Origin of the sequence: Leifsonia shinshuensis (assembly GCF_022606355.1) — a bacterium.
GTDB classification, from domain to species: Bacteria; Actinomycetota; Actinomycetes; order Actinomycetales; family Microbacteriaceae; genus Leifsonia; species Leifsonia shinshuensis_B.
The window spans coordinates 1-57,671 of the sequence record NZ_JAHHZQ010000005.1 but is presented as its reverse complement, the minus strand read 5'-3'; the positions used below and the strand labels follow the sequence as shown (position 1 = coordinate 57,671).

At 68.1% G+C, this 57,671-nt stretch carries 47 protein-coding genes and 1 pseudogene (1 of these 48 running past the window's edge); 9 read left to right on the top strand and 39 right to left on the bottom strand.

Features of this window, described 5'->3' with window-relative positions:
* The 3 genes in view from KNO15_RS18940 to KNO15_RS18930 are tightly spaced (at most 2 nt apart) and all read right to left on the bottom strand, a layout consistent with a single transcriptional unit that may run on beyond the window.
* Positions 1-600: the 5' portion of an ABC transporter ATP-binding protein gene (locus tag KNO15_RS18940; protein ID WP_241705371.1), read on the bottom strand. The gene continues 93 nt to the left of window position 1, outside the view; 600 of the gene's 693 nt are visible here — the first part of the coding sequence; it begins with the start codon at positions 598-600; the stop codon falls past the left edge of the window.
* Positions 597-1,697, bottom strand: a complete 1,101-nt coding sequence (locus KNO15_RS18935) for an efflux RND transporter periplasmic adaptor subunit (protein WP_241705370.1) — start codon at positions 1,695-1,697, stop codon at positions 597-599. Before KNO15_RS18935 ends, KNO15_RS18940 begins: the two co-directional genes overlap by 4 nt.
* Before the next feature lie 2 nt (positions 1,698-1,699).
* A complete protein-coding gene (locus tag KNO15_RS18930; RefSeq protein ID WP_241705369.1) occupies positions 1,700-2,239 on the bottom strand; it encodes a hypothetical protein in 540 nt (179 codons plus the stop codon).
* A gap of 197 nt (positions 2,240-2,436) precedes the next feature.
* Between KNO15_RS18930 and KNO15_RS18925 the strand changes: the two genes are divergently transcribed.
* Both KNO15_RS18925 and KNO15_RS18920 read left to right on the top strand, forming a co-directional pair.
* Positions 2,437-3,102, top strand: coding sequence for a response regulator transcription factor (locus KNO15_RS18925; RefSeq protein ID WP_241705368.1), 666 nt, complete (start codon positions 2,437-2,439; stop codon positions 3,100-3,102).
* Positions 3,099-4,322 carry a sensor histidine kinase gene (locus KNO15_RS18920; protein ID WP_241705367.1) on the top strand — a complete coding sequence of 408 codons (1,224 nt, stop codon included), beginning with the start codon at positions 3,099-3,101 and terminating at the stop codon, positions 4,320-4,322. Before KNO15_RS18925 ends, KNO15_RS18920 begins: the two co-directional genes overlap by 4 nt.
* Positions 4,323-4,397: 75 nt before the next feature.
* Here KNO15_RS18920 and KNO15_RS18915 read toward each other — a convergent pair whose 3' ends face one another.
* The 4 genes from KNO15_RS18915 to KNO15_RS18900 all read right to left on the bottom strand — a co-directional run bounded on the left by KNO15_RS18915 (position 4,398) and on the right by KNO15_RS18900 (position 7,605).
* Positions 4,398-5,015, bottom strand: a complete 618-nt coding sequence (locus tag KNO15_RS18915; protein ID WP_241705366.1) for a response regulator transcription factor — start codon at positions 5,013-5,015, stop codon at positions 4,398-4,400.
* On the bottom strand, positions 5,012-6,232 hold the full coding sequence (locus KNO15_RS18910; protein WP_241705365.1) for a sensor histidine kinase: 1,221 nt from the start codon (positions 6,230-6,232) through the stop codon (positions 5,012-5,014). Before KNO15_RS18910 ends, KNO15_RS18915 begins: the two co-directional genes overlap by 4 nt.
* Before the next feature lie 52 nt (positions 6,233-6,284).
* On the bottom strand, positions 6,285-6,728 hold the full coding sequence (locus KNO15_RS18905) for a DUF6069 family protein (RefSeq protein ID WP_241705364.1): 444 nt from the start codon (positions 6,726-6,728) through the stop codon (positions 6,285-6,287).
* A gap of 130 nt (positions 6,729-6,858) precedes the next feature.
* Positions 6,859-7,605 (bottom strand): hypothetical protein, encoded by a 747-nt coding sequence (locus KNO15_RS18900; protein ID WP_241705363.1) that lies wholly within the window; start codon positions 7,603-7,605, stop codon positions 6,859-6,861.
* Positions 7,606-7,672: 67 nt separating this feature from the next.
* On the opposite strand from KNO15_RS18900, the gene KNO15_RS18895 reads away from it, so the two are divergent.
* A complete protein-coding gene (locus KNO15_RS18895) occupies positions 7,673-8,239 on the top strand; it encodes a TetR/AcrR family transcriptional regulator (protein ID WP_241705362.1) in 567 nt (188 codons plus the stop codon).
* Between the two features lie 242 nt (positions 8,240-8,481).
* Here KNO15_RS18895 and KNO15_RS18890 read toward each other — a convergent pair whose 3' ends face one another.
* The 3 genes from KNO15_RS18890 to KNO15_RS18880 form a co-directional block, all read right to left on the bottom strand.
* On the bottom strand, positions 8,482-9,198 hold the full coding sequence (locus KNO15_RS18890) for a DUF5067 domain-containing protein (protein ID WP_241705361.1): 717 nt from the start codon (positions 9,196-9,198) through the stop codon (positions 8,482-8,484).
* Between the two features lie 269 nt (positions 9,199-9,467).
* Positions 9,468-11,699, bottom strand: coding sequence for a helix-turn-helix transcriptional regulator (locus KNO15_RS18885; RefSeq protein ID WP_241705946.1), 2,232 nt, complete (start codon positions 11,697-11,699; stop codon positions 9,468-9,470).
* A gap of 476 nt (positions 11,700-12,175) precedes the next feature.
* A complete protein-coding gene (locus tag KNO15_RS18880; protein WP_241705360.1) occupies positions 12,176-12,901 on the bottom strand; it encodes a hypothetical protein in 726 nt (241 codons plus the stop codon).
* Between the two features lie 181 nt (positions 12,902-13,082).
* Between KNO15_RS18880 and KNO15_RS18875 the strand changes: the two genes are divergently transcribed.
* Both KNO15_RS18875 and KNO15_RS23185 read left to right on the top strand, forming a co-directional pair.
* Complete coding sequence (locus KNO15_RS18875) at positions 13,083-13,814, top strand: hypothetical protein (RefSeq protein ID WP_241705359.1); 732 nt, start codon at positions 13,083-13,085, stop codon at positions 13,812-13,814.
* Positions 13,815-14,042: 228 nt separating this feature from the next.
* Positions 14,043-14,174 carry a hypothetical protein gene (locus KNO15_RS23185; protein WP_278046601.1) on the top strand — a complete coding sequence of 44 codons (132 nt, stop codon included), beginning with the start codon at positions 14,043-14,045 and terminating at the stop codon, positions 14,172-14,174.
* 317 nt (positions 14,175-14,491) lie between these two features.
* Here the strand turns inward: KNO15_RS23185 and KNO15_RS18870 are convergent, their stop codons facing one another.
* The 20 genes and pseudogenes from KNO15_RS18870 to KNO15_RS18775 all read right to left on the bottom strand — a co-directional run bounded on the left by KNO15_RS18870 (position 14,492) and on the right by KNO15_RS18775 (position 39,920).
* Positions 14,492-15,079, bottom strand: coding sequence for an RNA polymerase sigma factor (locus KNO15_RS18870; RefSeq protein WP_241705358.1), 588 nt, complete (start codon positions 15,077-15,079; stop codon positions 14,492-14,494).
* A 244-nt stretch (positions 15,080-15,323) separates the two neighbouring features.
* The gene (locus KNO15_RS18865; RefSeq protein ID WP_241705357.1) at positions 15,324-15,599 is read right to left on the bottom strand and encodes a C40 family peptidase; all 276 of its coding nucleotides are present in this window, start codon (positions 15,597-15,599) and stop codon (positions 15,324-15,326) included.
* 228 nt (positions 15,600-15,827) lie between these two features.
* Entirely contained in the window at positions 15,828-18,131 is a 2,304-nt protein-coding gene (locus tag KNO15_RS18860; RefSeq protein ID WP_241705356.1) for a DUF11 domain-containing protein, read from the bottom strand.
* Positions 18,132-21,633: 3,502 nt separating this feature from the next.
* A pseudogene (locus KNO15_RS18855) lies at positions 21,634-22,017 on the bottom strand (SdrD B-like domain-containing protein); the annotation flags it as partial.
* A gap of 407 nt (positions 22,018-22,424) precedes the next feature.
* Complete coding sequence (locus KNO15_RS18850) at positions 22,425-23,168, bottom strand: SDR family NAD(P)-dependent oxidoreductase (RefSeq protein WP_241705355.1); 744 nt, start codon at positions 23,166-23,168, stop codon at positions 22,425-22,427.
* Positions 23,169-23,170: 2 nt separating this feature from the next.
* Positions 23,171-24,040: a fumarylacetoacetate hydrolase family protein gene (locus tag KNO15_RS18845; protein WP_241705354.1), complete on the bottom strand. Its 870-nt coding sequence runs from the start codon at positions 24,038-24,040 to the stop codon at positions 23,171-23,173.
* The gene (locus KNO15_RS18840; protein ID WP_241705353.1) at positions 24,037-24,882 is read right to left on the bottom strand and encodes an amidohydrolase family protein; all 846 of its coding nucleotides are present in this window, start codon (positions 24,880-24,882) and stop codon (positions 24,037-24,039) included. The genes KNO15_RS18845 and KNO15_RS18840 overlap by 4 nt, the downstream gene beginning before the upstream one ends.
* The gene (locus KNO15_RS18835; protein WP_241705352.1) at positions 24,875-25,789 is read right to left on the bottom strand and encodes an SMP-30/gluconolactonase/LRE family protein; all 915 of its coding nucleotides are present in this window, start codon (positions 25,787-25,789) and stop codon (positions 24,875-24,877) included. The genes KNO15_RS18840 and KNO15_RS18835 overlap by 8 nt, the downstream gene beginning before the upstream one ends.
* Positions 25,786-26,784 carry an aldo/keto reductase gene (locus tag KNO15_RS18830; RefSeq protein ID WP_241705351.1) on the bottom strand — a complete coding sequence of 333 codons (999 nt, stop codon included), beginning with the start codon at positions 26,782-26,784 and terminating at the stop codon, positions 25,786-25,788. The genes KNO15_RS18835 and KNO15_RS18830 overlap by 4 nt, the downstream gene beginning before the upstream one ends.
* On the bottom strand, positions 26,774-28,753 hold the full coding sequence (locus KNO15_RS18825; RefSeq protein WP_241705350.1) for an alpha-ketoacid dehydrogenase subunit alpha/beta: 1,980 nt from the start codon (positions 28,751-28,753) through the stop codon (positions 26,774-26,776). The genes KNO15_RS18830 and KNO15_RS18825 overlap by 11 nt, the downstream gene beginning before the upstream one ends.
* Positions 28,750-29,661, bottom strand: coding sequence for an alpha/beta hydrolase (locus KNO15_RS18820; RefSeq protein ID WP_241705349.1), 912 nt, complete (start codon positions 29,659-29,661; stop codon positions 28,750-28,752). The genes KNO15_RS18825 and KNO15_RS18820 overlap by 4 nt, the downstream gene beginning before the upstream one ends.
* Positions 29,654-30,394: an SDR family NAD(P)-dependent oxidoreductase gene (locus KNO15_RS18815; RefSeq protein WP_241705348.1), complete on the bottom strand. Its 741-nt coding sequence runs from the start codon at positions 30,392-30,394 to the stop codon at positions 29,654-29,656. The genes KNO15_RS18820 and KNO15_RS18815 overlap by 8 nt, the downstream gene beginning before the upstream one ends.
* Positions 30,388-31,242: a DUF4432 family protein gene (locus KNO15_RS18810; RefSeq protein ID WP_241705347.1), complete on the bottom strand. Its 855-nt coding sequence runs from the start codon at positions 31,240-31,242 to the stop codon at positions 30,388-30,390. Before KNO15_RS18810 ends, KNO15_RS18815 begins: the two co-directional genes overlap by 7 nt.
* On the bottom strand, positions 31,232-32,359 hold the full coding sequence (locus KNO15_RS18805; RefSeq protein ID WP_241705346.1) for a mandelate racemase/muconate lactonizing enzyme family protein: 1,128 nt from the start codon (positions 32,357-32,359) through the stop codon (positions 31,232-31,234). The genes KNO15_RS18810 and KNO15_RS18805 overlap by 11 nt, the downstream gene beginning before the upstream one ends.
* A 41-nt stretch (positions 32,360-32,400) precedes the next feature.
* Positions 32,401-33,120 (bottom strand): SDR family NAD(P)-dependent oxidoreductase, encoded by a 720-nt coding sequence (locus KNO15_RS18800; protein WP_241705345.1) that lies wholly within the window; start codon positions 33,118-33,120, stop codon positions 32,401-32,403.
* A gap of 46 nt (positions 33,121-33,166) precedes the next feature.
* The gene (locus KNO15_RS18795) at positions 33,167-34,090 is read right to left on the bottom strand and encodes a carbohydrate ABC transporter permease (protein ID WP_241705344.1); all 924 of its coding nucleotides are present in this window, start codon (positions 34,088-34,090) and stop codon (positions 33,167-33,169) included.
* Complete coding sequence (locus tag KNO15_RS18790; protein ID WP_241705343.1) at positions 34,090-35,025, bottom strand: carbohydrate ABC transporter permease; 936 nt, start codon at positions 35,023-35,025, stop codon at positions 34,090-34,092. The genes KNO15_RS18795 and KNO15_RS18790 overlap by 1 nt, the downstream gene beginning before the upstream one ends.
* An 8-nt stretch (positions 35,026-35,033) precedes the next feature.
* Positions 35,034-36,365 carry an ABC transporter substrate-binding protein gene (locus KNO15_RS18785; RefSeq protein ID WP_241705342.1) on the bottom strand — a complete coding sequence of 444 codons (1,332 nt, stop codon included), beginning with the start codon at positions 36,363-36,365 and terminating at the stop codon, positions 35,034-35,036.
* A 64-nt stretch (positions 36,366-36,429) separates the two neighbouring features.
* Positions 36,430-37,536 carry an enolase C-terminal domain-like protein gene (locus KNO15_RS18780; RefSeq protein ID WP_241705341.1) on the bottom strand — a complete coding sequence of 369 codons (1,107 nt, stop codon included), beginning with the start codon at positions 37,534-37,536 and terminating at the stop codon, positions 36,430-36,432.
* Positions 37,533-39,920 (bottom strand): fibronectin type III domain-containing protein, encoded by a 2,388-nt coding sequence (locus KNO15_RS18775; protein ID WP_241705340.1) that lies wholly within the window; start codon positions 39,918-39,920, stop codon positions 37,533-37,535. Before KNO15_RS18775 ends, KNO15_RS18780 begins: the two co-directional genes overlap by 4 nt.
* A 252-nt stretch (positions 39,921-40,172) precedes the next feature.
* On the opposite strand from KNO15_RS18775, the gene KNO15_RS18770 reads away from it, so the two are divergent.
* From KNO15_RS18770 to KNO15_RS18760, 3 genes are read left to right on the top strand one after another with little or no spacing between them, the layout of a single operon-like run.
* Positions 40,173-41,213 carry a LacI family DNA-binding transcriptional regulator gene (locus KNO15_RS18770; protein ID WP_241705339.1) on the top strand — a complete coding sequence of 347 codons (1,041 nt, stop codon included), beginning with the start codon at positions 40,173-40,175 and terminating at the stop codon, positions 41,211-41,213.
* Positions 41,210-43,222: a right-handed parallel beta-helix repeat-containing protein gene (locus KNO15_RS23400; protein ID WP_241705338.1), complete on the top strand. Its 2,013-nt coding sequence runs from the start codon at positions 41,210-41,212 to the stop codon at positions 43,220-43,222. Before KNO15_RS18770 ends, KNO15_RS23400 begins: the two co-directional genes overlap by 4 nt.
* Positions 43,207-44,169 carry an acetylxylan esterase gene (locus tag KNO15_RS18760; RefSeq protein ID WP_241705337.1) on the top strand — a complete coding sequence of 321 codons (963 nt, stop codon included), beginning with the start codon at positions 43,207-43,209 and terminating at the stop codon, positions 44,167-44,169. The genes KNO15_RS23400 and KNO15_RS18760 overlap by 16 nt, the downstream gene beginning before the upstream one ends.
* A 144-nt stretch (positions 44,170-44,313) precedes the next feature.
* On the opposite strand, the gene KNO15_RS18755 is transcribed toward KNO15_RS18760, so the two are convergent.
* The 6 genes from KNO15_RS18755 to KNO15_RS18730 form a co-directional block, all read right to left on the bottom strand.
* Positions 44,314-47,223: a carbohydrate-binding protein gene (locus tag KNO15_RS18755; RefSeq protein WP_241705336.1), complete on the bottom strand. Its 2,910-nt coding sequence runs from the start codon at positions 47,221-47,223 to the stop codon at positions 44,314-44,316.
* 116 nt (positions 47,224-47,339) lie between these two features.
* Positions 47,340-49,268: a beta-galactosidase gene (locus tag KNO15_RS18750; RefSeq protein WP_241705335.1), complete on the bottom strand. Its 1,929-nt coding sequence runs from the start codon at positions 49,266-49,268 to the stop codon at positions 47,340-47,342.
* Complete coding sequence (locus tag KNO15_RS22955) at positions 49,265-50,161, bottom strand: carbohydrate ABC transporter permease (RefSeq protein WP_241705334.1); 897 nt, start codon at positions 50,159-50,161, stop codon at positions 49,265-49,267. Before KNO15_RS22955 ends, KNO15_RS18750 begins: the two co-directional genes overlap by 4 nt.
* A complete protein-coding gene (locus KNO15_RS18740) occupies positions 50,158-51,096 on the bottom strand; it encodes a carbohydrate ABC transporter permease (RefSeq protein ID WP_241705333.1) in 939 nt (312 codons plus the stop codon). Before KNO15_RS18740 ends, KNO15_RS22955 begins: the two co-directional genes overlap by 4 nt.
* Complete coding sequence (locus tag KNO15_RS18735) at positions 51,093-52,328, bottom strand: ABC transporter substrate-binding protein (protein ID WP_241705332.1); 1,236 nt, start codon at positions 52,326-52,328, stop codon at positions 51,093-51,095. Before KNO15_RS18735 ends, KNO15_RS18740 begins: the two co-directional genes overlap by 4 nt.
* Positions 52,329-52,374: 46 nt before the next feature.
* Positions 52,375-54,864, bottom strand: a complete 2,490-nt coding sequence (locus KNO15_RS18730) for a beta-glucosidase family protein (RefSeq protein WP_241705331.1) — start codon at positions 54,862-54,864, stop codon at positions 52,375-52,377.
* Positions 54,865-55,038: 174 nt separating this feature from the next.
* Between KNO15_RS18730 and KNO15_RS18725 the strand changes: the two genes are divergently transcribed.
* The gene (locus KNO15_RS18725; protein WP_241705330.1) at positions 55,039-55,677 is read left to right on the top strand and encodes a TetR/AcrR family transcriptional regulator; all 639 of its coding nucleotides are present in this window, start codon (positions 55,039-55,041) and stop codon (positions 55,675-55,677) included.
* 412 nt (positions 55,678-56,089) lie between these two features.
* On the opposite strand, the gene KNO15_RS18720 is transcribed toward KNO15_RS18725, so the two are convergent.
* From KNO15_RS18720 to KNO15_RS23520, 3 genes are all read right to left on the bottom strand, one after another.
* Positions 56,090-56,491, bottom strand: a complete 402-nt coding sequence (locus tag KNO15_RS18720) for an ankyrin repeat domain-containing protein (RefSeq protein ID WP_241705329.1) — start codon at positions 56,489-56,491, stop codon at positions 56,090-56,092.
* Between the two features lie 288 nt (positions 56,492-56,779).
* The gene (locus KNO15_RS18715; RefSeq protein WP_241705328.1) at positions 56,780-57,226 is read right to left on the bottom strand and encodes an SMI1/KNR4 family protein; all 447 of its coding nucleotides are present in this window, start codon (positions 57,224-57,226) and stop codon (positions 56,780-56,782) included.
* Between the two features lie 11 nt (positions 57,227-57,237).
* Positions 57,238-57,645 carry an HNH endonuclease signature motif containing protein gene (locus KNO15_RS23520; protein ID WP_374113192.1) on the bottom strand — a complete coding sequence of 136 codons (408 nt, stop codon included), beginning with the start codon at positions 57,643-57,645 and terminating at the stop codon, positions 57,238-57,240.
* Between the last annotated feature and the right edge of the window lie 26 nt (positions 57,646-57,671).

Here is a 57,671-nt window from a genome sequence, read left to right as displayed (position 1 = left end):
GTGGGTGATCAGCACGATGGTCGTGCCGCGCGCGTTCAGCTCGTGCAGCAGCTCGACGACGGCGGCGCCCGACGTGGAGTCCAGGTTGCCTGTCGGCTCGTCCGCGAGCAGGAGCGGCGGGTCCCCGATCACCGCCCGCGCGATCGCGACCCGCTGACGCTCACCGCCGGAGAGCTCGTTCGGCTTGTGACCGTAGCGGTGCGAGAGGCCGACGCTGTCGAGCGCGCGGCGCGCCCGCCGCCGGCGTTCCTGGCGGGGGACGCCGGTGTACAGCAGGCCGTCCGCGACGTTGTCGACCGCGCTCACGCCGTCCGCCAGGTGGAACTGCTGGAAGACGAAGCCGATCCGGTGCGCCCGCAGGGCGGAGAGCGCCGCATCCGACAGCGTGTGCACGTCGACACCGTCGATCAGGGCGGTTCCCGCCGTGGGGCGGTCCAGCGTCCCGATGAGGTTCAGCAGCGTCGACTTTCCCGAGCCGCTCGGCCCGACGATCGCGACGAGCTCGCCTGACTCGATCGTGAGGCTCACGCCGTCGCAGGCACGCACCGGCGGATGGCCGTATGCCCGCTCCACATCGCGGAGCATGATGATCTCGCTCACAGTGACGGCACCACCACTCGCCGGCCTTCGGTGAGTCCTGCGCCCGAGATCTCGACGCGGCCGCCGGCGAACAGCCCCGTCTTCACGGGGACACGTCTGGTCGTGCCGTTCTTCTGCACCACCTCGACACCGAACTGCGATCCGGAGAGCGCCAGGAGTGCGCCGACCGGCACGGAGAGCACGTTCTGCCTGACCTCGGAGGGGAAGTTCACCGTGACCGTCGCCTGCTGGAGCTCGCCGGCGGCAGCGGGATCGTCGAGCTCGACGACCACGGGGATGGTGGCGGTCGTCCCCCCGGTGGTGCTGTCCTTCTTCTCCTGCGGCGTGCCGACCGAGGTGATGGTGCCCGCGGTCTGCTTGCCGCCCGGCAGGTCGATGGTGACGGTGCCACCGGTCTTCGCGAGCTGCTGGTCGGCCAGGCGGAGGTCCACCGACACCTGCTTCTCCGTGCCGGTGACGGAGATCATGGGCGCCCCGGGTGAGGCCTGGTCGCCGACGGCGGCCTTCAGCGCGGAGACGCGGACGTCACCGTGCTGGAACACGATGCGCCCCAGCTCGATGCTGCCCGTCCGCTCCTGCCCCGTCGCCTTCTGCCAGGCCGTGATCGCGCTCTGCGTCCGCCAGCTGAACTCGTCGTCCGGCTCTCCGGAGAAGAACCCGAGCGCCTTCAGATTCTGCTCGAGCTGCTTCACGTCCGGCCCGTCGTCCATTCCGGAGGAGAAGGCACGCCAGGCGGGGAGATCGCCGCGGAACAGGTAGGTCGGGACATTGTTCGTGGAGAAGAGCGACTGCCCCGCGCTGATCGTCGTACCCGGCTGCGGCAGACCGGTCACCACCCCGGCGGAGCCGGAGGCGATGTCATGCGGGTCGGAGAAGGCGAGCGAGCCGCTCGCCTTGCTGCTGCCGGTGAGCGTCCCCCGCTCGATCGGCTCGGTGGCGGGTGCGATCGGCTTCTTGGCGACAGGGCGGTCGGAGGCCGAGAAGGCGTAGGCGGCTGCCCCGCCGCATCCGGTGACCACGACGGCGGCGACGACCATCGCCGTGATCCACAGTCCTCGGCGCTTCGGGCGCGCCGGTCCTTCGTTCTCGTCGGTCATGGTCACTGCGCCGGCACCGTGCTGGCGAGTCCGCCGCCGCACTTCTGAACGATGTCGTCGGGAGCACCGGAGGGCACGGCCACGCTGTCACCGGGCTTGGGATCCGGCACGTCGAAGCCGCTGTCGCGATAGCACTTGGCGATCTTCAGCATCATCTTCTGCGAATCGGCCGCCATCTTCTTCTGTTCCTCGGGGCTGAACGGCGGAGGGGTGCCGACCTTCTTCTCGCAGGTCGCCGAGGCGGCCATCACCGCATCCTGGTTGCTCGCGTCGACCGAGAGGCCGGGCGCGCCGGCACTACCGGGGTCGGCCATGTCCACACCGTTGTCGCGCATGCACCGGGCGAACTTCAACTGCCAGGCCTCCCGCTCGCTCTGCCCGGAGCCCGAGTGCGCGTTCGACCCGGAGGACGAGCCGCCGCCGGAACCGGAGCCGGAATCCGCCCCGGGGTTCGCCGCGCAGGCCGTGAAGGCGAGGAGGAGGGCCGGGATGGCCAGGAGGGCTGCGGCGTTCTTGGCGCGCCGCCCGGTGAGCAGAGACATGGTGTCGTCCTTTCGATCGCCGCGAGCCGGGAGGCCCGCTGCGACGAGTCCACCGGAACGGCGGTTACGACGACGTTCAGGAAATCCTTTACGTTCCGATGACATGCTGCGTGCTTGGCTCGTTTCCCGGGGGAGCTCGGCCGGCATCGATCCGGCACCGTGCCGGCCGAGCACCCGAACAGCAGTGAGGAGATCGGATGCGCGCGCTCATCGTCGAAGACGAGGAGTATCTGGGCGAGGCCGTGCAGACGGGCCTGCGCCGCGAGACCATCGCGGCCGACCTGGTGCGGGACGGCGAGACCGCGCTGGAGTACCTGGCCGTCAACGACTACGACGTCGTCATCCTCGACAGGGACATCCCCGGGGTGCACGGCGACGACGTGTGCGCGTGGGTGACCGCCAACGCGCCCGGGTGCCGGGTGCTCATGCTGACCGCGGCCCGCACCCTCGACGACAAGGTCAGCGGGTTCGAGTTGGGCGCCGACGACTATCTGTCGAAGCCGTTCGACTTCCCGGAGCTGGTGATCCGGCTGCGTGCGCTGGAGCGACGTCCGGCCGCGTCCCGGCCGCCCGTGATCGAGGCGGCCGGCGTCTCCCTCGACCCGTTCCGCCGCGAGGTCTACCGCAACGGCAGGCTCGTCCGCCTCAGCCGCAAGGAGTTCGCCGTGCTCGACATCCTGATGCGCGCCGAGGGCGGGGTGGTCAGCAGCGAGAACCTGCTCGAGAAGGCGTGGGACGCCAACGCCAACCCCTTCACCAACACGATCAGAGTCACCATCTCGAATCTGAGGAAGCGCCTGGGCGAGCCGTGGGTGATCCACACCATCCCCGGCGCGGGCTACTCGTTCGAGGCGCCACGATGAAGACGGGGGACGCTGTTCAGGATCGAAGCGCACGGCACTTCACGATCAGGGCCCGCCTGGCACTGACCTACGCCGCGCTCCTGGGCGGAACCGGCGGTCTCATGCTCGGCGTCGTCTATGTGTTCATGCGCTTCGTCCCCACCTACGAGCTGACGAGCGCAACCTCGCTGACCCCCACCACACCTGCGGCGACGCCGGACTCGATCGCCCTCCAGAAAAGTGCGGACGGCGTGACCGCCTCGGTACCGGCGCTGCCCGTGGTGAGCAGCACCGGTGAGCTGCTGAATCTGCTCCTCACGGTCTCGATCGCCGCGTTCGTCGTGCTGGGTGTCGTCGGAGCCACGATCGGCTGGATCATCTCCGGCCGCGTCCTCAAACCGCTGCAGCGGATCAACTCCGTCGCCCAGCGCGCTGCCTCCGGCGACCTCCGGCAGCGCGTCGACGCCACCGGTCCCCGCGACGAGATCCGCGATCTGTCCGACACGGTCGACGACATGCTCGCCAAGCTGGAGCGCTCGTTCCAGGAGCACCAGCGGTTCTCGGCGAACGCGTCGCACGAGCTGAGGACACCCATCGCCACGACGCAGACGCTGCTCGACGTCGCCCTCTCCGACCCCGAACTCGACCTGCCCACCCTCCGCACCGTCGCAGAACGGGTGTACGCGACGAACAAGCGCAACATCGAGACCGTCGAGTCCCTCCTGGACCTTGCCGAAGCCGGATCCGCCCGCGGACGACACGACGACATCGACCTCACGTCGATGGTGCGTTCGGCGCTCGCCGACGAGTCGGCGGCGATCGCCGCGGCCGCGCTGACGGTGACCTCCGACCTGTCGCCCGCCGCGCTGACGGGCGACAGCGTCCTCGTCCGGCAGGCCGTCCGCAACCTGGTGCAGAACGCGGTGCGCCACAACGTGCACGGCGGCACCATCGAGCTGTCGACGACGACCTCCCACGGCGAGACCACGCTCGTCATCGCCAACAGCGGACCGGTGCTCGCGCCCGACGTCGTCGAATCGCTCGTCGAACCGTTCGTGCGCGGACTCGGTCGCACAGCCGAGCGCAGGGGTCCGCGCGGCCACGGGCTGGGACTGACTCTCGTCAAGAGCGTCACCGACGCCCACCACGGTTCGCTCCGCATCTCAGGCCGGGAGTCCGGAGGCCTCCGCATCGAGCTGACCATGCCGACGGAGAGCACGCGGGTCCCGGCCCGGTCGTAGTTCTCCGCCTGCCCTCTCGGGCCTACTCCGCTGCCACGATCGCCAGGACGGCGAGGACCACGGCCGGCTCGTCGGTCACAGCCAGCCGCGGTCGCGCGCGACCCCGAGCGCTTCGGCGCGATTCCGCGTGGAGGTCTTGCCGATCGCCGAGGACAGGTAGTTGCGTACCGTACTGGGCGAGAGGTGCAGCCGCCGCGAGATGTCGGAGACCGTGGCGCCGTCGGCCGATTCGCTCAGGACCTCGCGCTCCCGATCCGTCAGCGGGCTGGAGGTCGCACTCAACGCCTGCAGGGCCAGGGTCGGGTCGACGACGACCTCGCCGGAGCGCACGCGCCGGATCGCGGCAGCGAGTCGTTCGATCGGGTCGTCCTTCACCAGGAATCCTCGAGCCCCGGCCTCCATCGCCCTCCTGAGGTATCCGGGCCGCCCGAAGGTCGTGACCACGATGACAGAGCACGCCGGCTCCATCGCGGCGACCTCGCCGATGATGTCGAGACCGCTGCGTCCGGGGAGTTCGATGTCCAGCAACAGCACGTCGGGTCGCACAGCGCGAACAGCCTCCACGACCTCGTCTCCCCGGGCAACCTCCCCCACCATTGTCAAATCGAGCTCGAGCTCCAGCAGCAAGGACAGAGCCGAGCGCATCATCCCCTGGTCCTCGGCGATCATGATCCTCACCGGCTCCGGCGTCATCGCGGTCCCCTCCGACCCGGTGCGGGGATGGTCGCCGCCAGCCGGAATCCGGATGCGGTCGGCGCTGCCGTCAGTTCTCCGCCCAGCTGCTGAACGCGTTCGCGCAATCCGCGCAGGCCGCTCCCCCGAGCGGGCAGTCCGTCCCCTGCGGGCCGTCGGTCCCCGGCGGAGCCGCCGCCGTTGTCGACGATCTCGATGCGCAGCGACTCGTCGCCGCGCTCCATCGCGATCCGGCAGAACGTGGCGCCCGAGTGCCGCAGGACGTTCGTCGTCCCCTCGCGCACGATCCAGCCGAGCAACGCGTCCATCCGCGCGTCGGGCGTCATCTCCGGTACAGACACCTCGACGTCGACACCGTCGGCACGCAGGGCGTGCACGGCGCTCGCGATCTCCTCGTGCAGGGTCACCGAGCGATACCCGGAGACCGCTTCGCGCACCTCGGACAGGGCCTGGCGCCCGACCGTCTCGATCTCCGAGGCCTGTTCCGCCGCCACGGCCGGGTCGATGCCGGCCATCCTCCGGACGACCTCGGCCTTCACCACGATCACGGACAGCGTGTGACCGAGCAGATCGTGCAGATCACGTGAGAATCGCAGCCGCTCCTGCGCCACAGCAGCCGTGGCGAGCTCTGCGCGCGTGCGGTCGAGCAGTACGACGAGCCCTGTCAGACGCTCCACGAGGTAGACGGCGACACCGGCGAAGAACGTCGAGAAACCGAGACCCATCGCGGCGCTGAGCGAGTCACCCTGCAACCCTGCGGCGAGCGCCCCGCTGATCGTCAGCGCCGAGACGACGGAAAGCGCCCAGCGCGGGCGGACTGCGGCGGCCATCGCGATGGCCAGCAGCGGGAAGACGAAGGCACGGTCGGTGCTCCACGCGAACAGGTACGCCGTGCACGCCACGAGGAGTACGGCGGCCGCAGCCTCCGCGACTCGGCGGGACCGCGCCGGTGAGCCCAGGCGAAGGGACGGAGCGAAGACGGCGACCGAGAACAGCGCTCCGACGAGCACGAGCGAGATGATCCGGATCGCCTGCCCCGCGATCGCGGCGTCGACGAGCGGGCCGATGAGGAGCACAGGAGCCCAGATCACGGCGAACCACGGACCAGGATGTCGGGAGATCCAGGTCGACTCCGCCGTCTGCGCCGGCCGGCCGTAGCGGTCGTCGTCCTGCGCGGACCGCGGGGCCGCCGCGCACTGCACCGTGTCAGCTGTCATGGAGTGTCCGTGTGATGTGGTGGAACCGGGGCCGGAGGAGCGTCCGGCCACGTCAGAATCTACGCGCCGCAGCCCGCGGCGGCCATGCGAGCCCCACGACGAGCACCGACCCGACGACCAGGTGCATCGCGATCAGGCCGATGAGCGCGCCCGTCGACTGTGCCAAACCGGCGGGACCGGCCAACGACAGCACGAGCACGGCCCATCCGGAGATCTGCCAGATCAGCCGACCGCGCACGAACAGCCGCTCGAGCACGGCGAGGAGCATCCACGCGACGACGCCGCCGAGCAACGAGACGACGAGGACGCTCACCGGCCCGACCGTCTGCGCAGCCGACCCGGATCCGACCCCGAGGTCGACGCCCAGCACGGGAACACAGATCGACCAGACGACGATGCCCGCAAGCGAGGCCGCAACCACCGTGGCGAGCCGGAGGAGTCGTCCCACCCTCCCCGAAGTGCGGGACACGGGCGCGTTCTTGAGTGTCTGAACCATGCCCCCGACACTAGGAAGCGGCCGGAGAGCAGGGCAGAGCCGCGCGTCCCCTCATCGAAGGGACGAATGTCACGGAGTGAACGATCGGCTCCGCGGTGATCGCCTGGTCACGCCTGCCGCGTGGAACGCGTCACGCCCGAAAGTCCTGCGCGCCGCGGGCGCCGGCCGGCCCGACCCAGATGCGGCGGGTGTCGCCGGGCGCGGACGGGTCGAAGAGGACGGATGCCGGATCGCCCTTCTTGGGGAGGTCTGCCCGTCGCCACTGTCCGAGCTTCGTCACCCAGCGGTCGGTGCCCGAGGCGTCCGCGAACTTCACCGTGATGGGGCCGATGAGGCCTCCGGACGATGGGTCGATCTCGGCGATCTCGGTGACGACCCCCGGCACGATGCGCCCCGTTGCCGCCACCTCGTCGAGGATCCCGTCCTGTCGCCTCCGTCCGACCCTGGCCGACACGGCCAGCACGACAAGGACCGCCGCTGCGGCTGTGATGGCGAGGGGGATCCACAGCCACGCGTCACGCGTGGTCGCCCAACCCCACCACGCTCCGGCGGCGAAGCCGACGAACATGAGGGGCGTGATCCCGAGGAAGGGGCTCCGACCGAGAAGCTTGCCCGTGTAGCGGCGGAGGGCTCCCACGTGCATGAACGTCGACAGAAGGACGACGGGCAGCCCTGCGGCGATGCCGAACACGCCCAGTGGCGGGTCGTCGGTGCCGTCGGCGGGGATCTCGGCGAAACCGAACATCCCCCGCACCAGCAGGGCTGCTCCGACGATGAGCAGCAGCTCCGAGACGAGCAGCCAGACGAGCGCGCCAGGGCGGCCGACACGTGCCTGCTCGCGCAGGCGTCGTGCCAGGGCGGGGTCTGTCGTGCTCACGGCGCCTCCGATCGTCCAGGCCTGCCCGGCCCGACTTATCGTACGATAAGCATCGAGGATGATGGAAGTGGACGCACAACACGGCGCACCGGCCGTTCCCGCCCGTTCGCGGGAGTTGCTGGCCGGTGCGGAGCGGGCGTTCGCCCACCGCGGGTACTTCGGAACCTCGACCGCGTCGGTCGCGGCAGAGATCGGGGTGTCGCAGCCGTATGTGATGCAGGTGTTCGGCTCCAAGGAGCGGCTGTTCGTGGCGACCCACCGGTTCTCGGGCGAGAAGATCGTGGATTGCCTGCAGACCGAGCTCCAGGCCGATCCGTTCGACCTGCGAGCGGCGGGGCGGGCGTACCAGCGACTGGTCTCCCTCGAGCGCGACGCGGTGCGGGTCTTCGCGCACGGCTTCTCCGCCGCCGACGTCCCCGCGATCGGAGTGGAGTCACGTCGCCTCCTCACCGAGGTCCACGGCCTGCTCCGTGACGCCGGGGCGAGCCGACATCAGATCACCGATTTCCTCGGCCGCGGCATGCTCACGAACACACTCCTGCTGCTCAGCGCCGACAGGGACGTGATCGGAGACGGCTACGACGTGATCTCAGCACTGCTGGTCGACCAGCTGCACCCGGCCGAGACGCAATGAGCGGCCGGTCAGCCCCTGGCTCGCCTGGTGCTCCCCGGACGGAGCCTCTTCCGCTCTGCTCGACAACGGAGCAAACGACCGGCCGCCATTTCTTCGCCCGTCGAGGAACAGGCCGACGATAAGGGCGCTGGAGTTCTCGATGTCGGGGTTGGTCCCCACGAGCCGGGTGATGCACGAAAACATCAGCCCCCGCCGGGAAGGCGGGGGCTGATGTGGTCAGGTGCTGGAACGGCCGTTGCCTGCTACTGAACGGGGTAGCTCAGCTTGCCGATCGTCGTCATGCCGAGGTCGTCGGAAGCGACGAGCTCCACCGGCGTCGTCGCGTCGGTCAGCTCATACGCGACCGCGTTCTGGACGGTGCCGCCGTTCTTGATGTCCTCCAGCTGGGTGTCGAGGAACGCCTGGTCGGGCAGCGAACCCACGTTGAGCTTGTTCACCGCGTTCGGGTTGTTGTCTTGAATGGCCGTGATCGTGCCGATCCAGCCGGTCGTGGGATCCAGCTTCTTGTCGGTCAGGTTCGTGATCGAGTACCAGAACGCGAGGACCGGCTTGGTGCCGTATTCGTTGCCGGGGGCGCCCACCGGGATCACCTTGTGGTCCGTGATCACGATCTTCATGTCCGGAGTGGTCAGCACCCCGTCCGCGAACGAACTCGTGCTGGACGCCTTGTCGTCCGGCGAGCCAGAGCTGCTCGGGGACGAGGAGGCGAGGGGGACCGTCTCGTGGCTGAGGGCGGTCGCCGCGCCGACGAATGCCGCCGTGTAGACGATCACGAGGACGATCGAGAGGATGAGACCGAGTCCCGACAGGATGACGCCCGCGATGGCAGCCTTGCGCGGCCGGAACTTGATGACCAGCCCGACGATGCCGAGGACGACGCCGGCGATTCCCGTGACGATGGTGACGTAGTTCAGGAAGGGGATCGCGAAGCCCACCATCGTGACGATGCCGAGGACCATGGATGCGATGCCGAAGCCGTTGCCCGACGCTTGCTGCTGAGGCTGCTGCGGGTCTTGCTGAAGAGTGGGGACCTGAGGTGACGAATTCTCGGACAGAGTGACTCCTGGTTCGGGTGTGATCGAGCACGGGCTTCTGGTCGCCCGCGCGCAGCCAAAAGACTACTGGACGGTCGGTTTCGTCGCCGCCCCGTAAACGCGGGGCAGTCGACCGACCATGACGGGGAGATTCATCGCCGAGGTCGCATCACTCTTCAGGCGATGCGCGGGCCTCAGTCGGCGACGACGAGATCAGGCAGTTCGCCGAGCAGCCCGAGGTCGAACGCTCGCGTGACCGCGTCAGCACGGGACGGGGCGTTGAACTTACGGAAGATCGACGTGATGTGTGTTCCGACAGTGTTGGGCGAAACGAAAAGGCGGCGCGCGATCTCGGCTCGGGTCAGGTGCGTTTGCAAGTAGGGAAGCACACGCTGCTCCGCTGCAGTGAGCGCGACAGACGTTCCCCGTGACGCGTAGCGGCTTTCCTGGAGCAGCAGGGCCCTGCGCGCGGCGTCCAGCCGCCGGTCGAGTGCGCCGCGGTCCTCATCGTACGGCGGCAGCATCTGCTCGATCTCCCGGAGCAGAATGCGCGCAGCACCGGTGTCCGCGGAGAGCAGGTGTGCGCGGATGAGGAGCAGCCGGCTGGGAATGCCCAGCAGGGGAACAGACCTCCCGCATCGTTGACGCTCCGCCATTCCGCGAGCGAGATAGTGCGCTCCCACGTCGCTGCGCCCGGCATGGAGTTCGACGCAAGCGACGGCGGCGAACACATAGGCGCTCATCACGTAGCCCTCGATGCCGCCGTCCTGGAGCGCTTTCAGCGCCCGGCCGGCGTGCTCCGCCGCGGCCTCCCACCCGGCGTCTTCGATGCTCAACAGTGCGAGCTCCGCTTCGCAGATCGCGATCGTGGCGGGATTCCGATGCGCGTCGGCGACGTGCATCGCCTCCCTCAGCACGTCCACGGCTCTCTCGTCATGCCCGGAGTGGAGCAGCGTGCTGCCGAGGATCTGCACAGCGGGATCGCGCCACGGACTCTCCAGGGTCTCCACCTCGACGGCGAACTCCGCATCGCGCAGCGCGGCGCCCATCCCATCCCTCATCGTGATGGCACGGATCATCGCCTTGGCGGAGAGGAGGTTGATCCCCTCCGCGACCGCGTCGTCCGGGACTTTGCCGAGAAGCGTGCTCCACTTGTCAGAGTCCTCGTCGGTCCCGACGAGGACGGCGTACCAGGCGAACACGATGACCGCTGAGGGGTTGGCGAGCAGATGACCGTCGCCGATCTCTCGAAGCCAACGGCCGAGAGTCGCATCCTGGCCGGCCTCATAGGCGTGCAGACCGGCCGCGGTGACGAGAGCAGTGGCCACATCGAAATCCCCGGCGCTGATCGCGTGATCGATCGCCTGCGGCAACTGCCCCTGCTCCTGGAACCATCGAGCGGCCTTGCTGTGCAGCGCCTTCGCCGAAGTCACGTCCTCGAGGCGGAGCTCTCCCTCCAGGTACTCGCGGAACAGCGGGTGAAGCCGGTATGCGCGCCGCTCGCGATCGGAGCTCACGAAGAGTTGCTGGGCTTCGAGATCGCGAAGGATCTGCGCGGAGTCCGCAATTCCGAGGATGGCGTCGCAGAGACTCGGGATATGCACCGTCAGTATCGACGTCTGCAACAAGAACTGACGGGTCCGATCGGGAAGATCCCGCATGCACTCCTGATAGAGATAGTCGGCCACGAGGGCACTGTCTCCGAGAGACACCGGTGTGCGGCTTCGAGAGAGCAATGCGCACATGTGCAGTCCGGCGGCCCAACCATCGCAGAGAGAGACCCAGTCATCGAGCGTCCGGCCATCGACCCGCACACCGACCTCGTCCGCGATCCGTTGCGCGCCGGCAGGATCGATCCGCAGTTCGTCCGCGCCGACCTGCACGGCGGAGGCCAGAAGGCGCCCCCGGGCGTACCGGGTCGCGCGCTGCCGACCGGCCAGGACGACCTGTGATCCTCGCGGCACGCCGGCCAGGGCGACGCTCAACGCATCGAGGCAACCCTCGTCGTGGAGCACATGAATGTCGTCCACGAACAGCACGAATGGACGATCAACGCGGGAGAGTGCCAGCGCGAGGGTCGGAGCCATGCGGCTCAGCACGGCACCCTCCGCGCCGGCGAACTGCGAGAGCGCCGACTCCGCCTCCGAGGTGAACGGTGCGCACACGTGGGCGAGCAGCCTGATCACCGACGCCGGGTCGTCGTCCTCGCCCTGAAGGGTCAGCCAACCGGTCATGCGCTGCTCGCTCCGGTGCCACTCCGCCAGCAGGGACGTCTTGCCATAGCCCGCCGGAGCCGTGACCGTGACCAGCCGCGCTTCGGCGGAACGAAGCGAATCGATCAGTGCGGGGCGATGCACGAACGAATCGTTGAAGTCGGGCGGCGTGGTCTTGCTCTCGAGGAGCAGAGCTTGCAATCCGTCGAACACTTGGTCCACGGCGCGCCTCCCGTGACGTCTTCACCTACGAGAACGGTCAATCCCCGTGCGGCAAGCGAGATTGCGCGCCCGTGTGTCGCCGATTCTAGTGATGCGACCGAGGCCTTCGCAGAGTGCGTCGTTCCGTGACGTGGAGGCGGCGATCCCGAAGCGGGGAGATCACCCGCTCACCGGGAGGGAGTGTGGCGAATAGTGCCATGACGACCGCGGTCCCCCGTTCCTCAGCAGCTGGACGACGTCGACGTCGCGCGCCCCGCATCGGGTGCACGTGGCGAGCCCCCTCCTCGTGCCGGAGTTGATCGTCTCGATGCCCGTGACGGACTCGTCGTGGATCCGTGCTGTTCTGACTGCGCCGCACTGCACCGGACGATGTCCCGCCACGCTCAGCGCAACCACGCCCACAGTGATCTGTCGCGCACGGCCGTACTTCCGGCGCATCTCGCTGTAGTCCTTCCTGGATCGAACCCTCATCGATCTCGTCGCATGGGAAGAGTGAGCGAGCAACCAGCGGGGGAATGACGCGACTCCGTCATGCGGCGCGGCTCACGCTGCTCTCTGGCGATGTGAAGAGAGCTCGAACGCCGGGCGGAACACCCCGACCCCGTCACGCAGTGGTACTGGTCGCACATCGCTCGCTCAGCGTGCGAGCCTTCGATGTGCAGCTCCCGCCCTCGGCGAGCGCGAGGATCACGCAATCGCGGATCCGGATGAACGATGAACGGGGCGCCGAGCGTCTGCTGGAACGGCTGACCTCCGTGCGATTCGCAGACGGCCGGATCATCGTCATCGTGTGCGATGGCATCGGCGTCGACGAACGGGCCTCCCTCCTCGACGAGAGGGTCGTCTCCCACGTCAACGGTCTCGCCATGCCCGCATTCATCGCCGTGGCGAGCAGGCCCGAGGACTATCGGGCGATCTTCACCTCGGCTGTCGTCGGGCACGCCGCCCATGTCGGTATCCAGGTCGGTCGCCTGCTGCACGGTCGCTCGGTGGAGGCACGGCCTGTCCGCGCGGGTATCGCTGCGGCCCAGGGGCGCGCGCCGAACCGCGCCAGAGTCGCTGTAGGTGTGGTCCTCGCCGATCGGGCACTCGCGGGTGATGAGCACCCACTGGCCGGTCTTCACTCCGAGCATGCGCTCGATGTGCGACGCGCCCGCCTTCCGTCCCGGCTCGGCAGTCGGTGCAGTCGGCATTCTTGCCTCCAGATCGATTCAGACACCGGACGTGAGCGCGAAGGGCGGGCGTGGATGACGCAACACCGACTGGCGGCCGAGCAGGATCAGGCGCTCTTCGCATCGGAAACCCTGAACGGTTTCCCAGGTGGAGCAGCTGTTTGCGCGTCACCGCGGCGCACGAACGCGACTCTCTTCAGGTATGAGTCTCTCGGGTGGTCTTGGGCGTGCGACGCGGTTGTTCTCCAGTTGGCAGGAGCGCAGCTCGCTGTCCGCGCACGTCACCGAGTGGGACAGCCCGGCGGTCGAGCGAGTGTGCATCGCCCTCGACTCCGGGGAGGACCCCTCCGAGGCTCTCCGACAGCTCGGGAGCGAGCGGGCGCTGGCCGGAGCCGACCTGGAGGCGACCTTCGCCGACCTGGATGACATGTGCAGCGCGTTGGGACTCGTTCAGCCCCCTGTCGAGATGGTGCGCGCCGTATCATCCGGCTGGGTGGACGGCTACGAGACCACCATCGCCTTCCGCACCTGCGTCGACCCGCTCACGGGCCTGCCGACCGCTGAGTACTTCTCGGTCAGGCTCGGGGAGATCTTCGCCCGGCATGCCGGCTGGCCGCCCTACGCCGAAGGCCTGAGCCTCGTCGTCGCCGAACCTGTCGCCACCGAACGCTCGCCGCACTTCACCGAGCGGATGATCTCCGGCGTCCGCTGGGGCGGTCACTTCCGGAGTGCGAACGCGCTCGCACTCGCAGTACTGCCCAATGCGACGATGATCGCTCTCGTCGCCGGCGATGCCGCCCTGGAGTCCATCGAGACCTTCGCCGCCCACTCGGTCAACGTCGGGTTCGCGACAGATCTGTTCCACGTCCGGAGCCTCGCCGTTCCCGGTGAGCTGTCCAGCGTCCGGTCGCTGGTGGCGCGTCTGTCGCGATGACGCTCGCCATCGCTCCCGCTGTGGTCACGGCGCTGCGGATGTGACCTGCGCGTCATCGCCGGGGCCGCATGCGCTCCCTTGAGAGCATCACGGCAGATCGACGCCCAGCAAGCCGACTACACGCTCACGGTGCACGCGTCTCCGACCGCAACGTGGGCGCCTCCGAGCGTCTCCTGTCCCGGCTCCGTGTCGTGCAGCGCCTCGTCGGCGCACGACCTGAGCTGCGCTGTGACCGCCAGCGCAGGTTCGAGCATCTCCGTCAACATCCCGTACACCGCGACCGCATCCGGACGGGTGGAGGGAAGCCTGACCTCTTCCGGCTCGCTCCCCTATCAGTTCGCCTCCACGCTGCCGCAGTAGTCGCCTGCCGGGACCTGGCAGGCCCTGCGGAGTCCGCGGCCGTCAATCGTCGTGCGTCTGCGCATCATCGCCACCCGCTGCGCCGACTCTCTTCTCGCAACCCGGCCGGTTGTGCCGGCGTCATCCCTCGACGCTGACCGGCCTCTCATGTTTCGAGGCGCGCCGATTCGCGCCGTCACCGCCATTGCGAGCCGAGAAGGAGATCTGCGAATGGACTGTCTTGCTGAAACCGGGGCCGACGTGGACGGGTGGGCCGTCGCGGCGATCGCCGCCGAGGGGATCCCCTCGGCCATCGTCGTTTCCGTGCTGCACGGGGCTCAGAGCGCCATGCGCAACGCATACTCGGCGCGAAGGCCCGCACGCGCCCGGTACGCCAGGGCCGCTGTGGAGTTCGGTGTCAGCCCCAGCAGGCCGGCTGCCGTCTGCGTGGTGTGCCCTTCCACCTCGAGGTACCACAGGATCGTCTGCCATCGTTCCGGCAGAGCACGGAAGGCCTCGCCGATCACGCCGTCTCCGAGTCCGCTGTGCAGCTCGTACGACCCGCCGGCGGCCTCGAACATCCGGAAGTCATCGACGAGCTCCTCCCGCGCCCGAAGCGTGTTCACGGCGGCGGCCACGCGCCGGACGACGGTGAAGAGATAAGCCCGGAAGTTCGTCTCGGGGCCCGCCCGGTTGCAGAGCGTCCGGTACATCCGGCCGAAGCTCTCGGCCGCGACATCCTCTGCGGAATGGTACGAGCCCACGTAGACCCGCGCCAGCCGAACCGCGGCCGCGTGGTGCCGGCGGTGCAGCTCCTCGAACGCGGAGTGGTCGCCGCGACGAACGAGGAGGATCAGCTGGGCGTCATCCCGCGGCCCGACCTCCTGGTCGACCGAGCCCTCCCGAACGGCTGTCTGCATTCCCATGAGCACCTCCGCCGTCAAGGGTCGAAGGTGCAGAGAGACACGACATCACTCGAATCGAGTGATTGTGGGCGGAGGGGAGGCGTGGGGGCCGTACCCGAACGGCCCCCACCCTCGAAAGTGCCACTCCCGAAACGTGGCACGACAGGCGAGCTTCATCCCTGCACTTGAAGAGAGCGGCACAGCTGCCCGTCGATGACGGGGCCTCCGGATTTCCTCGATCTCCGCCGGGAATCCGGATGTCGGGTCATCCCGGAATGCGGTAGTACTGCGGGCTGCCCCAGACGGACCGGTGGGAGACCTTCCTCCCCCAGTCGGGCGAGTCGACGATTCCGCCGTGACCGTCGTAGATCCCGATGTGCTCACCCGGGTAGACGACCAGGTCACCGGCCTGGGCCTCACCCCGGGAGATCCGGATGCCGCGCGCAGCCTGACTGCTGACGCTGCGGGGCATGGTGATCCCGAACCGCCCGAGCACCCACTTCACGAACCCGTCGCACTCGAAGAGCGCCCGAGACCGCACCTACGGGCAGGATCGTCCCCGCCACGGTCGCGATCACCGCGATCAGCGCCGTGGCAGGCCGAACGCGCCGGCGACTGCTTGGGCGCGACGGCCGGCCCTTCGGACGAGTGAGTGCTCCGACAGGAGAGAGCAGTGCTGGAGATCGAGAATGACGGCGGTGGTCGGCAGCAACTGCGGGGTCATCACGTCGGGGACGGTGACGGGCCTCCGAGCCCTGGGGTGGTGGTCTCAGTCGCGACGGGCGCGACGCTTGCGGGAAAGGAGCATGAACAGCACGCCCCCGCCGACGAGGATCAGGCCACCTGCGATCGGCAGCATGCTGATCGTGCTGCCGGTGCCGGCCAGCACCGCCAGGCCGCCGACGATCGTTCCGACGATGGCCGGCGGATCCGCGGGCCCGGTCAGCGTGACCGAGTCCTTCACGGACGGGGCACGGTCACTCGACGCGGTCGCGTTGTTCGTGAGGGTGTCTGCCCGCGCATCGGCCGGTGTCAGCCGGTACGTCGCCGTCGCGGTCGCTGTCTCACCCGGTGCGAGCACGCCCGGCTTCTGCGGGTCCGGCCACGTATACGTGAGCACGGAGAGCCCGGCCATGGGGTCGCTGACCGTGACGCCATGCAACGTGACGTTGCCGGTGTTGGCGACGACGAACCCGTACGTCACCTTCTCCCCCGCCGTCCAGACGCCGTCCGCGATGGATCCGGTCTTGTGGAGCGCGAGCTTCGCGTCCGAGGGCAGCACGAGCGTGTACGTCGCCTCCGAAGTCACCGGATCGCCGACCGGCGGGTCGCCGACGGTGGTGGCGGTGTTGTCGACCTTGCTGGCGTCGATGTCGGCCTGGGTGAGCTTGTATGTCGCGGTGCCGGTGATCGTCTGCCCCGGTGTGAGGACACCAGGCTTCGTCGGGTCCGGCCATGCGCCGTACGTGATCGGCGTCAGCCCCTTCATCGGGTCGGTGATCGTGACGTTCGTGAGGCTCACCTTGCCGAGGTTCGTCGCCGCGAAGCTGTATGTGACCAGGTCGCCCGGGTGCGGGGTCCCTGTCGTGGCGCGTTCCCCGGTCTTCACGAGCTGGATGCCCGAGGTCGCCGGGGTGTCCAGGTGCTTGGTGTCGTCCGCGTGCGGGGTCTCCCCGTTCGGCGCCTTCGACGTCACCGTGGCGTGATTGGTCACGCCTTTCTCGCTGTCGACGTCCGTCTGGGTGACGGTGTAGGACGCGGTCCCTACGACCGACTGTCCCGGCAGGAGCACGTTCGGCTTCGTCGGGTCCGGCCAGGCGAATGTGAGCGGCGTCAGGCCCTTCAGGTCGTCGCTGATGACGACGTTCGACAGGGTCAGGTTCCCGGTGTTCGTCGCGACGACCGTGTAGTTGATCGTGTCTCCGGCGTTGCCGATCTGCCCGATGCCGTAGGTCGCGCTCTTGTGGAGCTCGATCGACGGGGACTGCGTCACCGGGATGGACTTGTCCGACTTCGGGGAGGTGATCTCGAGCGGGAGCGGGTTGGTGAGCGTCGGCGGCGGCGTGCCCTTCGCAACGGCGCTGTCATCCACCCGACCGTTGTCGACGTCCGGCTGCGTGGTGGTGTAGTTCGCCGTGCACGTCATCGATTCGCCGGACGCGAGCGTTGCCTTCGGGCAGCTCAGGTCCGTCAGGCTCGACGGCGAGGAGGGCGGCGCCACGGTGTCGGCGACATGCACTCCGCCGAGGGTCACGTTTCCGGTGTTCGTGACGAGGAACGTGTACGGGATCGTCTGGTTCGCCGCGGTCACGACCGTCGTCGCGGAGTCCTTCACGATCGTGAGCGCCGGTGCCGGCGGAATCGTCACCACCTTGATGGCTTCGTTCGACGTGATCGGCGCGGTCGTACCGGGCGGGGTGCCGTGCGCCGTCGCCTTGTCGGTGATCGTCCCGTAGTCGGCATCAGCCGGCTGCACAGTGTAGACCCCGGTGAACGTCGCGGACTGCCCGGGCGCAAGCGTCGTCGTCGCTCCCGAGCAGGAGCCGGCCGGCGACGTCAGTGTCGTGCAGGAGATCGCGCCCAGGTTCTTGTTCAGCGCGGGGGCGACCTGGTCGTCCGTGATCCCGACCCCGGTGAGCGTGACGTTGCCGGTGTTGGTGGCGACGAACGTGTAGGTCACCGGTGCACCGATCGCGGTCACGGTCGTCGGCGATGCCGTCTTCGTGACGGAGATCCCCGGGGACGGCGTCGCGGTCACGACTGCGGTCGACGGGGTGGAGGTGATGGGCGCGCCGCCCGGGTTCGTCACACCGTTCGCGACCGCGGTGTCCGTGATCGTGCCGTTGTCGACATCAGCCTGCGTGGCGGTGTATTCCGCGGTGAACGTCGCCGTCTGGCCGCCGGCGAGGGTCGGGACGATGCCTCCCGAGCAGGGGGCTGCGGGGGAGGACAGCGCCTTGCAGGTGATCGGCTTGAGTGACTGCGCCACCGATGGCAGGACCTGCGTGTCCGTGACGGAGACGTTGTTGACGCTGACCTTGCCCTTGTTGGCGACGGTGAAGGTGTATGTCACCGGTTGCCCCGCGGCGGTCACCGTGGTGGGGTTCGCCGACTTGACGATCGTGATGCCGGGGATCTGTGTGTACGGGTTGTTCGAGACCACCGGGTTGTCCGGTGCGCTCGAGGTGAACAGCTCGGCCTGGTTGACGTAGATGTCCCCCAGCACGCCGCCGGAGTCCGCCTTCATCGGGACCTGCACGGTGACGACGTTGCCGCCGTTGATGAACCCGGATGTCAGGAAGTAGATTCCGGTGACTTGCGACCAGTCGGTCACGTTCGCGGCAGTGACCCAGATGCTGGACCCGGTGCCGGGACTCTGGTTCGAGGGGTCGTTCGGGTTCTGCTGAATCGTCGTCGGCGAGGCGGTCGTGTAATACCACGTTCCGGTGACGTTGCCGGAATCCGTGCTCCCCGCCGAATACCTCGGCTGCGCGAGAGGACCGGTGAGCACATTCGTGCCCGAGAAGGAAGACGAACCGCTCAGCCGCTGCGAGCTCGCCCCGCTCGACCCATCGCCGTTGTACGGGAGGACGTCGATGATCTGCGGTGCAGCGAACGCCACCGCGGTGGTGTTGCCCCACGTCAGCGTCCAGTTGTAGGTGTCGCCCGACCGGATGGTCTGCTTGTCCACCGACTTGCTGATCGCCAGGTTGCCGGCGCCCTGCACGGTGATGCCGGCTGCATTGCTCGCCGTCGCCACCGGCGACTCGGTCGAAGCGATCGTGGCGGGTGTTGCTGATCCCGCTTCCCGGTCTGGTCGTGGTGATGATGTCGGTGCAGATCTTGAACGGCGGCAGGTTCTGAGGAAGCGTCGCGCCGACGAGGAAGGACTGCGAATAGGTGAACGTCACCGTGTTGGCGGTGGTGTTGTAGACCGCGGTGACCCCGTTGGGCAGGTTCGCCTGCGTGCACGCCGCGTTGTAGGTGGTGTTGGCAGGGATCTTGTCCGTCACCGTCACCCCTGTGACGGATTTGCCTACGGCGCCCTGGGTGATCTGTGGCTGCAACGTCCATTGGATCTGGCCGCCCGGCTGATAGGAGACGGCGGTGTTGACGGTCTTGTTCAGCGCCAACCGGTACGCCTGGTAGGCGACGGCAGCGGTCTGCGTGGTGATCGGCGACGCCGCGTTGCTCGGGGTGTCCCACGCGCCCACGTTGGGGAGGTAGGCGCCGGTGGGGATTGCCTGCCCCGCGTTCGGCCCGCCGTTGTAGACCGCACGGACATCGAGGTCAGCGACCAGATTGGTGTTGTAGTTCGGCGGCGCCGACGGGGTCGGCGTGTAGCCGGGGATCGGTGCGACCCGCACCGCGTTGACCTGGTCCTGCCAGTTCGCCCCGAACGTCGTCGCAGGTGTCGTCGTCCAGTTCGCGTTGATCGTGGTGCAGTTCAGCGCGGCGTCCTGCTGATCCTTATTGGAATAGGCATAGATCGGCTGCGCGTAGCCGTTGCCGACGGTCGGCGCCCCTACCTGGCTGTCGACGGTGTTCGGGACCACCCCGTACTCCACCTCGAAGCCGGCCGGGAGCCCGCTGGGCCACGCATACGCGTTGTTGTGTCCCAGCCGCAGCGTGGAGACGTCGAAGACATCGCACAGCGAGAAGTGCTTGTCCGGGCCGGGACCGCTGTTGCCATAACCGACGAACGACTGCATGAACTCGCCGGCGTTGGTGGTGTGCGGGGCGTTGTTCCAGTAGCAGCCCGCACCAGCGGTGCAGTAGGTCTTGTACCCGTTGATGGTGGAGGCCAGGGTCTGTCCGAAGGCGACATTCGCGGTCTCACTGGAGAACGAGCTGTCCAGTGGTCCGCGGTCCCACGATCCCACGTTGGGGATGTAGGCGCCGTCAGGGATCGTCTGGCCCGCGTTCGGACCGCCGTTGTAGACGCTGAGCACGTTCAGGTTCAGATACAGGTTGACGGTCGTGCCGCTCGGCGCGGCCGGAGTCGGGGTGAATCCCGGAATCGGCGCGATCCGAACGACGTTGACCTGCTGCTGCCAGTTCGCACCGAACGCGGTCGGATCGGTGTGCCACACACCGGTGTACGTGTTGCAGTTAGCACCGATGGTGCTCTGGTCCGGATTGCTGTACTTGTAGACCGGGTTCTTGGGGTAGGTGGCGTTGGTCGCGGGCGAGCCCACCTGGTCGTTGGTCGTGTTCGGGGCGACCCCGTATTCGACCTCGAAGCCCTTCGGCAGTCCGTTCACGGTGGTGGGGTTCGGGCTCTTCAGCGTCATGGTGGACACGTCGAAGTAGTCGCACATCGAGAAGTTCTGGTCAGCGGAAGCCCCGTTGTTCACGTACTGCACCAGCGACTGCACGTTGGGTTCGTCGGGCTCCACGAAGAAGCCGTCCTTGGTCATCACCCCGTCGATGATGTAACGCTTGAACGCGGTGATCGGTGAGGGGAATCCGTTGGCGGGCGCGGTGAACGAAGTCGTGGCGCAGTGGGTGCCGCCCATGTGGCCGTCGCCGTTGTTGGGCTGGCCGGTCGCGTCCACCTTGCCGTCCATGCTTCCCAGACAGTTCGTGAAGCTCATCGTGCCTTGTACGTCCGGGTTGCCCGGGACCCACGACGGATCGAGAGCCTTGTTCATGTCCGAGACCGGAACGAACACCGTGACGAGTTGGCCGTACCGGGCAGTCCCGGTGTCGACGCACACGATGCCGCCGAGGTTGGCGCACTGGTAGCCGCTGATGTAGTTCGTGAAGGTGAAGTTCCACGGGTTCGTTGGCGAGGCCGTCTGCCCGACCGGACAGTTCTGCACCGGGGTGTAGTTCAGGCCGTACCCCCAGACGCCGCCGTTGCACGCCACAACGATGGCGTTGGGGAACTGCGGGATGCCCGAGTCAGGAATCGTCAGCGGCAGCGTCAGCTGCGTCGAACCCGCCGCAGTCTGAGGGTAGCCCTGGATCGCATAGCGGAGTTCGTAGCCGTGCTGAGAGACCCCGTTGATGGTGTAGGTGCCCGGGCCGTAGTTGGACTCCACCCACTTGTCCGTGTAGTAGTCCGGGGCACCGGAGATCGAGATCACCGGATTGGTCTCCACGTTCGAGTTCACGGCGGTTCCGTCGCCCGCCTTGACCGAAACGGAGGTGGAGAAGGACGACCCGTTCGGAGACGCGGTGGTGGGAACGACCACCGGCATGATCGCCGCGATCTGCGCGGAGTTCACGTCACCGATGTTGCAGACCAGCACCAGATTCCCCGACACCGACGACACCGGGGTGACACCGCCGGTGGTGCTGCACCCGGCCGGAAGTCCCGGCATCTGCAGCACGGCACCGTTCTGCGGCGTGAACGTGAACGTCGCGGTGACGTTGTGGACGACCTGACCGGTCGCGAGGTTCGATACAGAGACGGCGAACGCCTGCGACACGTTGGACGTCGTCTTGGTGTTGCAATCGCCGCTGTCTGTCTGTGCGACCATCTGCCCGCTGGTGTTCGCACAGTTGTAGCCGGGCTGCGACAGAGCGTGCACGGCCAGGGTTGCGATCGGCTGCACACCCGCGTTCTGATTCGTCAGCTGCGTCGCGCCGGAGACCGTCAGCGACTGAGACATCCCCTGATAGGGATCCGTGCTCGAAGCCGGCGTCCCGGTCGAGACGAAAACGTCGGAGCCTATCGCGGCCGTCGGGAACTTCATATTCGCCGGTGCGATGGCCAAAAGCCTGTAGATGCCGTCCGCGACGTCCGCGAAGGCGTACTTCCCCGACGCGTCGGTGGCTGTCGTGGCGACGACAGCGTTATTCGCGGCCGGATCGATCAGTTCGACAGTCATCCCGGACGGGTACACGGCGCCAGCTGCGGGGATGTTCCCCGTCAGTGCGGTGTCCGCCCAGGCGACACCGGAGATCTGGGACCCCGTAGCAGCGAAGGCTGCAGTGGGCACACCGGTCATCCCGTACACTCCGGCGACCAACATCAGCGGCACCAGCAGGAGAGAAGCCACCCGGCGCACACGGCTGCGCCGACGCACCGCTTCGATGACACCCCTGAATGCGCGGGTCACCATCATCATCTTCATCATCGCGCTCGCACCTTCTGGTAAGGGAGCAGTCGTTGAGTGACAATCTCCAATAAGGGGAGCGCAGCGGGCCACGCAGGATGACGCGAGCCAGGAATGTCGATCACGTCCCGCGCATCCTGATGACGTCGCCGGGCGCGACGAACACGCAGGCCGCTCGCCGTCAGTTCTCACCTGAGACCGTGGCCGCGCGACACACCAGCCGCAGTCGTCTCGATCGCGTCATCGGTTGGGAGGGTTCCCACGCCTCCCACGCGGTAGCGCGGGTCGAGGGGCATCCGTCATCGTGTGCTGGATGGAAGCCGCAGGCCGGCCATGCCGCCATCGACTCCGAGCGCAGTCGCTGTCACGAAGGACGCGGCCGGAGACGCCAGCCAGAGCACAGCGGCGGCCACCTCGTCGGCGGTGGCGAGGCGGCCCATCGGCTGACGGGCTTCCAACCGGCGGCGCTCCTCCTGCGCATCATCGGAGGCGTCGAGCAGGCGCCCCACCCAGGGAGTGTCCACGGTGCCCGGACAGACGCAGTTGACGCGGATCCGACCCGCGAAGTCCGCAGCCGTCGCCAAGGTGAGAGCCTGCACGGCCCCCTTGCTGGCACTGTAGAGAGCACGCTGCGGGAGGCCTGCCCACGCCGCGATCGAACTGATGTTCACGATCGCGGCACAGTCGGAGCGCAGCAGATTCGGGAGCACCGAGCGCGTCACGCGGGCAGTGCCGGTGACGTTGATGTCGAGGACGCGTGCCCACTCGGCGTCGTCGTTGTCTGCGATGGTGCCCGTGGCGCCGATGCCTGCGCAGTTCACCAGGATGTCGAGCCGCTCGTCAGCGAATCGGCCGTGCAGCGCCGCCTCGAGCGCCGGGCCGTCGGTGATGTCGGCGAGAACCAGGTCGTCACGGGTCCCTGGAGCAGGTGCACGGTCCAGACCGATGACTGTGGCACCGGACTCTTCGAGCAGGGTGGCGACGCGGAGGCCGATGCCGCTTGCTGCCCCGGTGACCAAGGCTGTGAGGCCGTCGAATTCCATGACTACTCCTTCGTGTTCGAGCTGGGTGGGACGAGGCGCTGGTGCTGGGCGCCGAGCCCGGTGATCCGGAGGTCCACCACGTCCCCCGCACGCAGATACCGCTGTGGATCCATTCCGAGCCCCACCCCTGCGGGGGTGCCGGTGTTGATCAGGTCGCCTGGTTCCAGCACGGCGAACCGGCTGAGGTAGCGGACGATCTCGGCCACCCCGAACACCATGTCCGCTGTCGTCCCTCGCTGTTGCGGCGCTCCATTGAGGTCCAGTTCGAGAGTCAGGCTGCCCAGCTCTCCGGCCTCGTCCAGCGTGACCAGCCACGGACCGAGAGGGTTGAATGTCTCGAACGACTTGCCTTTGATCCACTGTCCTGCATGTTCGAGCTGCCATTCGCGCTCGGAGATGTCGTTGGAGATGGTCACGCCCGCCACGTAATCGAGCGGGTCTTCGTCGTCGGAGAGATAGCGGGCACGCCGCCCGATGACGACGCCGAGCTCGACCTCCCAGTCGGTCTTGACGCTTCCGGGCGGGATCCTCACGTCGTCGTTCGGACCGACGACGGTGTTCGCCGCCTTTCCGAAGATCAGCGGCTCCCCGGGAACCTCGAGCGACGATTCCGCCGCGTGGTCGCGATAGTTGACGCCGACACACCAGACCTGTCCCGGTCGCGCGACGGGCGGCCCGATCCGCTGATCGTCGCCGGCCTCCGGAAACGCGGCGAGATCACCGTCGATCGCGTCCCGAAGCGCGGCGAGCCCGCCCTCCGTGAAGAACGCGGCATCGAAGTCCCGCACAACGCCGGACACGTCTCGCGCCCTTCCGTCCACGAGCACCGCCGGACGTTCCCTCCCTGGCTCGCCGATGCGGAGGAGTTTCATGTGACGTATTCCTTTCCATAGGTCCGATTCGCTGTTCCGGAGCGAACCTGTTCGAGCGCGGCAGGATCGCCGGTGAGTTCGGTGTCGAGCACTCGGTGCCACGGGATGCCAGGCGAAGACACCGGTGCGGTGACAGGCCAGTCACTTCCGAGCACAGTGCGTGCGGGTCCGAATGCCTCGAACGCAAACCGCACGAAACGTGACGTGTGCTGCCAGCGTTCGCCCTCCCGGGACGCCGCCGAAAGACCTGAGACCTTGAGAACGGCGGCCGGGCACTCGGCGACGGCTCGGATGCCGTCGCGCCACTGGGCGGCCTCCGCAGATGACCATTCGGCGTCGAGCGGTGGGTCGCCGAGATGGTCGAGGACGACGGTCGTCGCCTCGGATCGCGCATGCAGCGCCGCGAGCTCCCGAAGCTGGCCGCGCTCGACGGTGGCGTCGAAGGTGAGCGCGGCGGAGTGGAGGTCAGCGAAAGCGGGAGCCAACCTGCTGAGTCGGCTCGCACTCATCCCTCGCAGAATCTGTCGCACGCCGACCACCAGGCGCTCATCTGCGAGCGAGGCAAGCGACTGCCGCCCAGCCCGCCGTTCGAGATCGGCGAAGGCGATGATTCCGGAGAGCTCGGGCCAGTCGATGCTCCGCACCCAGTCGATCTCGGCCATCGCCTGACCGGGTTCGCAGTCGGCCTGCACATGCAGCATCGAGTCGGCTCCGGCATCGCGGTCGATCCTCGCGGGGAGGGCGGGCCGGCCGAGCTCTGGCTCGGAATCCAGCCACGGGTAGCGCAGGACCGTCCGATCCCAGACGTGGACGTGAGTGTCGACGAGGTGGCCGTCACTCATGCGCGACCGTCCGGAACGCGGTCGTGGTCACGCCTGGCGCAACGGCGTCGACGAGGAAGACGCGGCCTGATTCGGGCCACTCCGCGAGCTGGTCCGCCGTCAGGCCGTCTCGTGCGGTCGTGATGACCAGCACCTCCCGTTCCGCGCCGGCGAAGCAGACGCTCGACGTGTGCGGTGCCGCGACCGCGATCGTGTACTCGAGCCCGCCCTCGACACCGTATCCGCGGACCTCGCCGGCGCCCCACACCGCCACCCACACCCGACCGGCCACATCCACAGCGATTCCGTCCGGCCACGCGCCACCCAGATCGACGTGGGAGCGGCGGGGGCCGATCCGTCCGGAGCTGGAGTCGTAGGTTCGACTCCACACGACGCCGGCGAAGGTATCCGCGTGATAGAGCGTCGCGCCATCCGGCGACCACGCGATCCCGTTCGAGAGCGTGAGGTCGTCATCGATGAGCGTGATCGCCCCGTCGAACTCGCGTCGGTACAGCGCCTGAGGCCCCGACCCCTTCGTACCGTACAGCAGCCGGCCGTGCGGGTCGCACGCGGCGTCGTTCACCTGCGCGGCGCCTGCGTGCAGGGGGAGCGGCTCGACTGCCGCGACCGCTGCGTCCGGACCGAATCGGACGAGGCGATCGCGCTCCACGACGAGGCGGCCCCCGTCGTCCGTCGGAAGCGCCGCGGCGACCGGGCCAGGGCGCTGCTCCGACGATCGCTCGCGAATGCGGGAACCGTCGAGCGTCCCGGTCAGCACCCGTCCGGCGACCATGTCCACCCAGGTCAGAGTGCCGGTCCGGGCGTCCCAAGCCGGCCCCTCGGCCAGTTCGTAGACGGCTTCTGTGGCGGGGGAAGCGACGAGGAAGGCACCGGAATCAGCGGGCGCGACGAAGCGCGGCACGCTCATCCCGGGCTCCCGAGCCGGAGCCGCTCCACCACTTCTGCGTCGAGCAGGCCCGCCTCCGCCAGCGCGCCCCACACGCCCGCGGGCGGCTGCGGCGAGGCGGCCAGTTGCACGTTTCGGCGCACGTGTTCCGGGCGGCTCGCCCCGAGCGTCACCGAGGCGACGGCGGGATGCGATGCGGCGAACGCGAGCGCAACCCGTGGAAGCGTGGTGCCGAACGCGGCGCAGACGCCAGCGATCGCGGAGACGCGCGCCAGGACCTCCGGGGAGGCGAGCTCGTAGCGGAAGTGGCTGGCCGCCGACGGCGTCGGATTCGCCAGCACGCCGCTCGCGAAAGCCCCGACGTTCACGACGGAGATCCCGCGCCGCGCGCACTCGTCGAGCAACCCGTCCAGCGCCGAGTGGTCGAGCAGGTTGAATCGCCCGGCGATCATGACGACGTCAAGGTCGGCACTGGTCACGTACTCGTACGCCGCCTCGGCCGAGTTCGTACCGACGCCGACCGCGCCGACCCGCCCCACCGCCCGCAACGCCTCGAGAGCGGGCGCGCCTTCGGCGAGGAACTGGGCGTGCGTGGCCGGGCGCAGGTCAGGGTCATGGGCGAGCAGGATGTCGATCCGGTCGAGTCCGAGCCGCTCCTGCGAGCCCGCGACCGAGGCCGTGATGCCGGCGGCGCTGAAGTCCCAGCGGCGCACCAGGTCGTCCGGCACCTCGAAGCCTTCGGTGTCGCGGCCCGTCGGGTGCAGGTTCCGCTCGAGCAGCCGGCCGACTTTGGTGCTCACCGTGAACGCGTCGCGCGGCCGCCCGCGCAGTGCGGCCCCGAGGCGGCGCTCGGAGAGACCGAGACCGTAGTGGGGCGCGGTGTCGAAGTAGCGGACACCGGCGTCCCACGCCGTCTCGACGCACGCCAGTGCCGTCTCGTCGGACATCGCCGTGTACAGGTTCCCGAGCTGTGCGCAGCCGAGGCCGACGCGCGGGGGGCCCACTTCAGGCGACATAGGCGTGCCGAGCGTCGGTGAGGCGCAGCGCCGCGTCGCGGACGTGCGCGGAGGTCGGGAGGAGCGCGTTCTGCAGTGCCGGAGCCGACGGCACCCGGACATCCGGCAGACCGACGCGCTCGATCGGCGCAGTGAGTTGCGCGAAGTGCTCTGACGCGATCCGCGCGGCGATCTCAGCGCCGAAGCCGCCCGTGAGATTGGCCTCGTGCGCGACCACGACCCGGCCGCCGTTGTCGGCGACCGCGCGGGCGATCGCGGCGTCGTCGAGCGGGGAGAGCCAGCGCAGATCGAGGACCGTGGCGTCCACGCCCCTGTCGGCGAGCTCGTCGGCCGCGCTCAGCGCGATGTCGCACATCCGACCCCAGCTGACGATCAGCACGTCCGAGCCGGAGCGGCGCGTGCGGGCGCCGCCGACGGCCTCCACCGGCGCATCGAGGTCGACGATGCCCTTGTCGAGGTACATCGCGCGGGACTCGATGAGGATCACCGGGTCGTCGGCCGCGACCGCCGCGCGGGTCATCGCGTAGGCGTCGGCCGAGGTCGAGGGCATTCCGATCCTCAGTCCCGGGATGTGTGCGAGCAGTGCCTCCAAGCTCTGCGAGTGCTGCGCGCACGATCCCGGCGTGACGCCCTGCTGGGTGCGGACCACAAGGGGCGCGGTCACCCTGCCCTCGGAGATGTAGCGGACATTCGCGGCCTGGTTCACGAGCTGATCGAACGCGACGAGCATGAAATCGGACCACATGATCTCGACCACCGGTCGCAACCCCTGAATGCTCGCCCCAACCGCGGCGCCCAGAATAGCCGTCTCGGAGATGGGAGTGTCGAATACTCGCTCGCCGAAGTTCTTGCGCAGGTTCCTGGTCACGCCGAAGGTACCGCCCGGGATGGCGATGTCCTCGCCGAACAGCACGACCTCCGGCCGCTCCTCGAGCTCCACACCGAGCGCGCGATTGACGGCGAGGCCGTAGGCGAGCTCCTTGCCTTCGGTCGGCAGCGGTGCGACCGCGAATGCGACCGCGGCATCGACGACATGGTCGGCGGCGGTCGTCACGTCGGCGAGCGGACTGGACTCCGCCCATGCCAGCGCCTCCTGCACCTCGGCCTCGACCTCGGCGCGCACGGCCTCGATCTCGTCCGCGCTGAGTCCGGATGCGGCGATCTCGTGCGCGAGCGGGTCGCGGTCCAGGTGCTCCTGCTTGTCGGTGTCCGACCGGTAGAGCTGCAGGTCTCCGTTGTAGTGGCCGAGGATGCGGGGCACGCGGATCTCGAGGAACTCCGGTCCGCCGCCCGCGCGCAACCGCTCGATCGCGGCGCCGGCCGCGGCCTCCACGTCGCCCACGACGGTGCCGTCCACGAGCCCGGCGCGCAGGCCGTAGCCCGCCGCACGCCGGTGCAGCTCGGCGCCGGGCACGGTGTCGGTGATCGGCGTCATCTCCGACCAGGAGTTGTTCTCGCAGACGAAGAGGACCGGAAGCCGCCGGGCGGCCGCGAAGACCAGCGCCTCGTGCGAGCCGCCCTGGTTGGTCGCGCCGTCGCCGAACGACACCACGACCACCCCTCCGGCGCCGCGGAACTGCTGCGCCATCGCGACCCCGTCCGCGATCGGCAGCCCCGCGCCGACGATGCTGTTCTCGCCGACGAACCCGTACTCTGGCGCTGTCAGATACGCTGAGCCGGCGCGTCCGCCGTTGGTGCCGCCCGCGCGGCCGAGCACTTCGGCGAAGATCCTGCCCAGCGGCACGCCGCGGACCAGCGCCCAGCCATGCCCGCGGTACGTGGCGACGACACGGTCGCGCTCGTCGAGTTGCGCCCCGACGCCGACCGGGGCGCTTTCCTGGCCGACGCCGAGGTGGATGGAGCCGGCGACGCGGTCCGCGCGGCGCAGCTCCAGGATGGTCTCCTCCATCCGGCGGATGAGGAGCATCCGGCGGATACGCTCACGGGGCGAGAGGGATGTCGTGGTCATGCGGTGATGCCTTCCTTCTGTGGCGTGCTGCCACGCTGTGCGCCGCCCGCGATCCAGGCGGCGATTGTCGTGAACGCCCCCGCGTGCGCGGGGAACGCTGCCGGCATTGTGAGGCTCCCGTGGAGCGCATCCGGCTGGACGACGACGTCGACGGCGACTCCGGCGTCTCGGAGCCGGCGGGCGAGCTCAGCGCCCTCGTCCAGGAGGGGGTCGAGTGCGCCGAGAATGATCAGCGCGGGCGGCAGTCCCGCGAGATCGTGCTCCCAGAGCGGGAGGACTCCGGCGGATTCCGGCCCGGCGTACTCGTCCCAGTACCAGCGCATCGCCGCGGCGGTGAGGAATCGTCCGCTGCCGAATGCGGCCCAGGACGGCCTGTCCATCGCGGGGTCGCAGGCGGGCTGGATGAGCACGAGCCGGTCGATCGGGCGAACGCCCGGGCGGGCCGCCCGGTGCACCGCGGCCTCGAACGCGACGTGCGCGCCCGAACTGTCGCCGGCAAGCGCGGCGACGGCCGGGAGAGCGTCGAGCACGGCGATCACGTCGTGGACCGCGGCGGGATGCCGGTGCTCCGGCGGCCGGCGGTAGTCGACCGAGACCACAGTGCGGCCGGCTTGGCGAGCGAGACGCGCGCAGATGCCCGCGTGCGTGCGCGGGTCGCCGGCCACCCACCCGCCGCCATGCACGTAAACCAGCGGTGCGGCATCTCGGCCATCGGCTCCGGCGGCTTCGAAGATGCGCACCGACACCCCGGCGATGACCTCCTCACGCTGCTCGACCACCGCATCCCCCGGGCTGTCGAACAGCTCGGCGAGCAGGACGCGACGCTCGCGCGCAGCGGCGACACGGTCGTCCATCGCGGGCGCCGGCAACCGGGACACGGCGTCGAGGAAGCGGGCGTTGTCATCCACGGCGCGAGCCCTGCCCCGGCGCCAACGCCAGCGCGCCGCCGTTGACCGCGAGCACCTCACCGGTGATGTACGAGGCGTCGGCGGAGAGCAGGAACGCAACCGCTTTCGCGACCTCGCGCGGTTTGGCCCACCGGCCCATCGGGGTGATGTGCCGCCACCGCTCCTCCCGCTCGGGGTCGAGTATGGCCTCGTTCATCGGGCTCTCGACGAGCCCGGGCGCGACCGCGTTCACGCGGACGCCCTCGGTCACGTACTCCGCCGCGACTTGTCGGGTGAGCGCTTCGATCCCGCCCTTTGCCATCGCGTAGGCGGCGAAGCCCGGGAATCCGACAGCCGCCTGGATGGACGAGATGTTCACCACCGCCGCATCCCGATCGGCGGCGGCAAGGGTCAGGAAGCGGCGCATCGCCTCCGCCGTGCCGTGGAAGACGCCGAGCAGGTCGACCTCGATGCCACGGACCAGGTCCGCGTGCGCGAGTTCGACCACGGAGCCCAAGATGTTGTATCCGGCGCAGTTCACCCAGCCGCGCAGTGGCGCCCGTTCGGCGGCACGGTCGGCGGCGCTCCGGTGCGCTGCGGGATCCGCGACGTCACCGATGACGATCTCCGTGCCGCCGTCGCCCGGATGCAGGTCCAGTCCGACCACCGCCCAGCCGCGCTCGGCCAGCTCGGCCGCGATGGCGGCGCCGATTCCGCTCGCGGCTCCGGTCACTACGCACGAGCCGTTCACCATTCCAGCACCTCCACACTCATCCCAGTCACCCTCTCCGCTCCCGCGGCGAGCATCGGAGCCCGTCCTTCGCGCCGGTCGTGCGCGCGACCGAGGACCGAGCAGTTCGCCGGCTCCAGCGCGAGTGCGTCCTTTCCCCCGCTGCGGTCCACCCACTGGTGCACACGGTCGAGCCCGCTCCAGCCGATGCGCAGCCCGAGCCGGGCGTGCGGGTCGCGGACCCGCAGCCACGGCTCGGTCGTCGTGTGCTCCCACACGAACTCGACGGGGGCGCCTGAAGCATCGTTCGCGGGAGCGTCACCGGGCCGCCGCCAGTCCGGCCAGCCCGGGCCCGGTTCGCGCTGCGCGCTTTCCTGTACCGGGCCGTCCACCTGCACGGAGTCGACGCCCAGTGCGCCGCCCACGTTGACGTGGTAGAGCAACGGCGCCTGCACGGCGGTCGCTCCAGTGTTGCTGACCGTGTCCGTCACCGACACGACCGGTCGGTCGGCGCAGAGCGTGACGGTACGTCGGCAGACCAGGCCCGCATCGGTCACGGTGCCCGTCACCCGCACGCCGCCGTCCTCATCATCCAGCACCCGGACGTCCTCCGCAGGCAGCAGCGCGAACCGGCCGTGCAAGCCGTGACCGTCGCTCGGCCGGCCGACGTTGTGCAGCCCGCAGGTCGCCAGCAGCCCGCCGGAGAACGCAGCCAGCCACGGGTCGGCGGCCTTCCATTCCGCAGGGGCGAACCAGGCCAGCTCGGAGCCGCGGAACCGCGCTGAGCCCAGGTCCAGCCCTTGTTCCGGCCGCACCTCCACCTCGAGGCCGCTTCGCGACCGCAGCGCGAGCGACGACGGTTCATCGGACATGACGGATCCTCTCCCAGTCCCACTCGGTGCCGAACCCGGGCGTGTCCAGCGGCGTCGCCGAGGCTCCGCCCGCCCACGCGGAGTGCGTCAGCAGCTCATCGAAGTTGTCCGCGCCTGTCTCGACCGGAACCGTCTCGACCGCGTCCACGCCGGGCACGGCCGCAGCGAGGTGGACGTGAATCTCCGGATAGTAGTGCGGCACGATGCTGGCGTCGTAGGCCGACGCCAGCGCCGCGATCCGCATCCACTCGCCGATGCCGCCACAGGCCGTCGCATCGATGCGCAGCACGTCCGCCAGTCCGTCACCGAGCAGCGAACGGAACCGGTGGATGCCCGACTCCCACTCCCCGACCGCCACGACCGCGGACGACTGCGCGCGGAAGCGGCGGAGAGCGGAATCGTTGTCCGGGCGGAAAGGGTCCTCGATGAAGGAGAACGGCACATCGACGGCGTCCAGGAAGCGCAGCCCCTCGGCCGCGGTAGACCACGCGCCGTTCACGTCCACCGCGAGCTCGGCGTCCGGCGGCAGCACGGAACTGATCGCCCGGATTCGCTCCACGTCCACCGTGAGCGGCGCTCCTCCGGCCATCACCTTGAACTTGCGGAATCCGCGCTCCACGAAGCCGACGTACTCCTCGGTCAGGCGGTCGAGGTCGGCGATGATGCGACCGTCCGCGTCGGACTGGTAGTACCCGAGCGCAGCCATCACCGGCGCCGAACCGCCCCCGCCGCCCAGGATGGCCGCGACCGGCCGCTCCAGAACAGCACCGAGCAGATCCCACAGAGCGATGTCGATCAGCGACAGAGCGCGGATGAACGCGCCCGATCGCCCGAGGAACAGTTCACCGGCACGGTAGTTGTCCTGCCACGCGTTCTGCAGGTTGAAGGCGGACTGGCCGATCAAGCGTGGCGCAAGGAAGTCCTCCACCATCGCCCGGATGGGCGCTCCGCGGGTGAGCGCGCACGCCGTGCCGGTCGCGCCGTCCACGGTCTCGACAGTCACGAGCACGTACTCACGCTGCGCGATGAACGCGGTCCCGTTCCGCACGGGTCGCTGCAGCGGCAGCACCACCTCGTCCACCCGGACAGCGCTGACCAGCCCCGCAAGGGAGGCCATTGCGCTCCTCCCCGCCTCGGTCGCGGCATTCACCTCAGCGGTCACGCCTGGTCCCCCATCCCCAGGCCGAAGGAGGCCCAGCCGCCGTCCACCGGGAGCGTCACCCCCGTGATCCACGACGCCCGGGGGCTCAGGAGGAAGGCGATCGCATCCGCGATGTCCTGAGGCTCGCCCAGCCGGCCCAGAGGGGTACGGGCGAGCAGGGCCGCCTCGCTCACTACGCCCAGACGCAGGTTGCGTGCGAGCAGGTCCGAGTTGACGTAGCCGGGTGCGACGGCGTTGACGCGGATGCGCGGTGCGTACTCGGCGGCGAGCGAGCGAACCAGGCCTTCAACACCTGCCTTCGACGCGCCGTAGGCCGCCCGGCCGGCGAAGCCCAACGTGCCGTTGACCGACGCGATGCCGACGAAGCCCGCGCCGTCGACCGCCGCGCGCGCGGCTATCCGGAACGTCGAGAACATCGCGGTCAGGTTCACCGCGAGCAGCCGGTTCCACTCCTCCAGCGAGTAACTGTCGCTCGCACCCGGCCGGCTGATGCCGGCGCTGGCGACGACCCCGGTGATCGGGCCGGCAGCCTCGACCGCCGCGGCCAGCACAGCCTCATCCGTCACGTCTCCCTCGATGGCAAGGATGTCGCCCGCGCCCTCCGTCACCGACGACACGTCGCGGTCGACGATCACCACCCGTTCTCCTTCGCGCGCCAGTGTCGCGGCCGCCGCCCAGCCGATCCCCCGCGCCCCGCCCGTGACGAGCACCGTCATCTGCCGCCCCTTTCCCGAGGTCCGTCCGTCATGGAGGTCATGCCCGTCACTCCTTCGTCGATCCGGCAAGCAGTCCGGAGACCAGGCTGCGCTGCGAAAACAGGAAGATGAGCAGCACCGGGAGCACACCGATGATGATTGCCAGTGCGAGCTCCGGACGGCCGATGTCGAGCTGCGCGCCGCCGGCTGTCGGATTGAACGCGGGCGTCGCGGTCAGCAACTGCTGCAACCCGATCTGGATCGGATAGTCCTCATCCTTCGCCAGCATCACCAACGGAAGGAAGTAGTTGTTCCAGTTCCCGACGAAACTGAAGAAGCCGACCAGTGCGATCACCGGCTTCGCCAGTGGCAGCGCGATCCTGGAGAAGATCTGCCACTCGTTGCAGCCGTCGATGCGGGCGGCGGCGAGCAGGTTGCGCGGCAGGCTGGTCGCGAAGTAGATGTACGTCAGGTACACGCCGAACGGGTAGAAGGCGAAGGGCAGTGTCACCGACCACATGCTGCCGACCAACCCCATCGCGTTCAGCTCCAGGAAGATGGGCAGCACGAGCGCGGCGCCGGGCGTCAGCATCACGATCATGGTCGTCACCAGCAGCGTCTTCCGACCGCGGAACGAGGTCATGGCGAGCCCGTAACCGGCGGGAATGGAAGCGATCAGCGTAAGCACGAGCGCCACCAGCGAGTACACCGCGGAGTTCTTCAGCCACACCAGGATGGCGCCGCCTTGGAACTTCATGAGATTCGAGAACGAGGTGGCCAGATCGTCCCACGACCCCAGGCTCAGCGGGGCGTTGCGGATGAGCTCGCCGTCCGACTTGGTCGGTGCCAGCAGCAGCCAGACGACCGGGATCACGAAGAACACCAGCATGATCGCCAGCAGGAGCCACATGGCTCCCCGCCCGAACAGTGCGCCGGCGCTCAGGCGGGGGCCGCGGCGGCGGCTCGTTTCCGTCTCGGCGTGTGCGGACATCAGTCCTCCTCGATGGTGAAGAGCCCCGAGCGGAATACCAGGAACAGCGCCCCGGCCAGACCGATCAGGAGCAGGTAGAGCGCGATCGCGGCCGCGCCGTTGAAGTCGTTGTTCTGGAAGGCGTAGAGGAACGCGAGCTGGTTGGGCGTCCAGGTCGGGTTCGTCGCGCCGAGACTCGCAGAGTTCACAAGGGCCGGCTCGACGAAGAGCTGGGTGCCCGCGGCGAAGGCGAGGATGGCCATGTAGGTGATCCATTTGGCGATCAGCGGCAGCTGGATGCGCCACGCGGTCTGCCAGGCGTTGGCGCCGTCGACCTTCGCGGCGTCCATCAGTTCGACGGGAATGTTGTTGAGTGCGCCGTACATGATCACGATCCAGCCGCCGGCGCCGGTCCAGAACGCCATCACCACGAAGATGATCGAGAGGTGCTCGGGCAGCACGACCTTCGCGAACGTGTCGACACCGAGCGCCTGCAGGACGCCGCCGAACGGGCTGGACGACGGGTCGAGCATGAACAGCCAGACCATCACGCTCGCCACGCCGGCAAGGGCCCCGGGGATGTAGAACACGAAGCGGAGCGAGGTCGACACCCAGCGCGTCTGTCGATGGATGATGAGTGCCAGGCCCACGGTGAACACCGCCAGAACGACCAGCCAGATGACGACGTAGACGCCGATATTGATGAACGCGCCCGCGAACCGGTAGTCCTGGGCGACCTTGACGAACTGGCCGAGCCCGACGAACTGGCCGAGCGAGTTCGTGAACGCGAGGTACAGGGCATAGCCGGCCGGGACGATCCCGAACACCAGCAGGAGCACGGTGTACAGCGAGACGAACACCCAGCCCGTGCGGCCGGAGCGCCGCGTGCGACGCTCCGGCCGGGCCGGCATCCGCTCGGCAGACACGCGCTCCGCCTCTGAGATGCTTGCAGTCATGTGTGGAGCTACTTCTTCACGGTGTAACCGACCGAGGAGGCCTTGTTGAGGATCTCGGTCTGCCAAGCGGGCAGGGTCTCTGTGATCGTCTTGCCGCTGGTGAGCGCCGGCACGACCAGCGATCCCCAGGACACGCTGGGGTCGGCGCGGCTGATGCCCGACCAGCCGTCCCAGACCTGCGCGGCCGCCGTGGCGAAGGGCTCGGAGACGTCGTCGGCGAAGTAGTCCGTGTTCGCCGGGTTGGCCAGCCACGCCTTCGCCGCCGGCGCGTAGGCCGGGTACGTCGGAGCCGAGGCTTGGTTGTCGTCGGACGTCGTCAGCCAGTCCACCAGGGCAGAGGATGCCTTCAGGTTCGTGCTGTGCGACGAGATGTACCAGACGCCGCCGCCGACGCTGCCGGTCGCCGCCTTCTGGCCGTCCCAGGCGAGCGGAGCCGCTGCGGCGATCTGGCCGGCCGGGGTCTTCAGCGAGCTGTTGAAGACATACTGGCCGAACCAGGACGGGCCGACGAGCATGAGAGTCTTGTCGCCGTGGGTCGCCGGGTAGGACGTGCCGAACACGGGATCCTTGGTGACCGAGCCGTTGGCGATCATGGTATCCAGCAGCTTCGCCATCTTGGTGCACTCGGGCGCTGTCAGGTCGGAAGAGAAGTCTGTGCCGTTGAGCGTGTTCGCCGGGCACTTCGCGCCCCAGAAGTACTCGTTGGCGGCGAACGAGTCGCCCACGCTGCCGATCACGTAGCCGGGGTGCTCCTTGGCGACCTTCTCGCCGAGCGCCTGGTAGTCCTCCCACGTGGTGGGGACGCTGTAGCCGAACTGGTCGAGCAGCGTCTTGTTGTACCAGAGCACGTTCTGAGCGAGGTCGTTGCGGACGCAATACAACGTGCCGTTCGCGGTGCAGGGGTCGAGCGCGGTCGGGGCGAACTGCTTGATCTTGTCCGCGGGGAAGATGCCCTGGTCGAGAGGGGCGGCGAACGGGTGAGCCCCGGACGTCGCCCAGCCCAGATCGGTCAGCGCCTGTGAGAAGACGACGTCCGGCCAACCGCTGCCAGCTTTGTCCAGCAGCGCGATCTTGGTCTGGAACGATCCCGTGTCGTACGTGACCACCTTGATCTTGGCGTTCGGATGCGCCTTCTTGTAGGACTCGACCGCGGGCTGCCGGGTCGCGTCGACCCACACCGTGATGGTCGAGCCGCCGTCCTGGGCGGCGGGTGTGAAGGTGGCCTTCACGTCGGCGCCGGCATCGGTGCTGGCGCAGCCGGCCAGCGCGAGTAGTGCCGTCATCGCGGCGGACGCGAGCAGCGTCCCCCGCATGCGGCCCCTTGTTGCGTTCGACTTCATCGTCTCGTTCTCCACTTCGTATCGTTCCCGGCTCCGGACGGAACCGGGTGAGGGCACCGGCAGGTCACCGGTTCGCGTCCTCGTCAGCGATGTGCTGACGGAGTTCATCGGGGTAGGCGGGACCGGCCGGGAGGCCGATTCCGGGAATGCGCGGGGCGGAGACGAAGCCGTCCGCGTCCACGCAGGCTTCTCGTCGCACCGGGTTCGAGGTGACGAGGGACTCGTAGTAAGTCGTGTTGGAGATCGCCATGCACAGGTGACGGTTCGGCAGGTCGCCGCCGTGCACCTCCGCCCGGATCCGGAACGCGTCGGCCAGGTGCGCAGTGCGTAGTGAGCCGGTGAGACCTCCACGCAGCCCGGCACTCGCCCGGACGCCGAAAGTGGCGGCGCCCGCGGCGATGAAGTCGGCCGAGTTCATGTGCGCGCCGTCGCTGGTCTCCGCAACCAGCAGTGGCACGTCGACCGTGCGTGACAGCTGTGCGTAGGCGTTCACGCTGAACTCGCGCATCGGCTCCTCGTACCAGAGGTAGTCGGCGTCGGAGAGAGCCCGGCCGACGCGGATGGCATCGGGGAGGTCGAAGCCCGCCGAGCCGTCGTACATCAGCGACACGCCGGCTCCGACGTGATCGCGGAGCGCGCGGATCAGCTCGATGTCGCGGGTCGCATCCCCCCAGGCGTGCAGCTTGATCGCCGAGTAGCCGAGAGCCAGGCACTGGTCCGCCACGTCGAGGTACTCATCGACCGACCCGAAGGTCACCGTGGAGGCGTAGGCCGGGATCCGCTCTCGGAAGCCGCCCATCAGCTCCCACGCCGGCACGCCGTAGTGGCGGCCCGCGAGATCCCAGAGGGCGATGTCCACGATGCCCAGCAGCGGTAACGGGATCTCGTCGATCCGGTCCAGTTCCCAGATCCGGTGCCACAGGTACTCGCGTTGCAGCGGGTCGGCGCCCAGCAGTTCCGGGCGCAGCACCCGCTCCACCAGGTCCGCGAGCACAGGAGCGCTGCCCGGGCGGCCGGCGAGGGCGACCCCGGAAACGCCGGTGTCGGTGCTGATCCGCAGAATGCCGCGGTCGCCGGCGGGCGCACTGCCGGGGAGTCCGTCGCGCCAGCGGAACACAGGGTCCGCGGCCGGGAACGGAACGCTCCAGCTGGAGACCTCGACGATTCTCATTCGTCGCCTCCCAGGCTCGTGAGGGCGGCGGTGCGGGCCGCGCGACGCCGGCTGACCACTACTCCTGCGGTCAGGACGAGCCCGAACGTCAGCAGGACCCCCGCGGCCAGGGCGATCGGCGAGGAGTCGCTTCCGGTGTGCGCGAGTGCGATGTCGCCGAGCGCCGTCGAGCCGCCGGCGGCAGCCGGATCCGTCCCGGTGCCGGCGGCGCCCACTGCTCCTGCACCCCCCGAACCGGAGCCGCTTCCCGCCGGCGGGTCGACGGTCGCCGCAGGCACAGTGACCGCGGTGCTCCATCCGGTCCAGGAGCTCACGCCGAGCACGTTCGAGGCCCGGACCCGCAGCTGGTAGGTCGCTCCCGGCTTCAGCCCGCCGACCACGCAGGCCGAGGTGCGGCCGGCATCGTCGCAGGTGACCGCGGTAGTCGTGCCGTCGGCCGCGCGGGCCTCGACGTCGGCGCCGGTGAGCGGCGAGTTGCCGTTGTCGACGCTGGTCCAGCTCGCCACCGCGGCACTCGTCCTGGCGCTTGCGCTGAGACCTGAGGGAGTCGCGGGGGCGGCCAGGGTGCGCGGAGTGCAGGCCGCGTCATGGATGGCGACAGCGGCCGGGAGCGCTGAGGAGCCCGCACCGACGGTGTTTGCTCCGATCAGGTTGCGGTTCTGGGGTGTTCCCAGGTAGACGGCGCTGGTGTCTGAGAAGTTGTCGGCCAACACGTTGTTCTGCGCGACCTGGCCGGCGATGTCCTGCAGCTTGACCCAGGAGTTCGCGCTCCCGGTCACGACGTTGCCGGTGATGTCGTAGTTCGAGGTCGAGCCGTCGGCGTAGATCACACCGCCGTTGGCCTTGGGGTCTCCGTTCAGGTAGTTCCCTGTCACCGTGGAGCGCGGTGTGGCGTTGTGCGGGCCGTTGAGGTAGATGAGACCCGAGTCGAACAGCGGGGACTGTGCGGTATCGGCTATGCAGTTCTGCACGATGTGGTTGTCTCCGAGGATCGATGCACCTCCCCAGCCCCAGCCGACTGAGATCCCCGTGTACGGGACGTGCTGGACGGTGTTGTTCCGGATCGTCGTCGAGGCGACGTACCCGCCGAGGATTCCGACGGCACCGCGGAACTCCTGGCCGATGTACGACACGCTGTTGTCCGCGACCACATTGCCGTTGTCCGGCACGGCGGGGTTGCGGTCGTTGACGGATCCGAGCGAGATACCCGAACCGGATATGTCCGTGATGGTGTTCGCCTGGATCAGGTTGTCGTGGCTGCCTGCTGTGAACTGGATGGCTGTCTGGCCGATGTGGGCGAGCGAGTTGCCGTAGATCGCGACGTCGTGGCTCCCGCTGAAATCGAGTGCCGCCGGCGGCGCCGCGAAGACGTTCGCCGTGCTCGTGTACTGGATCGCCGCCTGGATGTCGATGAACCCGTTCGGCCCGCTCGGTCCCGTCCAGGTCGCGTTCTGGAAGCTCAGGCCCTGGATGGTGAAGTCGGACACGTTCGTGCCGGTGACGAGACCGGTCGCCGTCGGAACGACCGCCGTTTGCGAGTTGATCCAGGCGGAGTCGTTCCAATGGGCGGCCGGCGGCATCCAGTACAGGTCCTGGCTGTTCTTGTCCCAGTACCACTCGCCCGGCTGGTCGAGGAAGGCGAGATTGTTCTCGACACTGGTCGGGTTGCCGAGCCCTTGCACACCGGTGATCGAAGCCAGGCCCCCGTAGCAGCCGGTGTCCATCGTCACCGTTGTGCCGCTGACCGAGGCCACTCCGCAGCGGCGGTCGACCCACGCCTCCCAGCCGACCTGGGCCCCTGCGGCGCCCGTGTACACGAACTCGGTGTCCTCCGGGTTGTACCCGAGCGGACCGGGTGTGGTGACCGTGTAGCCGGTTGCGGTCTTCGTGATCGCGCCGAGCACGCTCGCCGGCGAGGACGCGCGCGGCTGCCGTACCCCGTCGACGTAGAACTGGCGGCTGTCGATCGCGCCGGTGTGAACCTTCCAGATGGCGTTGTTGCCCGCCCACTGCGTCCAGCCGGTGACGCTCTGCCCGCCGTCGATGGTGGGGGTGGCGCCGGCGGCCGCGCGCCAGATGATGCGATGGCCGTTGTGACCGGAGTCTGCGGCGGTCAGGGCGATCGCCGAGGTCACATGGTAGTCGCCGTCGCCGAACTCGACGACGAGGTCGCCGGTCATGGTGGGAGCCGCGGCCCTGACCAACGTCCGCGCCTCATCGATCGAGCAGGGGGCCGTTGCGGTGCAGTCGGATCCGGTGCCGGCAGGCGACACCACGAACGTCGCCTGGACGTCCGCCGCGGTCGCCGGGACCGCGGCCAGAGCGGTCAGCCCGAGGGCCGCCACGCCGCCGATCACGACGGCGCGTAACAAGTGGGATTTCATCTGTGCTCCTTCGCACGTGCGTTCGCCGATGAACTTCGGAGTTCATGATCGAGTCTTGGCAATCGAATGTCAAGCTGAATTTTGCGCTTGCAATCCAGATCGTCTGGAGATCGTTGAGTTTTCGGGCCGCAAGAAGTTGTGGTTGATTGACATTCGATTGTCAAAATCATAGGCTCGTCACCGCGTCGGTAGTGCAACGATGGTGCCTGCACGGGCGGTGCCGATACTTGACGTCAACGAGGGAGATGACGAATGACGAAGCCGGGTGCCGGAGCCAGGCGCGTGACGCTCCGCGACGTGGGCGCGCTCGCAGGCGTCGACCCCTCGATCGCCTCGCGAGTGCTCGGCGGCGAGATGAACCGCGTGACCGAGGGCACTCGCGAGCGGATATTCGAGGCGGCCAAGGAGCTGGGCTGGCGTCCGCATGCCGCGGCCAGGTCGCTGCGCAAGGGCACGACCTCCATGCTCGCGGTGATCGTCCCGAGCCTCTACAACCCCGCCTACAGCGGCATGATGAAGGGCGTCCAGCTCGCCGCCGCCGCCGAGGACCACGTCGTGGTCTTCTCCGAGGGCACGGCGGGCGAGGGGACGCGGGAGTTGGAGCGGCTGAGCGAGTACGTCGATGGGATCATCTGGGCTTCGTCGCAGGCCGATGGCCACGACGAAGCGCTTCCCGCCTCGGTGGCGCCGACGATCCTGCTCAACCGACAGGGCTTCCCGGGGCTGCCCGCAGTGGTCGGTCCCGACGCGGAAGGGGCCAGGATGGCGGCGCGCCATTTGATCAGCCTCGGGCACACTCGGCTCGGTGTGCTCACCGGCCCCACCAGCATCGACACGGCGACGAGGCGGCTCGACGCCTTCTTGAGCGAGGCGCGGCTGTACGGGGCGCAGGTGGTGTGGCAGGCATCGGTCGAGCTGGACATCGACGCCGCGCAGCAGGCAGCCGCCGCCATGGTCGCGCTCCCCCGGTCGGAGCGCCCGACCGCCGTGTTCGCCGCCGCGCTGTCGGCGTCGTTCGGGCTGATCAACGCGGCCAGGCAGGCCGGCCTCGAGGTGCCGGCGGACCTCTCCGTCGTCGGGCTGGACGACGCCGAGGTCGCCGAGATCATCAGCCCACCGCTCACCACCGTGCGCATGCCGCACGTCGCGATGGGGATGGAGGCGGTGCGCAACGTGCTGCGTCTGATCCGCGGCGAGGACCTGCCGCCGACCATCGAGGTCACCTCGCCTTCGCCTGAGCTGATCGTGCGCGGGTCGACGTCGAACAACCTCGACCGGACGGTCGAGCGGTGATCATCGTGGACCCCGTCACGATCGCGGTCGGACCGTCCGCAACTCGGGAGCCGGAAGAGCTGCGCGAGCCGGACCTCGCCACCGCGGTCGCACGGGCGAGGACGCTGCCGGGTCCGGTCCGGCTCCTCCTGGAGGACGGCATCCACGTCCTCAGCCGGACCATCGCCCTCGACGCGCGCGACGCCGGCCTGACCGTCGCGGCTCGGAATCCCGCCGCCGCAGAGATCCGATCGTCGTGGTCCCCGGAGGCGATCGTCGAGACCAGGGACGAGCACGGCCGTGTCTGGGTCGCGACCCTTCCGGCGGACGTGCGCCGCGAGCTGGAGGTCGACGGCACGGCCGCCGTGATCGCGCGCAGCCCGGAAGCCGGATACCACCGTGTCGCGCACGCCGAGTCGGTCGACTTCGCGCGCGGCTTCGACGCGCTCTTCGCCGGGGACGGGCACTTCGCCTACACGCCGGGCAGCATCCCCGCCCTGCCCGTGCCGCACGAGGTGGACGTGATCGTCCCGCATTTCTGGGTGCAGGAGCGCGCCAGGGTCACCGAGGTGGATCCGGCCACCGCCACGATCGGTTTCGAACCGCCGAGCATCTTCGCGCTGCGCGATGAGAAGCCGGACACGTTCGCCCGGTTCGCTCTTGAGAACGTGCGCGACGCTTTCCGGAACCCCGGGCAGTTCTACGTTGACGAAACCGGCACCAGCCCCTGGGTGCGGTGGTCGAGCGGGCCGGAGCCCGGCCGGCGGACCCTCCTCTACCGCCCGAAGGACGGCGAGCGCCTCGGCGCCGTCTCGCTGCGCCTCCCCCGGCTGGCGAGCGCGTTCCGCCTGTCGGACGACGAGCCAGTGACCGGCTTCACCGTTCAGGGCGTCCGCTTCGGCGGATTCGCCGCGCCGAGGGAACTGACGGCCACCCCGCCGTTCCACGTCTCGGAGGACGCGCGGCTCACTCGTGACGGATACGCCACGAGCCCGCAGGGCGCTCCGGAGGTGCCGGCGACGATCGAGCTCGGTGTCGCCCGGGATGCGCGCATCCAGGACTGCGTCTTCGACGGTGTCGGAGGCTGGGCGGTCGGCGCGACCGGCGGCGCGTCCGATGTTTCCATCGAACGCTGTACCGTCCTGAGCCCGGGGGCCGGCGCCTTCGTGACCCGGCTCTCGACGCACGCGCACGGCGCGGACGTGAGTCGGCAGGCCGTACTCCGACTCTCCGTCCGCGACAACGTGATCCGCAAGCCGGGCCGGCGGTTCCCGCACGCGCCGGCGATCTTCCTCCAGGACGCCGCCGAAGCCGTGGTCGAGGGCAACACGATCACAGGCACGAACTACTCCGGCATCTCTCTCGGCTGGAGCTGGGGCTTCGACGCCAACCCGAGTCGCGACAACACGGTCGTGAGGAACACCATCGACGACGTCGGCTCCGGGGTCCTCAGCGATCTGGGCGGCATCTACACCCTCGGCAGCCAGCCCGGCTCCCGGATCGTCGGCAACCGCATCTCGCGGGTCCGGACGGCACACTACGGGGCCTGGGGCATCTACCTCGACGAGGGCTCGTCGCACATCCTGATCGCCGGCAATACCTGCCACGACCTCGAAGAGCACGCACTCAACATCCACTACGGGGCGCATCTGGAGATTCGAGACAACACGTTCGCGTTCGGCGCCCTCGGGCTGCTCAGCGTCTCCCGCCCCGACCGATCGGCGGACATCGCAGTGGTCGGGAACACCTTCCTCACCAGCGGCCGACCGGTGTATACCGGCCGAGCGGAGTCGTGCGTCCTGGATGCCCCGATCGTCGCCCACGGCAACCGGGTGTGGGACATCACGGGACAGCCGGTGGTCGCGGCCGATCTAGAGCCGGACGGCACGGTGAGAGACCGCAGCGCCGGCTGGCGCGAGCGCGGCAACGATACCGATGCCTTCCTGGCGCAGCCGCCCGCGGGCCAGGAGCACGACCGTGAGCCCACGCACGACCACGAATCGGAGGACGCGTCGTGCAGTTCGATCTGAGCCCTGCCGACCTCGCCCACTATCACGGGTCCGTGCGTGAGCCGGACGACTTCGACGCTTTCTGGTCGGCGACGCTGGAGGAGGCCCGCCGCCACACGGTAGACGTCAGGTCGGAGCGGGTCCGTACGCCGCTCGCCGCTGTCGAAATCCACGACATCACGTTCAACGGATTCGCCGGGCAGCCGGTCAAGGCCTGGCTGCGTGTGCCCGCCGGCATCACGTCGCCGCTGCCGACGGTGGTCGAGTTCGTCGGCTACGGCGGCGGTCGCGGCATCCCGGAGGATGCGCTGTTCTGGTCGACGGCCGGTTTCGCGCACCTGCAGATGGACACCCGCGGACAGGGCGCCACCTGGTCACCGGGCGACACCCCGGATCCGGACGGGACCGGCCCGCACACGCCGGGGATGATGACCGCCGGCATCGAAGACCCGTACGGCTATTACTACCGCCGGTTGATCACGGACGCGGTGCGCGCGATCGACGCTGCCGCCGAGCTCGACGCAGTAGACCCGGAGCGCATCATTGCGCACGGTGTGAGCCAGGGCGGTGGCCTCGCGCTGGCTGCGACGGCCCTGAACGAGCGGGTGTCCGCGCTGTTCGCGTGCGTCCCGTTCCTGTGCGACTTCCCGCGGGCGATCACCGTGACCGATGCGGACCCGTACAAGGAGATCAGCCGCTACCTCGCCGTCCATCGCGCGCGCGAGTCCGAGGTGCTCACCACACTGTCGTATGTCGATGGCGTCTGCTTCGCCCGCCGCGCGACAGCGCCCGCCGTGTTCACCACGTCGCTGATGGACACCGTCTGCCCGCCCTCCACCGTGTTCGCCGCCTTCAACGAGTACGCCGCCCAGGACAAGCAGATCTGGGTGCACTCCCACAACGGACACGAGGGAGGCGGCAGGGAGGACGCGGTGCGGTACGTGAGCGAGAGGTTCAGGCGGGAGTGACTGGCGACCCCGTACTGTCGATGGAGCCTCGCTCCGTCCCGGGCGTTCGACCTCATCAGACGGCGCTTCGCTCGATGGAGGGGTCAGCCCGAGACCTGGCCGACGTGGGGCTGGAGGTACACTCCAGCCCCACGCCCTTCTGACTCAGCTCAGAGTGAACGAGTCGATGTTGAATCCGCCGTTGACGATGTACACGTACAACGCGTGATACCCGGCCGGGATCGTCACACTGGTGTTCACCGTTCCGAACGACTGCCAGCCGCTCGTCGCCGGGATCGAGGTGGTTGCTCCCACGGTGTTTCCGATCGAGTCGAGATCGTAACGCACCTGGCCGGTGGTGAAGGTCGTGGCCGCCTTCAGCGCAAGGTTGTACGTCTTGGCTGTCGGGTTGTACACCACGTACTTGAGCCACTCCCCGTTCTCGGTGTTGCCGACGTCGAAGTTCCCCGTGCTGGAGATCTCCAAGTCGGTGTCGCCCCCGCGGAGGTAGCCGCGGTACGGGTTGGTGAACGAGTTGCCGGCCGTCGCGTCGTGGCTACCGAACCCTTCACCGCCGGTGGCGTACCACTCCGCCTCGATCGGGTTCGATCCCGAGGTGTTCAGCTGGAAGATCTTCGAGAACTCGATCGAATGGACGTTGAATCCGCCCGTGCCGACCTTGAATGTGAAGGTGTGCTTTCCAAGCGGGAGGTTGACGCCGTTGATATTGACGGACTGCCAGCTCTGGTAGCCGCCCGTATTGGGGACGGACTGGCTGGCGATCCACGGCTGCCCGTCCATGTTGATGCTGAACGTGCCGCCGGCAGCATTGCTGGCGACCGCAACGTGGATGTCGTAGTCGCCGCTGACATTGACCGTGCTGGTGTAATTCAGCCAGTCGCCGTCCGCCAGCCATCCGACGTTGTCGCCACAGTAGGTGTCCCCCGTGCACGCCTGCAGGTGGGTCGCATCGCTGCGGTACGTCGTGTCCGTACCACCCGTCCCGGAGAAGTGATAGCCGACGCCCTCGCCACCGGTGTTGTAATCCTGGGCGAAGACAAAGCCTGGGATGCTTCCGGTGCCTGTGCTGAAGCCGGACGGCACGCTCGCGTTCACGGCGGACGTGAACTGTTGCCCCGTGGACGGGATCGGCGTGACAGAGATGGCATCGACCTTGGCCAGGTTGACGGTGGAGGCGAATCCGAGGTTCAGGGTGCCATCGGTGACGTTGACATCGAAGGTTCGATCGATTGCCTTGTAGCGCGCTCCGGCGGCCGCGTAGATGTCGAAGTTCGACAGCTGCGTCGCACCTTCAGCGCTGACGTTGAAGACACGCTGACCTGTCGAGGTGAAGTAGTTCTCCGACAGTTTCAGACCGACACGGTAACGCCCCGCCGGAACCGGGAACGCGTAGCTGAAGCTGGTCCCGTTCCGCTCCGACTGGTACAGCGGGTCGTCAGCGGAACCGTCGATCGCGTTCGCGTTGACAGCGGTGCCACCGCCGGTGAATCCGGCATCCGCTGTGTAGTGGTCACCGTTGACGGCGCCCCACGTGCCTGTGCTGCCAGCGATGACGTGGTAAGTGTTCACCGGCGCGGTCCACGTGAAAGTGTTGGTGGAGTGCGCGGCAACGGAGCGGCTGAAGGTGCTGCCTGCCTCGCCGACCTTGACGGTCTTCGCCGAGTTCGTCGTGTTGACGACGACGAGGGCTTCCGAGCCGTCCGGGTTCTTGAACGCAACCGACTTCAGGCCGTCGCTGTTCGCACCGCCGCTCGCACCGATGCGGTACGCGCCGGGGCGTACGAACTTCGAGAACTGCGCGAGTTCGTAGAACTTCGGCATGTAGCTGACGCTCGCGGACGCTCCGCTGGTGTCGACGATGACGAGTGGCTCCTGCGCGTCGCTCAGGCTGGAGAAGGGGCCGCCGGTCTGATCCAAGACCATGTTCCAGTAGATGTACCCGCCTTCGCCGGCCAGCATCTCGTCGACGATCTCGCCGCCCCAACGCTCATCGCCCGGGTAGTCGGACGCGTTCGGGATGCCGAGGTCGGTGTGCTCGGACATCCACGTGGAGTACCCGGGCTTCGCCTGATTGAACAGTCCGAGGTTCGCGGTGTCGCAGTATGACTGCCCGAAGTCGCACTCGTACGGATGGAAGTCGATCCCCGACACGTAGGGAAGCGTGCCTGCGTTGTTGAGCATGTCCACCGGGTAGGTCCAGGTGTCCCGGTTGTGCTCGTAGCCGCGGATGCGGGCGCCGATGTTGCTGCTGGTGAACGTCGGGCCGAGGTAGTTGGCGATGAAGTCCGCCATCTGCGCCGCTGTGTACACCGTCGATTCGAACTTCGCCGGGTTCAGCGGTTCGTTCTGGATGCTGACGTCGTTGATGGTGATGCCGTGCGCGGCGTACGCCTGGACGTACTTGGCGAAGTAGGTCGCGTACGCCTGGTAGTAGCGCGGATCCACCGACGGGGTGATGAGGCTGCCGCCCCCGATCAGGGAGCCGTTGTCCTTCATCCAGCCGGGAGCCGTCCACGGGGAGGCCATGATCCGGAACGACCCGTGGGACTGTGCCGCCTGGATGTAGGGGATGAGAGTGCTCTCGTCATGGGCGACCGAGAAGCTGGCCTGAGAGAAGTCGGTTCCGCTGCTCAGGTCGTCGTAGCTGTAATGCGTCGGTGAGAAGTCGTTCGACCCCATCGCCGTCCGGGTCAAGCTGAACCCGGCGCCGTTGGTGGGGCTGAACAGCTGGTCGAGCACGCTGTTCCGCTGCGCCGCCGTCACGTTGCTGCGGTTGAGCACGGTCCAACCGGACTCGTTGAATGCTCCGCCGAATCCGTCGATCGCCTGGTACTGCTGGGTTGGGTCGACCAGGATGTCGGGGGTGCTGCTGTCGGTGGCGAATGTCAGATCGGTCTTCGCCGTCAGCCGGTCACCCCCTTGCGAGGTCTGCCAGTTGTGAACAGTGGTGACTGCGCTGGCGGGCTGTGCCGTCAGGGTGATGCTCGTGGCCACAAGGACCGCGGCGCCGAGGACGCCGACGGAACGTGACACACGACCGTGTGGTGATTTCACCTCAAACTCCTTCATGTTGCATGGTTCGGCGTTGAACGCCGTGGATGCGACCGAGAGCGTGGGTAGCGACGGGCCCGGTCAGGTCGCCGTCACGCGGTGGTTCGTGTGTCGTCCTTTCAGCTCTGGTGAGGTGTCGGTGGGGTGGGGGCTGGGGCATCCGCCGGGTGGAGGGCGAAGACGTGGTGCCCTGCGGTGAGGTCGATCGCCGTGACGTGGTCGTTGATCATCAGGGACGACCCGTCCCGGAGAGAGCGGAGCCGTCCTGAGCAGGTCGCGGGCAGTTCGAGGCGGGCGTTCTGGTCGCCGGAGCCCCAGTGAACGATGTGGATCAGCTGCTCGTCGTCTGCGTCGCGCGTGGTGACGAGGGTGTTCGGGATCCTGCCCTGAGGTCCGTGGACCGCGGGCTGAGCTGCGGCGAGCAGTTCCGCGTGCTCCCACCCGGTCTCCGGGCCGGCCGTGATGATCTGTCGGCCGGTGGCGCGCACTGCCGCCACCAGTTCAGCCTCGATCCCCGAACGGTCCGGGATGAGGAGTGGCACGTTCGGATCCAGTGCGAGCTCCGTCGTGGTCTCCCACAGGTCGTAGGCGATCCCCCGCTCTGTCAGCCAGAGCAGCGTCTCGTCCCAGGCACGGTAGGCGGAGGCCGCTGCCGGTCGGTTCCAGGGGACTTCAGGGACGCGGGCAGTGCCGGCCACCGCGTACGCGTCGTACGCGTCCGCACGGTGCCAGGCGACGACGACGGGCGCTTTCAGCGGCGCCGCCAGCAGGCCTGGGCGCCCCTCCTCCGCCTCCATGAGGCGTTCCACCGGCCGGAAGAAGGCCGACTCCTCGCCTGCACCCGTCAGAGGTGCGTGCTCCCAGTTCTCCCGGTTGACGAGCATGTAGAGGTTGGCTCCGGCGAAGCCGAGCGCGAATGCCGCACCCCACCACACCTCCTGCTCGAGTGGGGTCGGCTGCGGATAGTCCACCACCTCGCCCGGAGACCGCCAGATCCCCGCCTGCAGTTCTGGGATCCACGGCAGCGGCTCCCCCGCGGCACGGGCGGTCGCGGCCGACCGGGCGAGTCGATGGATGTCGTCGACGTCGACCGGAGGGAGGTAGTAGTGGTCCTCACCGGTGATCGCCTCCGCGATGGTGCGGATCGCGCGGTGGGCGACCGGGACATCGTGGATGGGATGGGTGACGAGGTTGACCGTGTAGAGGAGCGCCTCGCCGCCGCGCGCCACATGCATCCGCTTCAGCGCCGCGAGGTACTCGCCCGTGGCCGCGGTCTTGTATTCGATCCAGTCGTGCAGCCGGCGCCGCGATTCGACCGCCGCTGTCTCGGGACGCCGCGGGGGCTCGGCCGCGGCGAAGGTCGCCGTCCCGTCCGCCCAGAAGGATCGAAGCGCGTCCTGGTCGTCGTCGTAGCTCTCCCGGAGCCACCGGCGGAAGCCCGCGATCGAGCTTGCGCTGTAGTCCGTCGAGTACATCGCGTCCTGGAAGCAACTGCTGGGCTCGTTGTCGAGTTGCAGCGCGATGACCGGGCCGTCCGGGTAGGCGAAGTCGCCGATGGCCTCCCAGACGGCGCCGAACCACTCGTCGACGTGAGCGAGGTATGCCGGGCTCGGGTAGCTGGGCACCGGGTGCAGGAAAGGAGGGTTGTAGCCGATGACGACCTCGCCCTGATCGTCGCGGGCGAGCAGGCCCTCGTCCGCGAGCAGCCAGTCCGGGTAGCCGCCGCCCGGTTCCTCCGCGCAGATCCAGGGGCCGGGCTTCAGCTGGACGACGACGTCGAGATCACGGCAGATCTCGAGGAAGCGCCGCACATCCAATCGCGGGTCGGTCGCCCCGCTGAAGTCGCGTCGCCCGCGCGTCGGCTCGTGCCGTCGCCACGACAGGTAGGTGCTGACGATGCCGACGCCCGCATCCCGAGCTGCGCGCACCGCCGGCTCCCACTGCGCCGGGTCCATGCGCCAGAACTGGATCTCTCCCGCGATCAGCGGCACCAGCTGGTCGCCGATCCGGATGCGGCCGTCCTCCACGGCGACCGGGCGCGCGCTCATCCCTTGACTCCGCCCGCCGCGTTGCCGGCGACGAGCCATTTCTGGATGACGCTGAACAGGATGATGCTCGGGATCGCGACCAGGATGGACATGGCGGCGAGCTGGTTCCACGAGACCTCGTAGGCGCTGGAGAGCTGGGACAGCCCCACCGGGAGGGTGCGGTTCTCGTCGCTGTTCGTGAAGGTCAGCGCGAACGTGAACTCCTCCCAGGAGCCGATGAAGATGAAGATCCCGGCAGCCACCACGCCGGGTCGCGCCGCCGGCAGGGCCGCGTACCACATGGCGGCGAACTGACCGCAGCCGTCGATCCGCGCCGCTTCGTCGATCTCCTTGGGCACCTGGTCGAACGCCGTCTTCATGAGCCAGGCACCGAGCGGCGCCGACGAGCTGACCTGTGCGAGGACCAGCGCCCACGGGGTGTCGATGAGGTTGAGCCCTGACACGATGTTGAACAGCGGGATGATGACGAGCACGGACGGGAACATCTGCGTCGCCAGCAGTCCGATGACGACCGCGATCTTGCCCCGGAACTCGAACCGGGAGAGCGCGTATCCCGCCATCACACCGATCAGGAGGCCGATCGCGACGGTGCAGACGCTCACGAGAACGGAGTTGCCGAGCCAGGCCAGGAAGTTCCCCCGGCCGACGACGTACGCGAAGTTGTCGAACGTCGGGTGCGACGGGAACAGGCTCGGCGGGGTCTGGTACAGCTCCTGCTTGGTCTTGAACGCGTCGGAGACGATGCCCAGCATCGGCAGCAGCGCGAACAGGGCGACGAGGATGGCCGCGATCCAGAGGAGGATCCGTGCAGGGCGCGGGCGACGACGACGTCGTCCGGCCCGAGCGGGCTTCGCAGGCAGGGTGCGGCTGGGGAGTTGCGCGGTCGCGGTCACGAGAGGGCGTCCTTTCCGAACGCACGGATGTACAGGGCCGATCCGATGCCGACGATGGCGAAGAGGATCATCGAGAGCGCCGACGCGTAGCCGAAGTCGAAACTGCTGAAGGCGCTCTTGTAGACGAACGTGGTGAGGATGTCCGTCGCCCCCGCCGGCCCTCCTCCGGTCATCACGTAGATGAGACTGAAGTTGTTGAACGTCCAGATCAGCGCCATCAGGGTGCTGGTCAGCAGCATCGGCTTGAGCAACGGGAGGGTGATGCTGCGGAACGACCGGCTCCAGGTGGCGCCGTCGACTCCGGCGGCTTCGTACAGTTCGCCGGGGATCGACGCCATGCCCGCGATGAGCAGAACCATGATGAACGGGAACCCGCGCCAGACGTTCGCGGCGACCACCGCGGCCAGGGCGGTGTGCGGATCCGCGAGCCACGCGTGCTGCAGCTCCGGGAGGCCGACGACGCTCAGGAGTTGATTGATCATGCCGTAGTCCGGTTGGTAGAGCAGCTTCCAGGCGAGTGCGCCGACGACCACCGGTGTCGCCCACGGCAGCACGAAGACTGCGCGCAGGATCCTCGCGCCGCCGACGAGCTGCTGGAGGAGCAGGGCGCCCGCCATCGCGACGATGAGCTGGAGGGCGACGGACCCGATGGTCCAGATGATGCTGTTGAGGAAGACGCCCCAGACGGCGGAGTCGGAGAACGCTTCGATGTAGTTCTGCACTCCGACGAACTCCCAGCCCTCGTGCTTGGTGGGGTTGACGTCGAAGAAGCTCTGCACGGCGACGTTCGCGATCGGGTAGACGACGAACACCCCTACCGCGATCAGGGCCGGTGCGAGGAACAGGTATGGGGTCAGCCGGCTCCGCCAGCGCAGGCGACCCCGCGGGCCGGACGTTGCCGTCCGGCCCGCGAGGGTTGTGGCGACCTGCGTCACTTGCTGAGCGCCTTGTTGGAGGCGTCGGCGGCCTCGTCGAGCGCGTCCTTCGCGGACTTGGTCCCGGAGAGCGCTGCCTGGACGGCGTTGCCGAGGGCGGTGTCGATGTCGCCGGCCTGCGCGACGGTCGGGCGGGAGCGCGCCTGCTCGAGCACCTTGGAGAACGCGCTGATCGATGGGTCGTCCTTGAACACGGGATCGGTGTACAGGGCCGTCTTGACGGGGAGGTAGCCGAGCGAGCTGGCCCACTCCTTCTGCACAGAGTCCTGCATCAGCCAGCTCACGAACGTCTTCGCGGCGTCGGCGTGCTTGGTGTTCTTGAGCACCAGGAGGTCGAGCCCGCCCAGCACGGTCGCCGCCTCTTTGTCCTTCGGCAGCGGTGCGACCGCCCACTTGCCGTCGATGCCGGCGGTCTTGAGCGAGGGGATCATCCACGGGCCGGAGGTCATCATCGCCAGCTTCCCGGAGACGAACGGGCCTTTCAGGTCGTCCTCCGTCGCCGTCGCCATCCCGGCGGGCATCGCGGTCTTCTGGAGGTCGACCCACAGCTGGAGGGCACGGACGCCGTCTGCCGAGTTGAACACCGCCTTGGTCTGGTCCTTGTTCAGGACGTCGGCTCCGGCCTGCCAGAGCCACGGGTAGAACTCGAATCCGCCCCAGCCGCCGAACAGTCCGACGCCGTGGACGTCGCCGGCGGTGAGCTTGGCGGCGTCGGCCGTGAACTCGTCCCACGTCGCCGGCGGCTGCTCGATGCCTGCGGCCTTGAACAGGTCGCTGCGGTAGAACAGCGCCAGCGCAGACACGTCGACAGGGACGCCGTAGAGCTTCCCGTCCTTGGTGACGGAATCGAGGCTGGCGGGGAAGTAATCGCTCTTCTTCCCCGCCGAGTCGCCGAGAGGGAGCGCCCAGCCCGAGGCGATGAACTGGGAGGCGCGCGGCGGCTCGACCCGCGCGATGTCCGGTCCCTTCCCGCCGGCGATCTGGGTGGTGAGCTTGTCGTAGTAGCTCGAGTCGTTGTCGCGGATCAGCTTGACCGTGATGTTCGAGTGGGCCTTCTCGAAGTCCTTCAGCTGCTTGGTGAACTGTGCCGTCTCCGCGTCGCTGAACTGCTCCTGGAAGGTGATGGTCACCTTCTCGTTGCTGTCACCGCCAGACGATGAGCAGCCGGCGAAAGCTGCGATCACCAGCGGCGCGGCAGCGAACGCTGCGAGCCGTCGGGTTGCCTTGTTCATGAGGAATGCCTCCTTGCATTGGTGGGGGTTGGGATGTGATTGGGTCTCAGTCGACGGTCAGGGTCTGTTCGTGGACTGTCGTTGCCGCCGTGAGCCGCACATCGCGGCTCGATCGGGCGGCGTGGAAGAGGTATCGGCCGTCGAGGATCTCCCAGTCGCGCCTGTCGCTGTTCCAGGTCTCAAGTGCTCGTCGCTCGATCCGGATCCGCACCGACGCCGTCTCGCCGGCGGGGACGTCCACGCCTGCGAAGCCGGCCAGCCAGCGCACGGGACGGTCGATCGTCGAGTTCGGTGATTCGAGGTAGATCTGCACGGTCTCGCGCGAATCGTGCGCGCTCATGTTGGTCAGGGTGACATCGGCCGCGAGGTCGTCGGGCTGGCCGACGATCGTGAGCGTCTCGTACAGCCAGGAACCGAACCCGAGCCCGAAGCCGAACTCGCGCGAGGGAGAGCGGCCGAGTCTGTCCCACTGGCGATAACCGACGTGGATGCCCTCCGCGTAGTCGATGACTCCGTCGCGCGGAACCGTGTCCCGGACGGGGACGTCGTCCTCGGTCGAGGGCAGCGTCCACGGCAGCCGACCGCTGGGCTCGGTGACGCCGAGCAAGGCATCCGCGAGACCGCGCCCGGCCTCCTGGCCCGGCAGCCACCACCACAGCACCGCGGGGGCCCGCTCCAGCCACGGAAGGATCACCGGTGCGCCGGCATTGACCACCACGACCGTGCGCGGGTTCGCATCGAGCACCCGCTCGACCAGCTCGTTCTGGCGGCCGGGGAGCTGCAGGTCGACCCGGTCCCACCCCTCCGACTCGGTCTCCTCGTTCGTTCCGACGATCACGACGGCGACGTCGGCGGCGCGTGCAGCCTCGACCGCGGCGAGGAGCTCGTCGTCGGCGCTCAGTTCGCGCAGCTCGTGCCGCAGCGCGAACCGGACGAACCGTCCGTAGGCGCCGGCGTCGACCACCTGCTGGCGCGATTCGATGGAGACCGTCGCGGGCTCTCCGATCACGTATTCGCGTGCAGGACCCGCCGGGTGGTTGGCGGACGAGTCGAGGATGACGTCGTGGTCGGCGTGCTCGGCGGATTCGGCGACGAGAGTCCCGTCGAAGGTGATCACGTGCCAGCCGGACACCCCGACTTCGACGCGATGCGTGCCCGGCCCGGCGAGGTGGACGATCGCTTCGAGCCTCGCCTCCCGTGCTCCTGCCGGCACGTCGCGGTTCCAGGTCTCGTCGGCCGGGACGGTGACCGGACCGCCCACGGTGGCTCCGGCTTCGTCGTAGTAGGTGATCCGGTAGCCATCGTCGCCGGCCGGGGTCGTCACCGCGCCGGAGGCGATCTGCGGTGCGAACCTACGGCCGGATGCACCTCGCTGCACGGTGATCGCGGTGTTCGGCAGCGCCTCCTGGAGCGCGTGAACGGGCTCGGAGAGGAAGGGCGCGGTCACCGATGCGCTCCCGCCGCCCTGGATGAACGGTTCGACCGCGTTGGGGCCGATGAGCGCGAGGGAGGCGATTCCTGATTCCCGGAGTGGGAGCAGTCCGTTGTTGGCGAGGACCACGCTCGACCGGGCGACGGCCTCCCGCAGCAGCCCACGCGTCGAAGGCGCGGCGGGGAGGTCGGGCGACATTTCCCGCGCCGGCCGCGGGCCGACGGCGCCGACACGTCGTCCCAGCCGGACGATCCGCTCGACCTTGTCGTCGATGACCTCCTCGGCGACGAGGCCGTCGCGCACTGCTCGCTCCAGGCGCGCGCCCCACGGTCCGTCCGGTCCGGGCATGATCAGGTCGAGTCCGCCGAGAGCGGCCTCTACGGTGGTCTTCGTGGCCAGCCAGTCGCTGACGACGACCCCGTCGAATCCCCATTCGGCCTTCAGCACGCCGTTGAGCAATGAGCCATGCTCGGTCGCGGGGGCGACCTGGGTGCCGTCGTCCACGCCGTTGTAGGCGGCCATGACGGACCAGACCCGGGCGTCTCGGACGGTCTTCTCGAACGGCGCCAGGTAGACCTCGCGGAGGGCACGCTCGGGGATCCGCGCGATGTACGTGGTGCGCTCGGTCTCGGACTCGTTGCCGAGGAAGTGCTTGACGCACATCGCGACTCCGGCGGCCTGCGTGGCTCGGATCAGCTGGCTGGCGAGCTCCCCCGTCAGGTACGGGTCCTCCGAGAATGCTTCGAAGTGGCGTCCGCCGTAGGGTGTGCGCTGGAGGTTGACGACCGGCGCGAGCACCACATCGACGCCCTTGCGGTGTGCTTCCCGCGCCAGCAGGCCGCCCAGCCGGGCGAGCAGGTCGCGGTCGAAGGTCGCGGCGAGTGCGGACGGTGAGGGGAGCTGCGCCGAGGGCCGTTCATCCTCGTCGACACCGCGAACCCCGATCGGCCCGTCGGACAGCACGATCGCACGCATCCCGTACGCGGGCACCGGGTGCAGTGTCCACGACGTGGCACCCGTGAGAAGGGCGATGCGCTCCGGCAGGCTGACCGCCTCGATCGCGTCAGCGTTCGCCGGCTCCCCGAGCGTGGTCGGTGTGGACATCGTTGGCTCCTCTTGCGGCGCATACCCGCCTGGCGTCTGGTCGTTCGTGACCGTGTGACAGACAATAGCAATACTTGCTGACCTGTTCGCAAGTATTTCGAGCGATCTCTTTGTAATGCTTGCTGACAGGTCATCAAGTAAAATCGGGTGCAGAGTTGTTTCGAGGAGGGGCACATGCCACGCACACGAGATCAGAACCCGATTCCGGCTGGGGCGCGTGTTGCCAACCCGAGGGCCGCAACCGCGGAGAAGCGGCAACGGATTCTGGAAGCGGCGATGTCGATTTTCGCGACGCGCGGCTACAACAACGGATCACTTGTCGAGATCGGTGAGGCGGCGGGACTGAGCCACACCGGCGTCATGCATCACTTCGGATCGAAGGATCAGCTGCTCATCGCGATGCTCGAGTACCGCGACGATTCAGACGTCGCCGAGTTGGAAGGGAAGCACATCCCCGACGGACCCGCCCTGTTCGAGCATCTCGTGCATACGGTTCGCCTGAATACTCAGCGCCCGGGCGTCGTGCAGTTGTACACGGTCCTGTCAGCTGACTCAGTCACGGACGGCCACCCCGCCCACGACTATTTCCGTGAGCGATTCGTGGGACTCCGCGACATGCTCAAGGGCGCCCTTCGCGATGTCGCCCCCGAAGCGACTGAGGCCCGCATCGATCTCGCGGCGTCCACCATCATCGCAACGATGGACGGCCTACAGGTCCAGTGGCTGCTGGACCCAACGGCCGTTGATATGCCCGAGGCCGTCACGCTCGCCATCGAAGGGGTGATCGGACGGTTGAACGGCGAGACCCCGTAGGGCGATCGAAGACGCGGCGATGCAAGGCATCGTTGCGGGCCCATGCAGGTGTTCGACCAAGCCGGGAAACCGCCCCGGCGACACCGCAGCAGAGACAGCGACCCACCACGAGACGCCGCAGAAGCCGAGACGGCGACGTGCTTGGTCCTGACACCTCTGGGACTGCTCCGCGCCCACCGAGTCAGCTCCTGAGAGATACAGACATGCAGAACGCCCCAGATCCCTGTGTTTTCAAGGGATTCCGGGGCGTCTGCGTGGCGGTACCGGTGGGATTTGAACTCTAGTTCGGCCCCTTAACTCCCTTGGCATCCAGGCCAACTTCCGCGGAATGTCAACGAAACAGAGCTCTTGTGGTCTCAGGAAATCTCATTGGAACCCATACGGTTGTAGTCAAAATGTAGTCAAATTCGCATCATCCCTGGACATCTGCGAAAAACCGCGCGACAGGATAGTTCGCGATTAGTCGGGAGAGACCTAAGCACGTCTGGCCGCTCTTATTGGCGTGTAGGGGGTCAGCCCCGTGCGCTCTAAGCAGTCCAATCATTTCCCCTCGGCCCTTGGAGTTGAACGTAGCTTCGCCCAAAGGAGTGTTCCCAAAAACGTCTTCCGCATCCACTGCGGCGCCTGCGGACAAAAGGACCTCGGCAGCTCTGAGCGCAAACTCGCGTGCCGCGAAATGCAACGGCGTGAACCCCTTATTGTCTCTCGAGTCGGGTGATTCACCTTCGCCAAGTAGTCGCGAAATCGACACAGCGTCATCCTCTAGAGCGGCGTAGTGAATTGGTTTCCTTCCGAACTCATCGCCCGTGTTCATTGATTGGCCTCCCAAAAATGGCTCATATTGGAGTATGGATCCTTAATCTGATAAGGGCTCGGATCATTCTCCAGCCGACGCCGCTTCATCGAAATGTCGCGGACACGGAGCACGGCGACCCACGACTTATCGCCGCCTTATTGCGGTCGCCCGAGAAATCAAATGCAGCGTCAAACGCTATATAGCCAGACACATCTACCGAATCCTCACCGCGACAATGCAGCCCTAAGCCGCTTGGACAGGCGCCTTAGGCCCGCCCGCCCCCGAATGCGAGCAGGTCAGGGCGATTTAGATTGCTGCGCCTGCTTGAAGCTTGCCCTGCAACCATGCAGTAAAGCTCGGGGCCACTTCACCAGAAGAAGCCGCTTCCCGGGTCTCGTGGTCCCAGAGAAAGATCGGAGATGCCCCCGCGACGGAATGGTGAGTATCGAAGCAATAGAGATCGCCGCCCCCGTTGTTCATAACCGCCACAAATTGCTGTGGCAGCCCGAAGTCTTGTCGTTCCTCCAACGTGACTGCTTCTAGATTCAGATATGCAGGTACTGTGTCTCCGATTCCGAATAGCTCGTAATGCCTGACCGTTACCCACCCGAATGTCATGAGATACCGTCTGAAATCCGGCGGAAACTGACCGAGCTGGTCTTCTGCCCGCAGAACTTGCTCCATGGTTGCGCCGGTCCCGCGTTCAAGCGTCGGTTCCCTTAGCAGTTTGCTCTCGAGCTCTTCAAAGGACACAGTTGTTCCCTTCAGCAGCCATCCTGTCGAGGATGATTCAGTCGATAGTTCTCACCGAGACGATGATCGGTTCGGGTCATCGGGGCTAGATTACTCAGATCATTGCTTCCTCCCTGGCTCAGAGGAACGATGTGGTGCAACTCCATGGGAAAGCCATCAACGCCGAATGGTGGACGGCCCAGCTGCATTCGAGCGAGATTCTGCGCGCTGTAGGACCCTGGATTCCTCGCCGCTTCGTCTATCCAATACTTCGGACGCACGGAGTCCTCAAATTCACGACGCAGCGACTTTGAATTCGGGGCGTTGTCGTCGCCCTCCCCTGGGGAACATTCTGGTGATGACGGAGGCCCCCCAATCCCTGGCGGCGTGAAATCTGATCCGGCTCCCCCGACTTCAGGCACCGGAGGGATTGACCTCATGCCGGATTGACTTGTCACGCCAGGTA

Coding starts and splice junctions, on each gene's coding strand:
- KNO15_RS18935 (WP_241705370.1), bottom strand. CDS start 1,697: ATGACCGACGAGAACGAAGGACCGGCGCGCCCGAAGCGCCGAGGACTG.
- KNO15_RS18930 (WP_241705369.1), bottom strand. CDS start 2,239: ATGTCTCTGCTCACCGGGCGGCGCGCCAAGAACGCCGCAGCCCTCCTG.
- KNO15_RS18925 (WP_241705368.1), top strand. CDS start 2,437: ATGCGCGCGCTCATCGTCGAAGACGAGGAGTATCTGGGCGAGGCCGTG.
- KNO15_RS18920 (WP_241705367.1), top strand. CDS start 3,099: ATGAAGACGGGGGACGCTGTTCAGGATCGAAGCGCACGGCACTTCACG.
- KNO15_RS18915 (WP_241705366.1), bottom strand. CDS start 5,015: ATGACGCCGGAGCCGGTGAGGATCATGATCGCCGAGGACCAGGGGATG.
- KNO15_RS18910 (WP_241705365.1), bottom strand. CDS start 6,232: ATGACAGCTGACACGGTGCAGTGCGCGGCGGCCCCGCGGTCCGCGCAG.
- KNO15_RS18905 (WP_241705364.1), bottom strand. CDS start 6,728: ATGGTTCAGACACTCAAGAACGCGCCCGTGTCCCGCACTTCGGGGAGG.
- KNO15_RS18890 (WP_241705361.1), bottom strand. CDS start 9,198: ATGGTCCTCGGCATCGTCACGATGGTGGGCTTCGCGATCCCCTTCCTG.
- KNO15_RS18880 (WP_241705360.1), bottom strand. CDS start 12,901: ATGCCGACTGCACCGACTGCCGAGCCGGGACGGAAGGCGGGCGCGTCG.
- KNO15_RS18875 (WP_241705359.1), top strand. CDS start 13,083: ATGAGTCTCTCGGGTGGTCTTGGGCGTGCGACGCGGTTGTTCTCCAGT.
- KNO15_RS18870 (WP_241705358.1), bottom strand. CDS start 15,079: ATGGGAATGCAGACAGCCGTTCGGGAGGGCTCGGTCGACCAGGAGGTC.
- KNO15_RS18850 (WP_241705355.1), bottom strand. CDS start 23,168: ATGGAATTCGACGGCCTCACAGCCTTGGTCACCGGGGCAGCAAGCGGC.
- KNO15_RS18845 (WP_241705354.1), bottom strand. CDS start 24,040: ATGAAACTCCTCCGCATCGGCGAGCCAGGGAGGGAACGTCCGGCGGTG.
- KNO15_RS18840 (WP_241705353.1), bottom strand. CDS start 24,882: ATGAGTGACGGCCACCTCGTCGACACTCACGTCCACGTCTGGGATCGG.
- KNO15_RS18835 (WP_241705352.1), bottom strand. CDS start 25,789: ATGAGCGTGCCGCGCTTCGTCGCGCCCGCTGATTCCGGTGCCTTCCTC.
- KNO15_RS18830 (WP_241705351.1), bottom strand. CDS start 26,784: ATGTCGCCTGAAGTGGGCCCCCCGCGCGTCGGCCTCGGCTGCGCACAG.
- KNO15_RS18825 (WP_241705350.1), bottom strand. CDS start 28,753: ATGACCACGACATCCCTCTCGCCCCGTGAGCGTATCCGCCGGATGCTC.
- KNO15_RS18815 (WP_241705348.1), bottom strand. CDS start 30,394: ATGGTGAACGGCTCGTGCGTAGTGACCGGAGCCGCGAGCGGAATCGGC.
- KNO15_RS18810 (WP_241705347.1), bottom strand. CDS start 31,242: ATGTCCGATGAACCGTCGTCGCTCGCGCTGCGGTCGCGAAGCGGCCTC.
- KNO15_RS18805 (WP_241705346.1), bottom strand. CDS start 32,359: ATGGCCTCCCTTGCGGGGCTGGTCAGCGCTGTCCGGGTGGACGAGGTG.
- KNO15_RS18800 (WP_241705345.1), bottom strand. CDS start 33,120: ATGACGGTGCTCGTCACGGGCGGGGCGCGGGGGATCGGCTGGGCGGCG.
- KNO15_RS18795 (WP_241705344.1), bottom strand. CDS start 34,090: ATGTCCGCACACGCCGAGACGGAAACGAGCCGCCGCCGCGGCCCCCGC.
- KNO15_RS18790 (WP_241705343.1), bottom strand. CDS start 35,025: ATGACTGCAAGCATCTCAGAGGCGGAGCGCGTGTCTGCCGAGCGGATG.
- KNO15_RS18785 (WP_241705342.1), bottom strand. CDS start 36,365: ATGAAGTCGAACGCAACAAGGGGCCGCATGCGGGGGACGCTGCTCGCG.
- KNO15_RS18780 (WP_241705341.1), bottom strand. CDS start 37,536: ATGAGAATCGTCGAGGTCTCCAGCTGGAGCGTTCCGTTCCCGGCCGCG.
- KNO15_RS18775 (WP_241705340.1), bottom strand. CDS start 39,920: ATGAAATCCCACTTGTTACGCGCCGTCGTGATCGGCGGCGTGGCGGCC.
- KNO15_RS18770 (WP_241705339.1), top strand. CDS start 40,173: ATGACGAAGCCGGGTGCCGGAGCCAGGCGCGTGACGCTCCGCGACGTG.
- KNO15_RS18750 (WP_241705335.1), bottom strand. CDS start 49,268: ATGAGCGCGCGCCCGGTCGCCGTGGAGGACGGCCGCATCCGGATCGGC.
- KNO15_RS18735 (WP_241705332.1), bottom strand. CDS start 52,328: ATGAACAAGGCAACCCGACGGCTCGCAGCGTTCGCTGCCGCGCCGCTG.
- KNO15_RS18730 (WP_241705331.1), bottom strand. CDS start 54,864: ATGTCCACACCGACCACGCTCGGGGAGCCGGCGAACGCTGACGCGATC.
- KNO15_RS18725 (WP_241705330.1), top strand. CDS start 55,039: ATGCCACGCACACGAGATCAGAACCCGATTCCGGCTGGGGCGCGTGTT.
- KNO15_RS18720 (WP_241705329.1), bottom strand. CDS start 56,491: ATGAACACGGGCGATGAGTTCGGAAGGAAACCAATTCACTACGCCGCT.
- KNO15_RS23520 (WP_374113192.1), bottom strand. CDS start 57,645: ATGAGGTCAATCCCTCCGGTGCCTGAAGTCGGGGGAGCCGGATCAGAT.